The organism is Marinobacter excellens LAMA 842 (assembly GCF_001574445.1).
Classification (GTDB): Bacteria; Pseudomonadota; Gammaproteobacteria; order Pseudomonadales; family Oleiphilaceae; genus Marinobacter; species Marinobacter shengliensis.
On the sequence record NZ_LOCO01000020.1, the window covers coordinates 1 to 53,700 of the forward strand.

The 53,700-nt window shown below is 57.2% G+C and carries 61 protein-coding genes (1 of these 61 only partly in view); 27 read left to right on the plus strand and 34 right to left on the minus strand.

From position 1 onward, the window contains the following. Position 1 precedes the first annotated feature (1 nt). From J122_RS21230 to mtgA, 5 genes are all read left to right on the plus strand, one after another. Positions 2-100 carry an SEC-C metal-binding domain-containing protein gene (locus J122_RS21230; RefSeq protein ID WP_082780610.1) on the plus strand — a complete coding sequence of 33 codons (99 nt, stop codon included), beginning with the start codon at positions 2-4 and terminating at the stop codon, positions 98-100. 28 nt (positions 101-128) lie between these two features. After that, on the plus strand, positions 129-560 hold the full coding sequence (locus tag J122_RS15050; RefSeq protein WP_061333044.1) for a DUF3010 family protein: 432 nt from the start codon (positions 129-131) through the stop codon (positions 558-560). Between the two features lie 36 nt (positions 561-596). Continuing rightward, positions 597-1,055, plus strand: a complete 459-nt coding sequence (locus J122_RS15055; protein ID WP_058092216.1) for a DUF4112 domain-containing protein — start codon at positions 597-599, stop codon at positions 1,053-1,055. A gap of 127 nt (positions 1,056-1,182) precedes the next feature. Then, positions 1,183-2,922 carry an N-acyl-D-amino-acid deacylase family protein gene (locus J122_RS15060; protein WP_058092215.1) on the plus strand — a complete coding sequence of 580 codons (1,740 nt, stop codon included), beginning with the start codon at positions 1,183-1,185 and terminating at the stop codon, positions 2,920-2,922. Between the two features lie 107 nt (positions 2,923-3,029). Continuing rightward, positions 3,030-3,725 carry a monofunctional biosynthetic peptidoglycan transglycosylase gene (gene mtgA / locus J122_RS15065; RefSeq protein ID WP_061333045.1) on the plus strand — a complete coding sequence of 232 codons (696 nt, stop codon included), beginning with the start codon at positions 3,030-3,032 and terminating at the stop codon, positions 3,723-3,725. Positions 3,726-3,767: 42 nt separating this feature from the next. Here mtgA and J122_RS15070 read toward each other — a convergent pair whose 3' ends face one another. The 5 genes from J122_RS15070 to J122_RS15090 all read right to left on the minus strand — a co-directional run bounded on the left by J122_RS15070 (position 3,768) and on the right by J122_RS15090 (position 7,050). Continuing rightward, positions 3,768-4,988, minus strand: coding sequence for a PQQ-binding-like beta-propeller repeat protein (locus J122_RS15070; protein WP_061333046.1), 1,221 nt, complete (start codon positions 4,986-4,988; stop codon positions 3,768-3,770). A 197-nt stretch (positions 4,989-5,185) separates the two neighbouring features. Next, positions 5,186-5,389, minus strand: coding sequence for a DUF3185 family protein (locus J122_RS15075; protein ID WP_061333047.1), 204 nt, complete (start codon positions 5,387-5,389; stop codon positions 5,186-5,188). A gap of 78 nt (positions 5,390-5,467) precedes the next feature. Continuing rightward, entirely contained in the window at positions 5,468-5,875 is a 408-nt protein-coding gene (locus J122_RS15080; protein ID WP_061333048.1) for a PaaI family thioesterase, read from the minus strand. A gap of 28 nt (positions 5,876-5,903) precedes the next feature. After that, positions 5,904-6,359: a hotdog fold domain-containing protein gene (locus J122_RS15085; RefSeq protein ID WP_061333049.1), complete on the minus strand. Its 456-nt coding sequence runs from the start codon at positions 6,357-6,359 to the stop codon at positions 5,904-5,906. 76 nt (positions 6,360-6,435) lie between these two features. Beyond that, a complete protein-coding gene (locus J122_RS15090) occupies positions 6,436-7,050 on the minus strand; it encodes a TetR/AcrR family transcriptional regulator (protein WP_061333050.1) in 615 nt (204 codons plus the stop codon). A gap of 98 nt (positions 7,051-7,148) precedes the next feature. Between J122_RS15090 and J122_RS15095 the strand changes: the two genes are divergently transcribed. Beyond that, positions 7,149-7,541 carry a DUF2784 domain-containing protein gene (locus tag J122_RS15095; protein WP_061333051.1) on the plus strand — a complete coding sequence of 131 codons (393 nt, stop codon included), beginning with the start codon at positions 7,149-7,151 and terminating at the stop codon, positions 7,539-7,541. An 8-nt stretch (positions 7,542-7,549) separates the two neighbouring features. On the opposite strand, the gene thpR is transcribed toward J122_RS15095, so the two are convergent. Continuing rightward, positions 7,550-8,086, minus strand: coding sequence for an RNA 2',3'-cyclic phosphodiesterase (gene thpR / locus J122_RS15100; protein ID WP_061333052.1), 537 nt, complete (start codon positions 8,084-8,086; stop codon positions 7,550-7,552). 7 nt (positions 8,087-8,093) lie between these two features. After that, on the minus strand, positions 8,094-8,306 hold the full coding sequence (locus J122_RS15105) for a hypothetical protein (RefSeq protein ID WP_061333053.1): 213 nt from the start codon (positions 8,304-8,306) through the stop codon (positions 8,094-8,096). 283 nt (positions 8,307-8,589) lie between these two features. Between J122_RS15105 and J122_RS15110 the strand changes: the two genes are divergently transcribed. Continuing rightward, on the plus strand, positions 8,590-9,492 hold the full coding sequence (locus J122_RS15110; protein ID WP_061333054.1) for a hypothetical protein: 903 nt from the start codon (positions 8,590-8,592) through the stop codon (positions 9,490-9,492). An 11-nt stretch (positions 9,493-9,503) separates the two neighbouring features. On the opposite strand, the gene J122_RS15115 is transcribed toward J122_RS15110, so the two are convergent. Continuing rightward, complete coding sequence (locus J122_RS15115; RefSeq protein ID WP_061333055.1) at positions 9,504-10,349, minus strand: DUF72 domain-containing protein; 846 nt, start codon at positions 10,347-10,349, stop codon at positions 9,504-9,506. 170 nt (positions 10,350-10,519) lie between these two features. Continuing rightward, a complete protein-coding gene (gene arfB, locus J122_RS15120; protein ID WP_058092204.1) occupies positions 10,520-10,933 on the minus strand; it encodes an alternative ribosome rescue aminoacyl-tRNA hydrolase ArfB in 414 nt (137 codons plus the stop codon). A 71-nt stretch (positions 10,934-11,004) separates the two neighbouring features. On the opposite strand from arfB, the gene J122_RS15125 reads away from it, so the two are divergent. Then, on the plus strand, positions 11,005-11,697 hold the full coding sequence (locus tag J122_RS15125) for an NAD(P)H-binding protein (protein WP_058092203.1): 693 nt from the start codon (positions 11,005-11,007) through the stop codon (positions 11,695-11,697). Here J122_RS15125 and J122_RS15130 read toward each other — a convergent pair. Next, positions 11,679-12,278, minus strand: coding sequence for a sterol desaturase family protein (locus J122_RS15130; protein ID WP_058092202.1), 600 nt, complete (start codon positions 12,276-12,278; stop codon positions 11,679-11,681). The two genes, J122_RS15125 and J122_RS15130, sit on opposite strands and share 19 nt — an antisense overlap. Positions 12,279-12,376: 98 nt before the next feature. Between J122_RS15130 and J122_RS15135 the strand changes: the two genes are divergently transcribed. Next, entirely contained in the window at positions 12,377-14,107 is a 1,731-nt protein-coding gene (locus J122_RS15135; protein ID WP_227510232.1) for a BamA/TamA family outer membrane protein, read from the plus strand. 5 nt (positions 14,108-14,112) lie between these two features. On the opposite strand, the gene J122_RS15140 is transcribed toward J122_RS15135, so the two are convergent. The 3 genes from J122_RS15140 to J122_RS15150 form a co-directional block, all read right to left on the minus strand. Next, on the minus strand, positions 14,113-14,892 hold the full coding sequence (locus J122_RS15140) for a substrate-binding periplasmic protein (RefSeq protein ID WP_061333056.1): 780 nt from the start codon (positions 14,890-14,892) through the stop codon (positions 14,113-14,115). Between the two features lie 223 nt (positions 14,893-15,115). Next, positions 15,116-15,820, minus strand: coding sequence for a PspA/IM30 family protein (locus J122_RS15145; protein WP_061333057.1), 705 nt, complete (start codon positions 15,818-15,820; stop codon positions 15,116-15,118). A gap of 4 nt (positions 15,821-15,824) precedes the next feature. Beyond that, positions 15,825-16,094: a YiaA/YiaB family inner membrane protein gene (locus J122_RS15150; protein WP_058092198.1), complete on the minus strand. Its 270-nt coding sequence runs from the start codon at positions 16,092-16,094 to the stop codon at positions 15,825-15,827. A gap of 154 nt (positions 16,095-16,248) precedes the next feature. Between J122_RS15150 and J122_RS15155 the strand changes: the two genes are divergently transcribed. Then, a complete protein-coding gene (locus J122_RS15155; RefSeq protein ID WP_061333058.1) occupies positions 16,249-17,016 on the plus strand; it encodes a helix-turn-helix domain-containing protein in 768 nt (255 codons plus the stop codon). A gap of 32 nt (positions 17,017-17,048) precedes the next feature. Here the strand turns inward: J122_RS15155 and J122_RS15160 are convergent, their stop codons facing one another. Further along, the gene (locus J122_RS15160; RefSeq protein ID WP_058092196.1) at positions 17,049-17,987 is read right to left on the minus strand and encodes a sensor domain-containing diguanylate cyclase; all 939 of its coding nucleotides are present in this window, start codon (positions 17,985-17,987) and stop codon (positions 17,049-17,051) included. A gap of 243 nt (positions 17,988-18,230) precedes the next feature. Here J122_RS15160 and J122_RS15165 point away from each other — a divergent pair, with 243 nt between their 5' ends. The 4 genes from J122_RS15165 to yeiP all read left to right on the plus strand — a co-directional run bounded on the left by J122_RS15165 (position 18,231) and on the right by yeiP (position 20,758). Then, positions 18,231-18,683 (plus strand): hypothetical protein, encoded by a 453-nt coding sequence (locus J122_RS15165; RefSeq protein ID WP_227510233.1) that lies wholly within the window; start codon positions 18,231-18,233, stop codon positions 18,681-18,683. Between the two features lie 129 nt (positions 18,684-18,812). Further along, positions 18,813-19,511, plus strand: a complete 699-nt coding sequence (locus J122_RS15170) for a crotonase/enoyl-CoA hydratase family protein (RefSeq protein WP_061333059.1) — start codon at positions 18,813-18,815, stop codon at positions 19,509-19,511. A gap of 108 nt (positions 19,512-19,619) precedes the next feature. Beyond that, positions 19,620-20,117, plus strand: coding sequence for an acyl-CoA thioesterase (locus J122_RS15175; RefSeq protein ID WP_058092193.1), 498 nt, complete (start codon positions 19,620-19,622; stop codon positions 20,115-20,117). Between the two features lie 74 nt (positions 20,118-20,191). Continuing rightward, a complete protein-coding gene (gene yeiP, locus J122_RS15180) occupies positions 20,192-20,758 on the plus strand; it encodes an elongation factor P-like protein YeiP (protein ID WP_058092192.1) in 567 nt (188 codons plus the stop codon). 8 nt (positions 20,759-20,766) lie between these two features. Here yeiP and J122_RS15185 read toward each other — a convergent pair whose 3' ends face one another. The 4 genes from J122_RS15185 to J122_RS15200 all read right to left on the minus strand — a co-directional run bounded on the left by J122_RS15185 (position 20,767) and on the right by J122_RS15200 (position 24,454). Further along, on the minus strand, positions 20,767-21,471 hold the full coding sequence (locus J122_RS15185; protein WP_058092191.1) for a pseudouridine synthase: 705 nt from the start codon (positions 21,469-21,471) through the stop codon (positions 20,767-20,769). Continuing rightward, positions 21,468-22,256, minus strand: a complete 789-nt coding sequence (locus J122_RS15190) for a spermidine synthase (RefSeq protein ID WP_061333060.1) — start codon at positions 22,254-22,256, stop codon at positions 21,468-21,470. Before J122_RS15190 ends, J122_RS15185 begins: the two co-directional genes overlap by 4 nt. Beyond that, positions 22,256-22,969 carry a lytic transglycosylase domain-containing protein gene (locus J122_RS15195; protein ID WP_058092230.1) on the minus strand — a complete coding sequence of 238 codons (714 nt, stop codon included), beginning with the start codon at positions 22,967-22,969 and terminating at the stop codon, positions 22,256-22,258. The genes J122_RS15190 and J122_RS15195 overlap by 1 nt, the downstream gene beginning before the upstream one ends. A gap of 129 nt (positions 22,970-23,098) precedes the next feature. Further along, positions 23,099-24,454, minus strand: a complete 1,356-nt coding sequence (locus J122_RS15200; protein WP_061333061.1) for a dicarboxylate/amino acid:cation symporter — start codon at positions 24,452-24,454, stop codon at positions 23,099-23,101. A 183-nt stretch (positions 24,455-24,637) separates the two neighbouring features. Here J122_RS15200 and J122_RS15205 point away from each other — a divergent pair, with 183 nt between their 5' ends. Both J122_RS15205 and J122_RS15210 read left to right on the plus strand, forming a co-directional pair. Then, positions 24,638-24,877: a TIGR02647 family protein gene (locus tag J122_RS15205; protein WP_058092188.1), complete on the plus strand. Its 240-nt coding sequence runs from the start codon at positions 24,638-24,640 to the stop codon at positions 24,875-24,877. A gap of 96 nt (positions 24,878-24,973) precedes the next feature. Next, positions 24,974-25,876, plus strand: coding sequence for a DMT family transporter (locus J122_RS15210; RefSeq protein ID WP_061333062.1), 903 nt, complete (start codon positions 24,974-24,976; stop codon positions 25,874-25,876). On the opposite strand, the gene J122_RS21235 is transcribed toward J122_RS15210, so the two are convergent. The 4 genes from J122_RS21235 to J122_RS15225 form a co-directional block, all read right to left on the minus strand. After that, positions 25,877-26,053: a DUF1328 domain-containing protein gene (locus J122_RS21235; RefSeq protein ID WP_072676589.1), complete on the minus strand. Its 177-nt coding sequence runs from the start codon at positions 26,051-26,053 to the stop codon at positions 25,877-25,879. A gap of 147 nt (positions 26,054-26,200) precedes the next feature. Next, positions 26,201-26,653 (minus strand): hypothetical protein, encoded by a 453-nt coding sequence (locus J122_RS15215; RefSeq protein ID WP_061333063.1) that lies wholly within the window; start codon positions 26,651-26,653, stop codon positions 26,201-26,203. Continuing rightward, a complete protein-coding gene (locus J122_RS15220) occupies positions 26,653-28,332 on the minus strand; it encodes a L,D-transpeptidase family protein (protein WP_061333064.1) in 1,680 nt (559 codons plus the stop codon). Before J122_RS15220 ends, J122_RS15215 begins: the two co-directional genes overlap by 1 nt. Positions 28,333-28,420: 88 nt before the next feature. Further along, positions 28,421-29,086, minus strand: a complete 666-nt coding sequence (locus J122_RS15225) for a hypothetical protein (protein WP_061333065.1) — start codon at positions 29,084-29,086, stop codon at positions 28,421-28,423. Positions 29,087-29,257: 171 nt separating this feature from the next. On the opposite strand from J122_RS15225, the gene J122_RS15230 reads away from it, so the two are divergent. Next, on the plus strand, positions 29,258-29,917 hold the full coding sequence (locus J122_RS15230) for a protein-L-isoaspartate(D-aspartate) O-methyltransferase (RefSeq protein WP_061333066.1): 660 nt from the start codon (positions 29,258-29,260) through the stop codon (positions 29,915-29,917). A gap of 24 nt (positions 29,918-29,941) precedes the next feature. Here J122_RS15230 and J122_RS15235 read toward each other — a convergent pair whose 3' ends face one another. Together J122_RS15235 and J122_RS15240 are read right to left on the minus strand one after the other, a co-directional pair. Continuing rightward, entirely contained in the window at positions 29,942-30,748 is an 807-nt protein-coding gene (locus J122_RS15235; protein ID WP_061333067.1) for a DUF1338 domain-containing protein, read from the minus strand. Further along, positions 30,738-31,817: an arginine N-succinyltransferase gene (locus J122_RS15240; RefSeq protein ID WP_061333068.1), complete on the minus strand. Its 1,080-nt coding sequence runs from the start codon at positions 31,815-31,817 to the stop codon at positions 30,738-30,740. Before J122_RS15240 ends, J122_RS15235 begins: the two co-directional genes overlap by 11 nt. 117 nt (positions 31,818-31,934) lie before the next feature. Here J122_RS15240 and J122_RS15245 point away from each other — a divergent pair, with 117 nt between their 5' ends. Both J122_RS15245 and J122_RS15250 read left to right on the plus strand, forming a co-directional pair. After that, positions 31,935-32,363 (plus strand): Lrp/AsnC family transcriptional regulator, encoded by a 429-nt coding sequence (locus J122_RS15245; RefSeq protein WP_061333069.1) that lies wholly within the window; start codon positions 31,935-31,937, stop codon positions 32,361-32,363. Positions 32,364-32,707: 344 nt separating this feature from the next. Then, positions 32,708-34,390: an AMP-binding protein gene (locus J122_RS15250; RefSeq protein ID WP_061333070.1), complete on the plus strand. Its 1,683-nt coding sequence runs from the start codon at positions 32,708-32,710 to the stop codon at positions 34,388-34,390. Between the two features lie 91 nt (positions 34,391-34,481). Here J122_RS15250 and J122_RS15255 read toward each other — a convergent pair whose 3' ends face one another. After that, positions 34,482-34,676, minus strand: a complete 195-nt coding sequence (locus J122_RS15255; protein WP_061333071.1) for a hypothetical protein — start codon at positions 34,674-34,676, stop codon at positions 34,482-34,484. Between the two features lie 128 nt (positions 34,677-34,804). Between J122_RS15255 and J122_RS15260 the strand changes: the two genes are divergently transcribed. Further along, a complete protein-coding gene (locus J122_RS15260) occupies positions 34,805-35,704 on the plus strand; it encodes a LysR family transcriptional regulator (RefSeq protein ID WP_061333072.1) in 900 nt (299 codons plus the stop codon). Between the two features lie 2 nt (positions 35,705-35,706). Here J122_RS15260 and J122_RS15265 read toward each other — a convergent pair whose 3' ends face one another. Then, positions 35,707-36,426 (minus strand): hypothetical protein, encoded by a 720-nt coding sequence (locus tag J122_RS15265; protein WP_061333073.1) that lies wholly within the window; start codon positions 36,424-36,426, stop codon positions 35,707-35,709. Between the two features lie 156 nt (positions 36,427-36,582). Here J122_RS15265 and J122_RS15270 point away from each other — a divergent pair, with 156 nt between their 5' ends. Further along, the gene (locus J122_RS15270; RefSeq protein ID WP_227510236.1) at positions 36,583-37,356 is read left to right on the plus strand and encodes a DUF2059 domain-containing protein; all 774 of its coding nucleotides are present in this window, start codon (positions 36,583-36,585) and stop codon (positions 37,354-37,356) included. 49 nt (positions 37,357-37,405) lie between these two features. On the opposite strand, the gene J122_RS15275 is transcribed toward J122_RS15270, so the two are convergent. Continuing rightward, the gene (locus J122_RS15275; protein ID WP_022987955.1) at positions 37,406-37,684 is read right to left on the minus strand and encodes a peptidylprolyl isomerase; all 279 of its coding nucleotides are present in this window, start codon (positions 37,682-37,684) and stop codon (positions 37,406-37,408) included. A 190-nt stretch (positions 37,685-37,874) separates the two neighbouring features. On the opposite strand from J122_RS15275, the gene J122_RS15280 reads away from it, so the two are divergent. From J122_RS15280 to J122_RS15290, 3 genes are all read left to right on the plus strand, one after another. Next, positions 37,875-39,461 carry an ABC-F family ATPase gene (locus J122_RS15280; protein ID WP_061333075.1) on the plus strand — a complete coding sequence of 529 codons (1,587 nt, stop codon included), beginning with the start codon at positions 37,875-37,877 and terminating at the stop codon, positions 39,459-39,461. A 184-nt stretch (positions 39,462-39,645) separates the two neighbouring features. Continuing rightward, entirely contained in the window at positions 39,646-40,209 is a 564-nt protein-coding gene (locus J122_RS15285; protein ID WP_061333076.1) for a DUF1415 domain-containing protein, read from the plus strand. A gap of 163 nt (positions 40,210-40,372) precedes the next feature. Continuing rightward, a complete protein-coding gene (locus J122_RS15290; RefSeq protein ID WP_061333077.1) occupies positions 40,373-41,104 on the plus strand; it encodes a hypothetical protein in 732 nt (243 codons plus the stop codon). A 22-nt stretch (positions 41,105-41,126) separates the two neighbouring features. Here J122_RS15290 and J122_RS15295 read toward each other — a convergent pair whose 3' ends face one another. The 4 genes from J122_RS15295 to J122_RS15310 form a co-directional block, all read right to left on the minus strand. Further along, the gene (locus tag J122_RS15295) at positions 41,127-41,954 is read right to left on the minus strand and encodes a metal-dependent hydrolase (RefSeq protein WP_061333078.1); all 828 of its coding nucleotides are present in this window, start codon (positions 41,952-41,954) and stop codon (positions 41,127-41,129) included. Positions 41,955-42,114: 160 nt separating this feature from the next. After that, positions 42,115-43,527 carry a sodium-dependent transporter gene (locus tag J122_RS15300; protein ID WP_061333079.1) on the minus strand — a complete coding sequence of 471 codons (1,413 nt, stop codon included), beginning with the start codon at positions 43,525-43,527 and terminating at the stop codon, positions 42,115-42,117. Between the two features lie 91 nt (positions 43,528-43,618). Further along, the gene (locus J122_RS15305; RefSeq protein ID WP_061333080.1) at positions 43,619-44,719 is read right to left on the minus strand and encodes a Leu/Phe/Val dehydrogenase; all 1,101 of its coding nucleotides are present in this window, start codon (positions 44,717-44,719) and stop codon (positions 43,619-43,621) included. A gap of 65 nt (positions 44,720-44,784) precedes the next feature. Next, on the minus strand, positions 44,785-48,288 hold the full coding sequence (locus J122_RS15310) for an indolepyruvate ferredoxin oxidoreductase family protein (RefSeq protein WP_061333102.1): 3,504 nt from the start codon (positions 48,286-48,288) through the stop codon (positions 44,785-44,787). 303 nt (positions 48,289-48,591) lie between these two features. Between J122_RS15310 and J122_RS15315 the strand changes: the two genes are divergently transcribed. The 3 genes from J122_RS15315 to J122_RS15325 all read left to right on the plus strand — a co-directional run bounded on the left by J122_RS15315 (position 48,592) and on the right by J122_RS15325 (position 51,059). Further along, positions 48,592-49,338 carry an AzlC family ABC transporter permease gene (locus tag J122_RS15315; protein WP_061333081.1) on the plus strand — a complete coding sequence of 249 codons (747 nt, stop codon included), beginning with the start codon at positions 48,592-48,594 and terminating at the stop codon, positions 49,336-49,338. Next, positions 49,328-49,639, plus strand: coding sequence for an AzlD family protein (locus J122_RS15320; RefSeq protein WP_061333082.1), 312 nt, complete (start codon positions 49,328-49,330; stop codon positions 49,637-49,639). Before J122_RS15315 ends, J122_RS15320 begins: the two co-directional genes overlap by 11 nt. An 85-nt stretch (positions 49,640-49,724) precedes the next feature. Then, on the plus strand, positions 49,725-51,059 hold the full coding sequence (locus J122_RS15325) for a hypothetical protein (RefSeq protein ID WP_061333083.1): 1,335 nt from the start codon (positions 49,725-49,727) through the stop codon (positions 51,057-51,059). A gap of 141 nt (positions 51,060-51,200) precedes the next feature. Here the strand turns inward: J122_RS15325 and J122_RS15330 are convergent, their stop codons facing one another. From J122_RS15330 to J122_RS15340, 3 genes are all read right to left on the minus strand, one after another. Beyond that, the gene (locus J122_RS15330; RefSeq protein WP_061333084.1) at positions 51,201-51,971 is read right to left on the minus strand and encodes a DUF3750 domain-containing protein; all 771 of its coding nucleotides are present in this window, start codon (positions 51,969-51,971) and stop codon (positions 51,201-51,203) included. Positions 51,972-52,065: 94 nt separating this feature from the next. Continuing rightward, complete coding sequence (locus J122_RS15335; RefSeq protein WP_061333085.1) at positions 52,066-52,734, minus strand: hypothetical protein; 669 nt, start codon at positions 52,732-52,734, stop codon at positions 52,066-52,068. Positions 52,735-52,782: 48 nt separating this feature from the next. Next, on the minus strand, positions 52,783-53,700 hold the 3' portion of the coding sequence (locus J122_RS15340) for a GNAT family N-acetyltransferase (RefSeq protein ID WP_061333086.1). It continues 249 nt past the right edge of the window; 918 of the gene's 1,167 nt are visible here — the last part of the coding sequence; its start codon lies beyond the right edge, outside the window; the stop codon is at positions 52,783-52,785.

Here is a 53,700-nt window from a genome sequence, read left to right on the forward strand (position 1 = left end):
TGTGAACAAGGTTGCGACGGTCGTCACCACGAAAACGCCGTCTCGTAACGACCCGTGCAGTTGCGGTAGTGGCTTGAAGTTCAAAAAGTGCTGTGGCTGAAGGTGCGGCGAGCAAAGAGAGCAATATTATGATTATTTGTGGCGTTGAACTTACCGCGAGCGACGCAGTGCTGTGTTTGCTGAAACTGGATCGGGGGCTGATCAGCTTGCCGGAATGCAAGGTGCGCAAGCTATCGCTGGTTAAAAACCACACCCGCGAAGACCTGAAGCAGTTCCAGGCGGCGTTCGCGGAACTGATGGCAGAGCACGAGGTAACCCGTGTCGCGATCAAGGAGCGCATGCCCAAAGGCAAGTTTGCCGGCGGAGCCATCAGCTTCAAACTGGAGGCGACGATACAGCTGATTGCCGACCCGGATCTGGATGTCAGGTTGCTGCCTCCTGCTCTGATCAAATCTACGCTGGCCGCCAACCCGCTGCCCATTCATTTTGACGCGACCGGTTTGAAAGCCTTCCAGGAAACCGCCTTCACCGCAGCCTATGTTGGATTGATGGCGAAGTAATGGGGCGTTATCCGCAGAACGGCGTTTGGAGTGAGCATGGCGAAGCAACCCACTGAAGCCCAGCAGCGGGCTACGTTGAAGCGGCTGGATAGGTTCAGCCGTTTGATGGACAGCAGCATTGGCATTCCCTTTACCCGCTTCAAGTTTGGCGTCGAAGCCGTGATTGGGCTGGTGCCGGTGGTGGGAGACTTCGTAGGCTTGGTGTTGTCGAGTTATGTCCTGATCGAAGCGCATCGGGTTGGCGCAAGCAAATCCGTAAAGCGACGCATGCGGCGCAATATGATTATCGATTTTGTGGGTGGTTTGTTACCGGTGGTGGGGGATGCTTTCGATGCCATCTACAAAGCCAATACCCGTAACACCGCATTACTGAGAACGTACCTGGAGCAACAGTTGGCCGTTGAGCCAACACCACCGCCATTCCCCTGGAAGACGCTGATAGGGTTGTCGATTCTGCTCGCGCTGTTTACCGGCGGGTTGACGTTGATACTCTGAGACCTGTTTTGCGGCGATAATCGTCCGCGCTTGAGCTATCCTGATTAGTCTCAGGCCAGACACTGCATCGCATTTGATTCTGGCCAATGCCCTGATAATAACAACACCAGTGAAAGGGAACACCGCTATGGCTCACTACGACTTCATTATTGAAGGTGGCCGCTATTTCGATGGCACCGGCGCCCCGTCTTCCATCCGCAATCTGGCGATCAAGGATGGCCGAGTTGCCAGGGTCACTGATGAGGCCGTCGATCATGCTGAGGCGGATCGCGTGATTGATGCCTCGGGCAAATGGGTGACGCCGGGGTTTCTGGATACCCACACTCATTATGATGCCGAGCTTCTCGTAAGCCCCAGCTTGTCTGAATCCGTGCGCCATGGTGTAACCACCGTGCTGGTGGGCAGCTGTTCCCTGAGCATGATCTGCAGTGAGTATGAGGACGCTTCCGACATTTTCACCCGGGTGGAAACCGTGCCCCGGGAACGGGTGCTGCCGATTCTGAAGGAACACAAAACCTGGTCTACCCCCAAACAATGGGTGGAACATGTCAAACAGGTGCCGTTGGGGCCAAACGTGATCAGTTTTCTGGGGCACAGTGACCTGCGGGTAGGGGTGATGGGACTCAGCCGGGCCACTGACCTGGCGATTCAGCCCACCGAAGAAGAAATGCAAACCATGGAAAGGTTACTCAAAGAGGCCCTGGATGAAGGCTTCCTGGGGCTCTCCACCATGTGCCTGAAATGGGACAAGGTGGATGGCGACCGGGAATGGTCCAAGAGCCTGCCCAGCACCTACGCCAAATGGAAAGAGGTGGCGCGCCTGAACAAGCTGGTGCGCCAGTATAACCGGGTGCATCAGGGCGCTCCGAATGCCGCCACGCCGCTACAGATTCTGCAGTACGTGCGCGAATGCCTGGGCTGGTTGCGCCGTCCCCTGAAGACCACACTGATCAGTCAAATGGATCTTAAAGGCAGTGCCTACCTCACCAACCTGACCCGGCTAACCTCTGTGTTTACCAATGCGTTACGGGGGGATTTCCGCTGGCAGGTGCTGCCCACGCCGTTCACGGTGTATGCAGACGGCATCGATGTGGTGTTTTTTGAGGAATTCGGTGCCGGCGAAATGGCCCTGGACCTGAAAGACGCGGTTGAGCGCAACCAGCTCCTGAAAGACGAAGCGTACCGGCGTAAGTTCCGTAAGTTCTATGGCGAAAAACTAAGCCCGAGGGTGTGGCAGCGAGACTTTGGTGACGCCATGATCATCGACTGCCCGGACCAATCCCTGATCGGCAAGAACTTCGAGGAAGTGGCCAAAGCCCGGGGTGTGCACGTGGTGGACCTGTTCCTGGACCTGGTCGTGGAGTTCGGTAAGAAAATTCGCTGGTACACCACCGTGGGTAACCATCGGAAACAGGTGCTCAAGCGGATCGTCAAAGACCCCCGCTCGCTCATTACCTTCAGCGACGCCGGCGCTCATATCCGCAATATGGCGTTCTACAACCTGCCGCTGCGCATGCTGAAGCTGGTGCACGAATCCATTGAGGAAGGCGACCCGATCATGACCATGGAGCAGGCCGTTCATCGCCTGACCGGAGACCAGGCCGACTGGTTTGGCATCGAGGCCGGGAAAATCCGGGAGGGAGACAGGGCCGACGTGGTGGTGCTGGACCCGTCAGGATTTAACCAGAACTTGGAGCAGGTGCACTGGGGTGACATGGAGAATTTCGACCTTCAACGACTGGTTAACCGTAATCCCGGTATCGTGAAAACTGTGATTATCAACGGCAAGCTGGCGGTGGATGACGAACAGCTGGCTCCCGCGTTAGGGCGGGAGATGGGTTATGGACGGTTTATTGCTGCTTGTTGAGCTTAACGCGGCCTTTCCAGATGGTAACCGCCAAAGCCTGTCGTGTCGGCTAACATGTACGGCCTGTTTGTTCGTGTTCAGCCAATGGCGGTGGGTAGGTTCTGGTTATGGCCAAGAGGTCTTTTGTTCGCACATCTTTGCGTCTGGTGGCGATCGCGCTCGGTGTCGTTATCGCACTGCTGTTGCTGGCTATTCTGCTGTTCCGCTTTGTGAACCCTCCCACGTCGGCGTTTATGCTGGCGTATCAACTCGATAACCCGCCCCGGCCGTTACGGCATGAGTGGGTGCCGCTGTCGGATATTTCTCCGTGGATGCCGCTGGCAGTGGTGGCCAGTGAAGATCAACGGTTCCCCCATCATCGTGGCGTGGATGTGGATGCTATCCGCAAGGCTGTGTCGGAGTACAAGGCGGGGGAGGGGCTGCGGGGCGCGAGCACAATCACCCAGCAAACTGCCAAGAATCTGTTTCTCTGGAACGGGCGCAGCTTTGCCCGCAAGGCCATTGAAGCGGGCCTGGCCGTGACCATCGACGGCCTCTGGCCCAAGCGCAGAGTGCTTGAGGTGTATCTGAATATCGCGGAATTCGGCCCGGGCATCTACGGTGTGGAAGCGGCCAGCCAGGCCTATTTCGGCAAGCCGGCACGTTATCTTTCCCAGGCCCAGGCTGCACGCCTGGCCGCTGTTTTACCAAACCCGAAGGTTCTGAGTGTGAACTCTCCGTCGGCCTATGTGCAGGAACGGGTCGACTGGATTCAACGGCAAATGGCCCAGCTTTCCGGGCTGCGGTATCTTGAGGGGCTGTAATAGCCGGCTGCATCGCAGTCGGCTAATCAGTCCCTGCAATTTTTACCGGTCCAGGTACTGTGACAGGTGGAGTGCAAAGCTGCCATTGTTCTCTGCACTATAGCCGGCGTAAAGCTTGTTGCCATCAATGGCAACGCTGCCGGTGGTAATCTGCACGCTACGGTCTACTTTTGATTCCGCCACGCGGCTGCCGTCGCTTTCGTACTTGGCGTTGAAACCACCGCCAACCACAAACAGGTCAGACCCTTTCAAGGCGGCATCTTTAATGATCCCGTTGCGCGATGTTTTATTCCAGACGGTCCTGCCGGCACTGTCGAGTTTAACGATACGGTGACCATCAGAGTTGGAAGACGTCAGCAGCAGGTCGCCACGATAGTCCTCGAACACCAGGGCTGGCCCGGGCAAGCCGTAACTCTTGTAAGCCGCGCCGAAGGTTCTGGTCCACAGCTTGTCGCCGGCCGGCGTGTAGCGGGAAATGCGGGCGCCGCCGTTGTCTGCCAGCAGGTTGGTCGCCACGATGTCGCCGTTCATGGTGAAGATGACTTCGCCGGCCGGGTACTCACCGGTTACACCGGTTTGCTGCCAAACTTGCTCTCCGTTTGCGTTGAACAGGCTGACAGCCTGGCCGCTGGCAACGACGAAATTACCGTTGGCACTGGCGGTTACCGAGTGCGCGGTATGCTCCGGATGCTCGACGCCTAGAAGAGGCGTGCCTTCCAGATTGAATACCTGGGTGTTGGGCCCGGTTACGTAAAGCTTGTCATTGCTGAGACTCAACGCGCGCATTTCGCTGCTGTCACTGAGCTTATAGCGCCAGCGTTCGTTGCCATTCGCATCAGCACTGATCAGCCAGGCACCAGCGGACGACGTATTTTCATCGAGAACCTTGAACTGATTGGCGAGGATGTACACGTTGTCCTGGCCATCAATAACCATGGCAAGGGCGCTGTCGTCACTGCGGTAGTCACCGGTGGCCAGATCGAAATCGACCGCCCAGAGCCGTTGGCCGTTATCGGAGTAACGGACAAGCAGAATATCCTGAGCTCGATTAGCCAGACCGGTGCGAATGGTCGTGCCTGCGACCATGACATCACCGTAGCTGTTGACCGAAAGATCTTCCAGCCAGGTCAGGCGATCAGCTTCCACGTTGGCTTTGTGGTTATACAGGGCGGTCCACTCGGGCTTGATGGTTGCGGTACAGGCGGCGATCAGAACGAGGGAGAACAGAAGGGTAAGGGTTTTCTTTCGTGCAATAGTGCGCATAGAACAACACTCCGTTGTATCAATAGATTTCCATGGGTTACTGCGCTCACGGAAGCGGTGTTGTTCTTGGATTGGCTCGGTAAGCAGGCGTCGAAAGTCTATTGAAGGGAATTAGGTAATACACACTAGGTTGCTCGGCACTGCTGGCGACAATGCCGGTGGGGAGTCAGGAGCGGCGTTCCCAGTCGGGAATCTCGCTATTTTTTCACAAACGTCAGAAACACGCCCGCTGCGGTTGCTGCTGCACCACCGATCAGATACCACATGGTTTCATCCGTGAAGCGACCGGTCAGCGCTTCGGTAACCTGATTGCCAACAGCCTGGCTGGACTGATAGCCAAAGTAGAGCAGGACAACGCCTACCACCAATAACACGACACCGACCAGTTTTGAACTTCCCATTGCAGTTTCCCCGCTGACATTCTAATGAATTGTTCATGGCGACCTATTAGTCAACTAGGAGTATAGATACGCCGGGCGTCAGCTCGCCACCCTGGTAATGGTACCTTGAGCCACGGCGACCATCCTCTCTTCGCCGTTGTCCGTTGCGACGATCTCGCACTGGCACACAGCCTGGCGCTTGCCAGAGGAGAGTACCCGAGCCCTGGCGATTAATCGTTCCCCAATAGCAGGGCGAAGGTAGTTGATCTTGTATTCGGAGGTGACTGAATCCCCCAAAACCGAACCTCCGGCATAGGTCAGTGCATTATCAGCGAGGTAGCTGACCACTCCGCCGTGGACAAAACCGTGCTGTTGCTTGAGCTCTTCTTTCACGATCAGGCTCAGTTCCGCTTTGCCAGGCTCAAATGCTTTCAACTCTGTGCCCAATAGTACGCTGAACGGTTGTTGGGCCAGGATCTGTTTGCCAAATTCGAAAAGCTCCCCCATGGCGGGTTCCTCCTGTGCGGTGCGCCGGTTAGCGGGTATGTTTGATGTTCATATCGATCAGGGCATGAAACACCTCCTGGCCAGAGGTATCCGTCACAGAGACAGGCACCCTGACAGTCCCCTCCTCAGACCAGTCGAGGCTGGAGCCATCAGCGGTAGCGGTGAGGTCCGTTTTGGCCTTCTTGAGATATTTGACGGTCATGCCAGAGGGAATCCAGCGTGCCCCCTTGGGAACTGAGGCGTCGGTGAGCAACCCGCCGGCCAGTTCCGCCATGTTGCACATGGCAATCGCATGAACGGTTTTCAGGTGATTGGTGACCTTTCGGCGTTTTTTCATGGTGACCACGCAGCGGCCCGGGGCTAGAGTCTCTACCGTTGGTGAGATGCTGGAGAAGTACGGCGCGGTCTGGCAGACCGCACGACTGAACAGGGTTTTGCCCATGGGCAGACGGCTAAGCCGGTTGTAGAGGCTGACAACATTCATAATGCATTCTCCTGCGCTAGAAAAGGGCGGTCAGGAGATAGTGCCAATATTTGGAATTTATTTCTAGAATAATATTCTAGCTTTTTGAAAGAACTCTCCAGGCGGCCTCTGCAAAGAGCATGGCGTGTTCCGACGGCGGCGTTGGTACGCGCCCGGCCAGCCAGGCCCGACAGTAGTTCTCAGCCTGCCCAAGAAGTAGGGAGGCATAGGTTTCCCGTGGCAGAGATCGAATGTCGCCCTGGCTTTGACCCTCGGCCAGCCAACGGTGAATCACACTGTATTGCTCACGGTTCCTTTGCGTCAGTTCCTCTCGGTAGGGGCCTGCTGCCACACTGGCCCGCGCCAGAAACATGAAGCGAGCGAGTTCCGGTTCGTTGGTAACCCAGTCCATATAACGGGTAACCAGCGCTTCAATAACCTGTCGAGTGGTACCTGCGGCTTCTATCTCTGGCCATACGTTTGCCCTGTGATCGTCCAGGGCCGTGAAAAACAGCGCTGCGGCCAGGCCCTCTTTGTTGTGAAAATGGTGGTACAGGGTGCCAACACTGGCCCCGGAACGCTGGCGGATGATATCAATGGTGGTGGATTCAAGGCCGTGCTCAAGAAAGCAGGTCAGCGCGCAGCGAAGTATATGGCGTTTGTTGGCTTTGCGGGCACCGGGTAAAACACGGTCAAAAGCGTCCAGCGGCATGGGGTTCTCATGTCATGGTATTTAGAAGGTTATTCTAGAGAAATCTTCTGCCGGTTGTCGCGGTTTGTGGGGCGGGTTCGGTGCTGAGGGAGGTGTTTATGAACGCTCAGTGGTTTCAGATACTTGCAGACTTGTTGCTAGTGTTTCACACCCTGTTGGTTGTGTTTGTCATCTTTGGTCTGGTGGCTACCCTGGTCGGTTACTTTCGCCAGTGGAATTGGGTTCGAAATCTCTGGTTCCGGCTGAGCCATCTTGTGGTTATTGGTATTGTCGTGCTTCAGGCCTGGCTTGGCGTGCTGTGCCCGCTGACGATCTGGGAAATGGAATTGCGTGCAAAGGCCGGGCAGGGTGGTTATGAGGGCTCGTTCATTCAGCACTGGCTGGAAACCATTCTGTACTACAACGCGCCGGACTGGGTTTTTATTCTGGTCTATACCCTGTTTGGGACGTTGGTTGTGGCAAGCTGGTTTCTGGTAAAGCCCCGACGCTGAAAGCAGTATCAGGGTTGCAAGGTAAACCGCTCAGTAACGGTATAAACGGAGCCTCCCGGCCCAGGTGTGCTCTTATAAAGTACGAAGTCTTGAACCGGCATCAATCCAAACAGGGTGCCTTGGTGGCTTTCAAACAGCGAGGCCACCGAACCCGCCGGATGTCGAAAACGGCTAAGCGTGATATGCGGTTTGAAGCTCGGGTTTTCGAGTGTGAACCCGTTGTCGGTCAACGCGGTTGCCAGATTTTTCTGGAGCTCTCTGAGTTCATTCTCCGGAGATACGCCCGCCCAGAGGATCTTGGGTTTTTCCGGAGAACCGAAACACCCCAGCCCCTGCACATTAAGCTCAAAGGGCGATTGGGTAACTCCCCTGGCTAGGTCACAGGCCAGGGCCACCTTCTGCTCTTCCACCTGGCCGAGGAAGGCCAGGGTCAGGTGCAGTTGCCCGCGGCTTTGCCAACGGGCTCCCGCCACTTGTGTTTTGACTTGCAGGAGGCTCGTCTTGATGGCCTCGGGAATCTCAAGCCCGAAAAACAGCCTTGGCATAACGCGTTCAGTAACAGGAGTTGGGGGAAGTGTCCGGATTAATCTCGCCGGCCACTTCCTCCGGGTCAATGCCGTGACTGACCAGTACCTCCCGGACGAAGTTCACCTGCGCCAGAATGCGGTCGGCGTCGTCGCCGTATTCGTAGCGGTTGATCTCGACCGGCTGGGGCATGAAGGTGAACGCGGTTTTCAATGCCGTCAGGGTGTCTTCGTCAGTCATCAGTATCCTCCAGAGTGAGGCGGCTCCAATTGGAGCTGCTTTGGTTCATCGCGTTTGTAATCAGTTATATGAGCGGACTTCAGTGTCCTGTTGTTGGCTGCAGCACGTCAACCCGGAATATTTAACTACCCATACATGCAGACGGCGGGAATGGACAATGTCTCACGCGTGCACGGGGCGATATTGGACACAGATCAAGGACATGATCTGTTAGGGTGCCGGGCCTTGGACAGATCAGCTTGCTGGTCATCATTTCTGGAAAGCAAATTAAGGACTTCCTGCTGTGCAAACTCACGATGAAAGTAATTCCTACCAACCCGTTTCTGTTTCACCGCGCAAAGTAAAAGCGGGGCCGCCACTGAACTGGATTTCAGGGTCTATAAAACTGCTCCGTGACAACTGGGGCGTGATTCTGCCGGCATACCTGCTGGTGATTGTTGCGCCAGTGCTGATTCAGCTGGTTTCGTTCGAGCTGATGTTTCGAGGCAGTCTTATTACGATGGTTCTGATCGTTTCTGCGATCGCGGTTCTGACACTGGTACTGAACGCCGGGATGATCGCCGTTTTTCACTCTGCAGCTGAAGGGCGTCCTCGATTCACCAGTTTGTTTGCTGCGTTTGGGGGGCACAGTATCGTTCACCTTGTGCTTATGTTGCTGATGATGGCTTTGGTCGCCTTGGCTATGGCATTGGTGGGTTACTGGATTGTGGGTACAGCAGATCTTGAGCGTGCGCTTTTCGGCACCGGCTACTACGGTGACGCCATGAGTTTCGGCTTGGGAACCCAAAACTTCATGTTGCGTGCCCTGTTCGTGTTCCTCTCGGTGGTGGCGGCTGTGACCCTGTTCGCTGCGCTCTTCTGCTATGTCGTGCCGTTGATCGTGATTGCTCGTGAAGGCGTCTTTGCGGCGATTAGTCACAGTTTTCGGGCGAGTTTCAAGAACCTGTTCGTGCTGATTTTCTTCGCCGTGAATGTGATGGCGCTGAGCCAGCTCTTTTTCTTCCCCCTGTTCACGATCAGTGCGTCAACGGCATCAATGAGTTTCTGGGTGGTGGCGATGATTCTTGCGGCCATAGTTTGGGGGGCAGTGCTTACCGGTGCTTATTACCTCTCGTTCCGGGATGTGCTGCTGGCGGATGAGCCACCCCTTGGTGAGCCGGCTCTGGACACTGCGGTAGCTGCGTAGTCGGCGTTTGGTCAGAACAGCCCGATTTGCGGCGTTGCAACGTGTACTGGCAGAGGCTCCAGCTCCGGAAGCTTTTCCCGCAGAAGCTCCGTCCAGAGTGAGGCCAGTGCCACTGCGTGGCCGTTGTCGGGCATGTGCATGAAGACATAGGGCTGAATTCCGTCTTTGATCCAGGCTGCGACTCGCTGCACCCAAGGTGCAAGAAACGCCCGGTTGGCCTCCAGGTCTGGATGCCCGATGTAGCGAATCACCGGCGGTGCGTTGCTGGGGAGGATGTGCACCGGAACCCTGGGCTTCTTGCGCTGGGCATCGACGGTTGATTCGCAGTCGGGAGTTGCCGAGAACAGCGCCCGGCTATCCAGTGCCACCCGGGCGAGCTTGCGGGCCCGCAAACCCTGATTCAGGGCCCGCTCCTCCTCACCTTTGGCGAAGAACGCCGGGTGCCGGACTTCCACCGTCCAGTCCAGATAGTCTGGTGCTGTGTCCAGAAAACGCCAGAGTTGGTCCAACCTCTCCGGGCCGAAGCCTGCGGGTAGCTGCAGCAACATGGGGCCAAGCACACCGTTCAGCGGCTCAATCAGCGACAGAAAGGCGTCCAGTTCATCGCCAGCGCCGTTCAGGAAGCGTTCGTGGGTGATGGTTCTTGGAAGTTTGAACAGAAATCGAAAGTTGTCCGGAACTTGCTGCCGCCATAGCCGGCACTGTTCACGGCTGGGGCTGGCGTAAAAGGTGGTGTTGCCCTCAACGGTGTTGAATATCCGGGCGTATCGCTCCAGGGGGGTGCCGCCGGGGGGCAGTTGGTTGTTCCAGTTCGGATCTTGCCATTGAGGGCAGCCAAGAAAGTAGGGCAATGCCATCGCTCTTCCGTTGCTGTGCTGTGGATAAATTGATCACTTAAAGCGGGCGGATGAACCGGTTGATCAAATAACCTACGCATTCCACCAGCCCTTGTGGTTAAAGGGTTTGCACTGCCTATCCTTTCGTTCCTAACAAAGTTATCCACAGATGTTGTGGGTAAAACAGACCGTCAAAGCTGAACTTTTCCCCTGAGTGCCTTGGTTTTGCCCTTTTTCGTTTTACTGTCCACTCGCCGCCTTTGCGACCCCTTGGTAGGCTTGGTTGGGCGCCGGGCCTTTTGTTGCTTTACCGCTTCCTGAATGAGCTCTTTCAGTCGCTCCAGGGCATCCTCCTTGTTTAGTTCAAGAGTCCGGAAAGACTGGGCTTTGATCACGATGATGCCGTCTTTGCTGATGCGCTGATCTGACAACGCCATCAGCCGTTCCTTGTAAAACGGTGGCAGGCTGGAGTTAAGGATGTCGAACCGCAGGTGAACGGCGGATGCCACCTTGTTGACGTTTTGCCCGCCAGCGCCTTGCGCGCGTATCTGAGTGATCTCAATTTCCCAGTCTGCCAGTTCAACGGCATTGGAGATTTTCAGCATGGGTTTCCATTTAACTGCACATAGTGGATTCTGGTGTTACGGTGAGCCTAATCAATTTTCAGGGGTGTGTCATGAACGTTCTGGTATTGGGAGCCACAGGCCTGACCGGTCGCCTGGTGGTCGAAAAGTTGCTGAAGCGCTCCGGGGTAACATCCGTGGTGGTGCCGGTGCGCCGTTCGCTGGGTATTGATAGCCCGAAGCTGGTGGAGCATGTGGTCGACTTTGAGGCGCTGGAGTCCCGCGCTGATATCTTCAAGGTTGATGCCCTGGTCTGCTGTCTGGGCACCACCATCAAGAAGGCGGGCTCGCAGGAAGCATTCCGTAAGGTGGATTACGAGTACGCATACAGGGCGGCCAAATTGGCCAAGGCGGGGGGCGTGAACAGGCTTATCCTGATGTCTGCCATTGGTGCCTCCTCCCGGTCTACGGTTTTCTACAGCCGGGTGAAAGGTGAGCTGGAGGATGCGGTGCGGGGGCTTGGGTTTGATTACCTTTCCATTTATCACCCAAGCCTGTTGCTGGGAGACCGAAAGGAGCATCGTACCGGCGAAGCCATCGGCATGGCGGTTATGCCGTTAGCCAACCGCGCCTTGATTGGCCCGCTACAAAAGTATCGGGCCATTGAGGCCGAGACGGTTGCCGAGGCGATGGTGAATGACCTCATGGAATCCGATAATGGCAAAGGCGCCCGCCCCGTGGTTGTGGTCTGGGAGTACGATGACATCCGTAGCTTGGCCCGGGGCATTCAGGCCAGCTGTCCTTGATTGAGCCTTTCAAAGCTTTTCGGTAAGAGTCTGCGACAGGCCTGGTTCAGGGGCTTTTCAATGGCTTTAGGCAGACGCAGGCCCAGCGGGTTGGTCTCGGCATCGTCTTGATTGGCAATTACCCGGGTGCCCATGATGTAGTCGAACCAGGGGCGGGTGACGCACCAGTTGGCATCCTGGTTAGTGTTCATGTGATGGTCGTAGTGCCAGGGAATCGCTTTTTTGCCCCACTCAGGCTCAAGGTGTGAGCGCCGGTGCACGTAGAAATAACGAGCAGCAGCATAGTAGGTGCCCAGGGTGAAAAACGGCGCTACCGGCATGGCCAGCGATGTGATCGCCGTGAGCTTAAGCAGAGACACAACTTCATCCCGCGTGCGCCAGTTGCTCAGGCCTTCCGCGTAACCGTCATCCTGATAATCGGTGGTGCGCACGATTTTGTGGTGCTGCCAGTGGCTCTTCATGGACTTGGGAATCGGGCTGTGGCGAGGCTGCCCCGGCCGGGGCGTGCCATGCAGAATGTATTTGTGGGCATACCACTCGAAGCCGTTGGCAAAGATCAGGGCGATGGGAAAACCAATCATGGTCTGGCCTCTTTTAGTGATTGTTGTTCTATCCTGTCATAGCCTTGGATGAAACCTTTTATTAATTTGCGCCAGGTTGGCGGCTTCATTGGCGGAATATGACAGTTCGATCGGGTGGAAAGACAGCGATGGTGTGCCGGAACAGTCTGTTGGTGTCCGGCATGGTTCTGTCAGGGGCTGTGTTGGGGGCAGAACCTACCGAAGAGCCGTGTGTTGTCAGCAATGTTCAGCCGGCGATGATTGATCTGGACAAGCCTCGAGATCAATTGGCGCGGCAGAGTGATCTGGTCATTCCTCCCGGTGCCACAATTGGCAGTATTCGGGTTATTCAGCGCCCCATTTTCGATACCACTGATCCGGATCAGGACAATTTCCTGTATCGAGCCCTCAATACTCTCAACACACCGACCTGGGAGTCGGCCCTTCGTTCCCAGTTGGTGTTTGTTGAGGGCGACACCTACAACCCCGGGTTGCTGGAAGAGTCCGAGCGGGTCTTGCGGCAGCGGGAATATCTGACAGCGGCCTGGGTGGGGGTTACCCGCCTTTGTGGCGACGAGGTAGAGGTGAGTGTTCTGGCCCGGGATACCTGGACGCTGCTTCCGACCTTGGGTATTACAAGGTCCGGTGGTGACAATACCACCAATGCCGGTATCTCCGACCCCAACTTTCTGGGCTCGGGCAAGAGCCTGGGTATTTCCTACACCAAGGACCCGGACCGCTCCGAAACCAGTGTGTTTGTGGACGATCCCAATGTTGCCGGCTCTCATTGGCAGGCGGGCTTTTCCTACGATGACCGCAGTGACGGGCGGGGGCGGAGCGCCTATCTGGAACGGCCGTTTTTCAGCGAGCGCACCAACTGGCGCTTTGGCGTGGCTGGCGTGGACGATGTCCGGGAGGAGTCCCGTTACGTGGGGGCGCAAGCCATTGCCGATTATCGCCGCATCCGCGAATATTTCAGTATTGACGGCGGCTGGCGCCTGGCCGAACGCAATGAGCGGCAACTTCGGTTGTTGGCGGGGTATCGCTACGAGGCGTTCGGGTTTCAGTCATTGCCCGACCAGCCGGCTCTGGATGTGTTGCCGGATGATCGAACCCTGAGCTATCCATGGATTGGTTTTGATTACCGCCAGAACCGCTTTCGCGAGATGACCAATCTGACTCGTTTACAGCGGGTCGAAGACGTTCGGGATGGTTTTGTGTGGCGCACGGAATTTGGCTATTCAGGCACCGGGTTGGGGGCCACGGAAGACCGGATCGTCCTGAACATGAGTTTTCAGGACTCCTTGCTGGCGACGGAAACCAACTACGCCAGCTATGGTCTGGAGCAGAGTGGCACGTATCGGCTTGACGAAGACCGCGTGGAGAATCTCCTGGGCACCCTCAGCCTGGAGTACTTTCACGGTGGATCGGTTCGCTGGACCGGCTGGTACACGAGTCTTGCCTTTACCGCTGCTCGCAACCTGACCGCCGACCAACAACTGTTGATCGGAGGTGAAAACGGGCTGCGTGGCTATCCCAGCGAATATCAGCAAGGGGACCGCAGGGTTTTGTGGACACTCGAGCGCCGGTACTTCCCCGACTGGCATCCATTCAAGTTGTTTCGGATGGGCGGGGTGGTGTTTGTTGATGCTGGCCGCGCCTGGTTTGCTGACGGTCAGAGTAACGGGCCGGACGGCGGTGTGCTGAGGGATATAGGGGTTGGCCTGAGGCTGGCATCCAGCAGGGTTGAAGTACAGCGAATGCTGCACTTTGATCTGGCGTTTCCCCTGGATGGGGATGACAGCATTGATGCCTTACAGGTGTTGCTGCGGGGGAGGAGCCGGTTCTGAGTGCATTACTGATCTTGTCTCAGCTGCATGCTGTATTGGGGATTCTTGAAGTAACGGTCATAGCGGCCATCATCCCGGAAGGCCTGAAGTCTTTGATTGAAGCGTTTTGCCAGTTGCGGGGTGTCTGGTCGTGTTTTTGGGAATAAAACGAAACTTTCGTTCTCGAGAAGGGAGCGGGGGTGGTGGGTGATACGGCTGGATTCCTCAGGGTCAAGTTCACGGCGCAGAATGTGATAGCCCACGTTGATCTCTTCGGGGAACGCATCGATGCGGTCGAACAAGAGCCTGCGGAAATTCAGCACGGTACTGGCTACCCATTCAATATTGAGTAAATCATCCTCTACGGCTTGATCAAAAGCCGAACCGTAACTGTAGCCAATACTGCCCCCGAGCCTGAGGTCAGACAGGTCTTCCACCGTGGACCAACTGATTGGCTGGCTTTTGAGGTGAAAAACCACAAATCTCTCTTTAAGGACCGGATCGCTGAACGTGAAGTCCTGCTCACGTTCTTCCGCATGCATCCACACCGCTGTGGCATCGTGTTTACCCGTTGCAGCCTCATAGTAGGCTCGTTTCCAGGGGAGGAAGTGGTAGGAGACCGTAAAGCCTTCCTCGGCAAACACATCCCGCAGCAATTGGGCGACAATCCCCTGATCGGATGCCTCCTGATCAAAATACGGCGGCCAGTCACCAACCGCTATGCTCAGGTGTTGTGTATCATCTGCGGTGACTGCCTCAATCCATGTAAACAGCGATACCAGCAGCATGGTCAGGTATCGTTTCATCTCTAGGCTCCGGGAGTTGCCCGCGAATAAGCCATCGGCCGGGGAGCAGGCGATTATCTATGAAAATAGCAGCCTTTTTCGGGGTTTCCCAGTTTTAATCTGCGCCTTCCGCGAAGGGTCCTTTGGCGGGCAAAGCAGTGGCCTCGAATCTCTCTTGGAGGTCAGCTATAAGCAGAGGTAATAGACTCTTGCTTATAGCTGCATCTAGCTTGGGTGATGTGCGCTATTCGCTGCAGTCTGCGGATGACCGCGAACGAATCCTGGCAAGGACCTGTTCGCCACTGCTCTGTCCGTTGCTGATGCCAGCTGCTTTCAGTTTCGAATCCAGGGAGTCGTTCTCCTGTTCCCGGTCCAGCTCTGTCAACGCCGCCTCGATATCTTCCGCTTCGGCCTGTCTTGCCTGAATGCGGGATACGGACTGGTTGAGGTCTTCCATATGACTGCTCAGCCCCCGGGCGTGTCCGCGGAGTTGGCGGTTAACCTGCTCGGCGTGGCGGTTGGCCCTGGCCAGCCGGAGTTCACTGTGGAAATGCTTGAGCGCCCGGCCAGAGTCTCGCAGCTGTTTGCGCAATCGGTTTTCCTGCTGCTGCAGTTTGTCGTGCTGCTGTTGCTGACGTTCAAGAAGTGGTTCATCTTCTGCGATCAGGTTGGCCAGTTCCAGCGCCAGCTCTTCCTCGTTCTTTTTCAGCGCTTCGGTTACCTGATGCTCCCGTTTGTCGAGGGTTGCCCTGAGGTGTTCGTTGTCCTTGGCCAGCCGGGTTTTTTCCGACATCAGGCAGGCGAGCTCCCGCTTGGAGCGGGCGATGGCCTGTTCGGCATCGCGCAGCTCCTGTTCGAATATCTGGATACCGTTGGCATCCACCAGTTTTGCTACCGGCTCCTGGGCCGATGCCCGGAACAGGGTGTCCAATTTGCGCCAGATGCTCATGGTGTTACTCCCCGTATTCTTTCAGCAGTTGATGGGTGCGTGCCTCGGAGATGCGGTTGACGATGCGCTGGTGCTCGTGCTCGTCGCGGATGGTTTTGGAGAGCGTGATGGTGGTGCTGACCAGAAACAGGGCGCTGATAGCCATGTAGCCCTTGAGCACCAGATCCACCGGTGCCAACACTACACCGGCGGCAGCTGCAAAGAGTGCGATAGCAAAGGAAACCTTCACAAAGAATACCCACCCGGCGGAATTGCTTTTGAGTTCGCTGTCCATGATTAACTCCTGATGACGTTGTTGTTGGAACGGCTTCACTGTGCGTGAACCAGGGAAGGCGGGCGAGGTTTTCTATAAAGGTAGTGCTGCCCTATACATCAGGTATCGTATATTGATACGTTTGGCTGGATGGCTGGTAAGAAAGGGGACGGTTATGGCGCAAACTAGCGCGATTGTCAGTGAATTGAAACGCCAGCTCAGGGCGCACGGGCTGACCTATCAGGATGTGGCGCAGGCGCTGGCTCTGTCAGAGGCCAGTGTGAAACGGTTGTTTTCAGACCGCCAGTTCTCTTTGAAGCGCCTGGACCAGATATGCGGGCTGATGGGGATGGAAATCACCGATCTGGTCCGCAAGCTGGTCCCCGAGCCCCGGGTTGAACAGCTGAGCGAAGAACAGGAACGGGAGCTGGTGTCTGACTTGCGCCTGTTGCTGGTGGCGGTGTGTGCCATGAACCGCTGGCAGTTTGGCGAGATACTCCAGAACTATCAGATAGAGGAGCCGGAGTTAATCCGCTATCTGGCCCGGCTTGATCGCATGGGGCTGGTGGAGCTGTTGCCCGGTAACCGAATCAAGTTACTGGTCAGCCACGACTTCGCCTGGCAACCCCGGGGGCCAATCCAGCGGTTTTTTGAAACGGAAGTTCAGCAGGATTTCCTGAAATGTCGATTCCATCAGCCGGGTGAGATACGGCTGTTTGTAAGCGGTATGCTGTCGCCCCAATCGAACGAATCTGTGCAACAGAAACTGAAACGTCTGGCCCTTGAGTTTCGTCATTGCCATGAGGAAGACCTGGCTCTGCCATTAGAACAGCGTTTCGGAGTCAGCTTGCTGATGGCCATGCGGCCGTGGGAGATTGACGCCTTCGCAAGCCTCCGGCGGCCAGAGGCGAGGAAGGCGTATCCCGGTGTTACACGGAATTAGACACTGACTCCTCCCTTGGTGGAGTGGTGGCCTCAGGCTGCCACGATGCGGTTCCTGCCTTGGTGTTTCGCCTCGTACAGGCGCTGATCCACAAGCCCCAGAAAGTCAGTGAGTGAATCATTTCTCGCTGGTGTGATTGTGCCAACGCCGATGCTCAGCGTGACCAGCTGGCTTGCGCTATTGCCACCATGGGCAATCTGTTCTCGTAGCAGATGTTGGTGGCACCGTTCGGCAATTTTCAGTGCTGCTTCAGGGTTGGTTTCCGGCAGAACGATGACAAACTCTTCGCCACCAAAACGGGCAACAAAGTCCTTTGAACGCGTTGCTGCACCCATGAGTACTTTGGCTATGCGTTTTAGGCACTCATCACCTTGCAAGTGTCCATGAAGATCGTTGTATTGCTTGAAGTTATCGATATCCAAAAGGAGCACCGAGAGCGGCTGCTGGTTTCTCACGGCATTATGCCAGGTCTCATCCAGGAATGAATCAAACATTCGGCGATTCGCTACGCCGGTGAGGCCATCCTGAAAAGAATATTCCTCAAGCTTTTTCTGCAGAGCCACGACTTTCTCTTCGGTTTTTTTGCGCTCACTGATGTCGAACATGAAACCGATCAGCGCCTCGACCTCTCCATGGTCATCTCGGGAAACATGCACCACATCCCTAATCCAGACGTAGTGACCGTCTTTGTGCAGTGCCCGATAGTCAGCTTCGTGATCGATGCCGGACTTGGATTGAGCGACACAGAAATCCACGACCCAGCCCTGATCATCCGGGTGCATGCGGGTGGCCCAATCTTCCACGCTCTGCCAGCTTTCCGGTGTCCAACCAAGTAACGCCTCAATCTGAGGGCCAATGTAGGCGAACTTCATGGTTTTCCAGTCGATCTTCCAGGGAATGGCCCTGGTAGATTCCAGCAGGGTTTTGTAAACCGAGCTGTCGGTGGCCGGTTCTTCAGATTTGTTTTTCACGACCGTACCTCCAGCCTTGGCTACTCGGGGTGAAGTCTTCGGTGGATGGATTCGCGAGCATGGGATATGTCGCAGTATAGGGCATTGGCGCCTGGAAGGAAGCTACTCGTCGATGGATAAAGTTTGACCCGTTCATTTTGCGGTCACATTGCCAAAGCCCCCGGGCTTATTGGGCTCAGGCGAGGTATCCTTGGCCTACGCACAAAGTTATCCACAGATTCTGTGCGTAACCTTGGGTGATGCATGACGAGGCCGCTTGGGGTAGGCTGCGTGCATGCCTATTACCCGGCGTTGTCGCCCCATAAACGGAAAGTGTTAATGAAGTTCCCCATTGTTACGGTTGCCATGGTGTCTGTTGCCCTCGTCTATGTGTTCTGGGGCCAGACCCAGGAATCCTCTGATCCGACCGATCCCGCACGCTTTGCCAATCTTCAGACCAGTCCTGCCAAAAGCAGTGAGGTGGTGGACTGGGCGATCACCCAGATTCCCGCGTTGTGCGCACAGGCGGTGGGAGAGCCTGCGGGCAGTGACGCCATCCAGGACTGCGAAAAGCGAGCGCAATCCCGAACGTCTACGTGCCGCCGCGCTGTGTACGATAACTTCCCGGACCGGGTGACCTCCGAGGCGATGTTCCGGGATGTCTCTATCTCCATGATGAATTGCCTGGTGCCGCAGGGCAGTATTGTCCGGCCATGACTGTTGGTGCGGGGCGGTAGCATGGGGATGATCAGGTCTTTACCTGATGCCGCAGATCGCCCACAATCTTGGGATTCTGTTGTTAACAAACACTCACTTTAATAAAACGCAGTAAATGAGGACGCACAGGTGACTGAACTCGTAAGCTACGAACTGAACGACGGCATTGCCACCATCAGCCTGAATAACGGCAAAGCCAATGCCCTGAGCCACGATGTGTTTGCTGGGCTGAATGCCGCTCTGGACCAGGCCGAGCAGGATAAGGCTATTGTGATTCTGACAGGTCAGCCTGGCATGTTTTCAGGCGGCTACGACCTGAAAGAAATGCAGAAGGGCCCGAAAGAAGCGATGGCGCTGGTGAAGGTGGGCTCAACCTTGACCCGTCGCCTGGCCGCGTTCCCGCTGCCGGTGATTGGTGCGTGCAGTGGCCATGCTATCGCCAAGGGCGCGTTTATCCTGTTGTCTGTGGATTACCGCATTGGCGTAGAGGGCGGTTTCAAGCTGGGCCTGAACGAAGTGGCCATTGGTATGACCATGCACCACGCTGGTATCGAGATCGCCCGCCACCGTATGCCGGCGCCGTATTTCTACCGTTCGGTGGTGAATGCCGAGATCTTTAACCCGGAAGGCGCCGTTGCGGCTGGTTTCCTGGATGAGGTGGTGGCTCCTGAACAACTGATGGAGCGAGCCGTAGCGGTTGCGTCCCAGATGAAGCAGCTTAACCTGAACGCCCACAAGCAAACCAAGCTGAAAGTGAAGGCGGATTACCTGGCGCTGCTGGACCGTTGCTTCGAGCAGGATGCTGCTCACTTTGATCTGATGGGTTAACCCGAGCTCACCTTTTTCTGGAACTGGCTGGCAGGTTTGAATCTGAACAGCCAGGCCAGAAGAGGTCTCGCAGAGTTTGTGGGTAAACACGAGAGGGGGTTGAGTGAAATGTCTGAAAAACCGGGCAAGCCGGTGGCGGCATCCGCCATCGACAAGCATGTTTACAAGGTTTTCCCCAATGATATGAACTCACACAACACGGTGTTTGGCGGCATGATCATGGCCAAGTGTGATCGTCTGGCACTGGTGGTGGCAGAGCGCCACTCGGCCCATGTTTGTGTGACTGCTGCGGTGGATTCGATCCACTTCCGGGCACCTGCCAAGGGGAACGACACGCTGTTATTTAATCTGTCGCTGAACCGTAGCTGGGGCTCGTCTATGGAGATCGGTGCCCGTGTGGAGGCAGAGAACAGTTATACCGGCGAAACCCGCCACATCCTCTCCGCTTTTTTTACCTTTGTGGCCCTGGACAAGAATGACCGGCCTGTTGAAGTGCCACCGGTGATTCCGGAAACCAAAGACCAGATTCGTCGTTACGAGAAAGCCGAGATTCGCCGGGAAGGGCGGCTGAGAACGCGAGACGAGCTTTCAAAGGCAAATGGCTGAGAGACTATCGCTTATTGATTCCAGTCATGGTATATCAGCGCCACAGAAAACCTTTTTTATCGGAACCGGATGTTATGCCTAAAGCGAGTGAGATCAAGAAGAACCAGGCCGTTGAGTATGACGGCCGCGTCTATTTTGTGAAGGATATCGAGCGCTCGGTACCTCAGGGCCGTGCTGGCGGCAGCTTGTACCGTATGCGCATGTACGATGTGGTGACTAACCAGAAGCTGGACGAGACCTTTAAAGACTCTGACATGCTGAATCTGGCGGATCTGGTGCGTCGTCCGGTTATGTTCTCCTACGCCGATGGCGACGAGTACGTGTTCATGGATAACGAAGACTTCACCCAGTACATGCTGAACAAAAGCGCCATTGAAGACGAGCTGTTGTTCATCACCGAGGATACCCAGGGCGTGATGGCGATTCTGGTCAGCGAGACTCCGGTCGCCATTGACCTGCCGCCTACGGTTGAGCTGACTATCGAAGAAACCGACCCATCCATCAAGGGCGGTTCCGCGACAGCCCGCACCAAGCCGGCTCGCCTGACTACCGGCCTGGTGGTTCAGGTGCCTGAGCACATCTCTACCGGCGATCGCATCAAGGTGAATGTGGAAGAGCGTAAGTTCCTCAGCCGCGCTTGATGTTTTGATCAGCTCCGTCCGCCGACGGAGCTGATTTCGTCACCGCTGAGGTGACGATACCCACCAACAGGAAGTTCCGGGTCCAGTGCCAGACTGCCCATGCTTTCCCTGTGCAGTGATGTGATCCGATTGCCGACTGCGTGGAACATGCGCTTTACCTGGTGATATCGCCCTTCAAAGATGGTTACCCGAGCCTCACAGTCATTCAGTTGCTCCAACTGGGCGGGGGAGGTTGTCAACTGTTCGTACTCAAACCAGATTCCCTCGGCAAAGCGCGTGGCCGTTTCCGGGCTGATGGGTGACGCGGTTGTGACCCGGTACGTTTTCGGTAGTTTGATGTCAGGCTCGGTGAGCCGGCGGGACCATAGCCCGTCACTGCTCAGAATCAGAAGCCCGGTGCTGGCCCGGTCCAGGCGGCCGCCGATGTGCAGGTGCTCTCGTATGTTCGGTGCAATCAGTTCCATAACCGTGGGGTGTTGGTCATCCTTGGTGGCGCTCAGGTAACCGGCGGGTTTGTGGAGCATCAGGTAATAAGCGGGTTCGGCTTGCTGGATGATGTTCTGGTCAATTCTGACTTCCTGAAACCGGGAAACCTCTTCTGCGCCGTCCTGGCACCTCTGGCCGTCCACGCTCACCCGGCCAGAAGCCAGAAGTTGATTGGCCTGGCGACGACTGACACCGTTCTGGTTACTGATAATACGGGAGAGCTTCATGGCTCGCTTGGGGTAACGGCCGGCACCAGCCGGCTCAGCTTCTTGATCAGTTTGCGCCAGCCAATGGGCAGGCGCTCTTCCAGTACATTCAATCGGAGCTTGTCCAGGGACCAGGGGTCAAAATCCTGTTTGCGCCCGTAGATCACCCAGTTGTTGGTCCGGCTTTTGAACACCAGCAGCAGGGGAAACTGCCGCGTGAGTTCCCGCAGCAGATTGCCGTCCGGCTCCGGCATTCGGTGGTAGTTAAGAACCAACCAGCCGGTAGAGGATAATGCCCTGCTGCAGGCTTTTATAAACTGCCGCTGGCTTTGCGCCGGGCTCATACGGTCAGCACTGTACAGGTCTGTCAGAATCATATCCGTGCTGGCTACGGGTAGCTGGTCGACGGCCAGACGGGCATCGGCAATATGCACCCTTAGCCGTTCTGATTCGGGCAGTGCAAACCACTCCTTTGCAATCTCCGCAACCTTTCGCCTGAGTTCATATACCTCAATGGTGCTGTCCGGCAGCAGCGTGAACAGGCCGTGTGTGAGTACACCACCACCAAGGCCCAGAACGGTTACCCGGCTGGGTGAGGCAAAAGCGATTGGCAGCAGCATGGCTCGGTTGTATTCATGCACGGGAACATTGGGGGCTGTCCGCAGGATCTTGCTTTGCTCAAACACCGAATCGAAGCTCAGAATCCGATGCTTACGGTCATCGATCACCAGAATGTTGCCATGGGGGTCACTTGCCACATGAACAATGTCGCCCTTGATGTCAGGGCGCTTGATCACCGTGCCCATCAGTTGCTGGCGTAGCGCTGGTGCAGAATACCTACCCGTTCAACGTAGGCCTTGGTTTCCGCGTAGGGGGGAATGCCATTGAAGCGGCCGACGGCGCCGGGGCCGGCGTTGTAGGCGGCAGTCGCCAGGCGGATATCACCATTGAAACGCTTGAGCATGCGGGCGAGGTAATCGACCCCGCCACGTATATTGTCTTCAATGGCAAATGGGTCTCTCACGCCCAGTTCATCTGCGGTGCCGGGCATCAACTGCATCAGGCCCTGGGCGCCGACTGGCGACACAGCCTTCGGGTTGAACGCAGATTCGGCATGGATAACCGCCCGAACCAGGGCCGGGTCGACATCAAACTCTTGAGCGGCTGTCAGTATTTCATCCCGGAATGGGGTCAGGAACAGGGGGGTTCTGTACCAATCCACCTTGGAGCCCGGATCGCAGGCGTAGCAATGGAAACGGATAACTTCAACGTCTTCCGTACCGGGGCGTTGACTGCTGTAGGCTACCACGCCGTGCTCATCGGTGTAGCGGTACACCGTCTGGTTGCGTGTGGAGGCGCGGGGCTGGTTTGGGCTTTTCACGTTGGTGAATTCCACCCGGCCATCCGGGTGCACAATGCGCTGGATGCTGTCGGCATGGGCGGTGCCCGCTGCCAGAACGAGTCCGATAGCAAAGGCGACCGTTGTTCTGGCCAGTAGAGAGATACCGCTTAAATTCATCAAAGACCCGGTGCGTTGATTCTGCATAACAATCCACCGCTATTATCGCGGTAGACGCCCGCACATGTGTAGGACTTTCGTACCTTGATGATACCGATTGTTCATGCGGTCACAAACTTACTGTGGGCCTCAGGCCTCATCGGGCACCGGTTCGGGTTGGTCTGGTAATCGTTTGCCCGACCAGTTTTCCATCAGTCGGCAAGCGACCAGATCACCGGTAACGTTAATGGCGGTACGGCACATATCAAGTATCCGGTCCACGCCCATAATCAAGGCAATACCTGCCGCCGGTACACCCACGGATTGAAGCACCATGGCGAGAATGACAATGCCTACCCCGGGTGTAGCGGGTGAGCCGATGGATGCGCCGACTGCCATGGCTACCACCAGTGCCATACTGCCCACACTCAAGTCGATGCCATACACCTGTGCCAGAAACACTGTGGCCACGGCCTGATAGAGGGCGGTACCGTTCATATTGATGGTAGCGCCCAGCGGAATGACAAACTGGGAAACGGAAGGGCGCACACCCAGTTTGTCTTCCGCAGTGCGGATAGACAGAGGCATGACTGCCGCGGAGCTGGACGTGGAAAACGCGAGCAGCAGTACATCACGAGTGTCTTTCAGGAATTGCAGAGGCCTCACGCCGGCCAGCAGTTTTAGAATAATCAGGTAAAAAGCCATCAGTACAGCCAGGCCGAGCAAAACGGTGGCCACATAGGACGCCATGCCGAGCATGGCACGGAACCCGAGCGTGGTGGTCAGTTGCGCCATCAGCCCGAAAACGGCATAGGGCGCCAGGCGCATCGCCCAGCGAACCACCGTCATGCAGATTTGTTGCAGGGAGTCGAGCAGGTCCAGCATCGGCTTGGCCTTGTCTCCCGACATGCTGACCAGTGCAACGCCGATGATGATGGAGAAAATCACCACCTGCAGCATTTGCCCCTCTACCATGGCATCCAGGGGGTTGCCGGGCAGCAGGCCGATCAGTGTCTGGGGGATGGCATCCAGGCCGGGGATGTCCGCGGCGACCGGGGCAGCATCGACCGGAGGCGCTGTCAGGCCGGTCATCAGGTCACCCGGGTTAACCAGGCCTCCTACCCAAAGGCCTATGGTGGCGGCAATAGCAGTTGTGATGACAAAAAACAGGGTAACCCGGACGCCCATCTTGCGCAGTTGTTCCAGGTTGTCGCTGGCGGCCAGGCCTCTTACCACAGAGGCTATAACCAGTGGTATCACGATCATCTGGATGGTGGCGAGGAACAGTTGCCCGGGAAAGGCCAGCCAGTTGCCGATCAGCGTTCCGGTTTCTGGCTCGACCAGGCCAACCGAGGGGCCCAGCAAGGTGCCAACCACAAGACCAAGCCCCATGCCAATCAGCACCTTGAGCCACAGGCGACCTTTAACCAGCGTCGCAAGGTAAACACTCAGGTGGCGCAAAGGGCGTGGGTAATAGTCATCTGACTGTGCCGGTGTGTTGTCCATGATCAACGTGTCCGTGTTGTGGTGATGCAATGTCGTTGACTTGCACTGAAAGTCGCGGCGCGATGGGTGTAACAATAGGATAATCGGGCAAAATATGCACCTGGATCAATTTCACAACGATTCCACCGTGGCGCTCCGATATTTGGGCTAAACTTCAGATAATTCTAATGATAAGGAGCTTTTATGCCGTTCTCTCCAAACCACCTTGCCGAGCTGAACCTGTTGCTACAGTTTCCCTCGATATCCACCCAGGAAGGTATAAAAGTGCATGCCCATTCTGCGGCGCCGGAAACGGTCCGGGCGGCAGAGTCGCTGTTTGCAAAAGGGTTGATCAGCCAGAAAGACGGGGGCTACCTGACCCCATTGGGCTGCGAGGCCGTAGAGTTTACTCAGAAACTGCAATCGATGTTGACGAGCGCTTGACTGTGATGGTCGGCTAGCTGAGTTCTGTGCCTGTCTGGGCGGGTTCTGGCAGGCTATAGTCTCCTGCCAGGATTCCTATCAGCCGAGCTTTGATCCATGCCCCCGGTTTTCTTTTCCTTTTTCGTACCTGCCCTGTTTGTCTGGCTCTGGAGCACCGGATTCATTGGTGCCAAGTACGGCCTGCCGTATGCAGAGCCTTTTACGCTGTTGTTTATCCGCATGCTGATCACGTTAATACCTTTGGCCGTCTTGGCCATCATCATGGGTGCCCGATGGCCGGGCTGGCGTAGCGCCGGTCATGTGGCGATCACCGGTATTCTGGTTCATGGCTGTTACCTTGGTGGTGTTTTTTACGCCATTGATCAGGGTATGTCATCAGGGTTGGTGTCGCTCATTGTGGGCTTGCAGCCGTTGGTAACAGCGCTGGCTGCTGTGGTGTTTCTGCGTGAGGCGGTTTCGCGAAAGCAGTGGGCGGGATTGGTCTTGGGGCTTGTGGGTGTTTCGCTGGTAATCGTAGAAAAGTTTGGAGGAACCAGTACCGGCGATACAGGGTTACCCGGGCTGACGCTGGTCTGGGCAGGGCTGGCGCTGATCGGAATCTCCCTTGGCACCGTTTACCAGAAACGGTTTGGCACGTCGGTTGATCTGGTATCCGGCACCATGATTCAGTACACCGCAGCGGCCGTCTTGTTTGGTGTTGGTGCGATGGTACTGGAGTCCCGAAGTGTGGAATGGTCGCTGCAGTTCAAGCTGGCCCTTGGCTGGCTGGTGTTTGGCCTGTCGGTCAGTGCCATTTTGCTTTTGATGTGGTTGATTCGACGCGGCGCAGCCTCTCAGGTGGCGAGTTTGTTCTACCTGGTGCCACCGGTCACGGCACTGGAGGCGTTTATCCTGTTTGATGAGCGCTTGGGGCCAATGGCCATGGCCGGCGGGGTTGTTGCGGTGGCTGGCGTGGCCCTGGTTGTTGCTCCAGGGCCACGAAAAGCCAGGTCTGCCTAGTCAGATTTTTGGGCCCCGACCTCGTAACGCGTTGGCGAGGAGTGAAACAACCAACAAGACCAGAAAGATGAAAAACAGGATCTTGGCAAAACCCGCAGCCGTTCCGGCGATGCCTCCGAAACCCAGAACACCTGCAACAATTGCAATAACAAGACACACTACCGCCCAATAGAGCATTTCCTATCCTCCTTTTTACGGTTCCCTTCCAACGTGGCACATGGCCAAAGAATGCGCAACGAAACAGCTGCTCTATTGAGAAATGGTAATTGCGGATACAGGTTTGGCTAGTGTCCCGTCTGGCGCTGGGCCAGGCCGATGGGCAGTTCAGTCTGTGCTCCGGGTGGGGTGAACTGAGCGAGATAGCGTGGGCTCGCAGCCAATCACCCTGCGGGCCTGCTTGTGGGCATGCAGGTACCACCTCTGGCCGCCACGGGTGAAGGTGTCCGCACGCACCTGAAAGTCGGCAGTTTCAACGGTGGCGGGTATCGGCGTGCCATCGGCGTGTCGATAAACGCAACTTGTGCCTATGGTGAGAGGCTGTCGAAGGGGGAGCTCGATAAAGTCGTCGTCCCTGACTACCGGTGCCTGACCGTTGATTTCAATAACTTTCAGGCAAGGGCCGAAGTGAATGCGGTTGACGTCGTCCACGGATTCCTCAAGGCAGTGGTGAGCTTTGAGAAACGCTACGTCGCTGTCCAGACCCTCCTGGCGATCTGGCAGATTCTGGCAGGCTGTCAGGATCAGCATAAGGGCAGTCAGTAAAGCTACTCTCGTCATCAAGGCCTCCGTGGTGTTGGCATCAGCGCGCCTTGGGGATCTGAACGGAGCGCGTCGATCAGCCGCTGATCTCGTCCATAGATGTCGTTCCGGAACTGTATCACTCCTGATTGATCAACCCACACCGTCCAGTATTGCAGATGAACCGGTATCGGCGTTCTCAGCATCGCATTGACTGGGTCTCTGAGTTCAATGGCCCGGTCTATATTCGCCCGCGACCAGTTGCTGTTACCTGCCAGCAGATGCTCCGCCAATTCAAAGGGCCGCTCAACCCTGATACAGCCGGAACTGAACGTTCGTTCAGCTCGGCCAAACAGGGCCTGCCCCGGGGTGTCGTGCAGGTAAATATCATACTGGTTGGGGAACATGAATTTTATCTGTCCCAACGCATTCATCGGCCCGGGTTCCTGAACCAGCTGGTACGGGAAGTTGTTGGCAGACAGAGTGTGCCAGTCGATAGTAGCCGGGTCCACTTCCACGCGATCAGCGCCCCACCCCCGATAGACCTTAAAATTCATGCGCTCAAGGTAGCCGGGATCGCTGCGGATAATTGGTAGCTGGTCCTGGATCATCAGCTTCCGTGGGACGGTCCAGGTAGGGTTGAATACCAGGTAGCGAATGCGGTCACTGAATACCGGGGTTTGGCGGTAAGGGCGCCCGACGATCACCCGCTGGCGGAGGATTTCCTCACTGGAGCGTACCATGGTCATCTCGAAGCCGGCGATGTTGACCAGTAAGTAGGTATCACCAAGATCGTCCGGCAACCAACGCCAACGCTCCAGGCTGGCATCCAGTTGGCGGATGCGCTCGACAGGTAATCTATTCAGGGCAGCAAAAGTCTGGCGCCCGATGATTCCATCCGGTTCAAGGCCATGCCGGGCCTGGAACGCGGGAAGGGCGATCAACAGCTCGTCGTCGTAGCTATCACTTTCGACCGACGCATCGTAGGCAGCCGGGCGATCATGGTCGGCACTCGGGATATCGCCAAGAAGGGCAAGCCGGCGACGTATCTCGGGGATGCGCGGGTCGTTGTCTCCCGGTCGGAGTGTGGGAGTGGCGGCGAGTTCGTGCCAGGGCTGCCCCAGCAATGCGGTCAGGGTGCGGCGCGCCGTGACCAGTTTCTGGTAGGCTGGCGCTGAAGGTTTTAGCTGTTGCAGGGTCTGGTAAACGGAATTGGTGTCCAGTGCTTGTGCAAGCACGGTGTGGGTTTCCAGATCCTGGCGATTGGCGGTCCATTCAGCGTGAATGGTCCTCGGGTTGACTTTCCCCGCCTGCAAATGGGAGGAAAGCAACAGGAATGCGTCTGACAGTACCAGGTCCAGATCGGCCCGCACTTCTTCCTCGACCTGATCCGTCGGTTGCAGGGCCAGGGCGGCAATCGTTTCGTGGTGATAATCCAGCGGGTTTAAACCCTGATCAGCCACCTCACTGATGGCCTGGGCCAGTTGACGTCGGGCATTGTAGGAATCCCAGGCCAGGTCAAATTCCCTGAGCTCGTAGAAACGGGTCAGGGCCTCCTTTGCAAGTATCGGTGCGTCGAGAACCGTGACAGGATGCCCGGCCTGAAGGGCTTCTATGCGATTGATGATGCTATCGTCACTGAAGACGGGGGGGCATGCCAGTAGAAGAATCAGAGCCAGGCCGCGTGATCTGAGATACTTCCATCGTGCGTCTCTCATAGTGGCGCTCCTGGCTCCTTTATAGACGATTCAATCGGTTCGCGTGTCCTCCAGTATAGCCTTTTGGTCTTTACGTGGCTTTCCTGACTTAGCCGGCCCGGCCAAACATGCGTTCCAGAAAGCCAAGCTCCCGAACATCTGCCACCGGTACTGTGTCCAGTTCCTGCATGGCTTTGCGCCAGAAAGCCTCTGGGCTATCAAGATGCGAGACCAGCTTTCGTTCCTCCGGACTATAGTGGTTGTGATCGCCAGAGATACCAGCGTCCATCAGCTGCTCGGCCCACAGATAGAGCGCTGCCCGAAGGGTTCGGAGTAGCCGGCAGTAAACCTCCCGGCTGAGGTTGATGGCCAGTTCGGCACTGAGATTAATCTGCTTTTGCAGGTCTGACATGGCCTCTTTATCCAGCAACACTCGATTGCCATTGCCTTTCTTGCAGCTTAAACAGGTATGTTCGAGTTCTTTTACCCCTTCCATCAGATTCAGGTGCCCGAACTCCCTGGTTTGGGTGTCATTCACCGGTGCAGGAATCCAGCCATACTGCGGGGATTTGGCAACGATGTGTCCGGGCAGGTCGAGCCGATAAGGTGGTGCTTTGTCTATATCGGGGTATCCATCAAACTCAGCCCTTAGCCAGGCTGCCATCTGGCGATGTCGGAGCATGGTTGCCAGGGTTATGGCTGATGGCACGATATCGGCGAGCAGATCGCTGGCATCCTGGGTGCGTTCCATCAGGTGGTCGACAGATGTAGACATGATTATCTCCCTGAGCGTGAGGGTTAAACCCTCGCCGTTATTTTTGTTTTTGGTTCTCCTCATCCGTGCAGAGGAGTAACCTGTGGGTAAAAAGTAGACAGTGGTTAAAGTTTGCGCTGTTGTAAAAGCGTTATGGCTTTGTAACGACGGGTAATCAGGGAGGGGCCGGTGATGAATGAACGGGTTCCGGATTTCAACAACCTGCGCGCAGACATGGTTCGGTATCAGCTTGCCGGCAGGGGGATATTCGATTCAAGAGTGCTGGAAGCCATGGACAGGGTGCCCCGAGAACGCTTTATTCCCGAGCATCTGGCTGGCGAAGCCTATGAAGATTACCCCTTGCCGATTGGTTGGGGGCAGACAATTTCCCAGCCCTATATCGTGGCGCTGATGGCGCAGGCGCTTCAGCTGGAGGGGCGGGAACGGGTGTTGGATATTGGGACTGGATCGGGTTATGCCGCAGCCGTTTTGGCCAGCCTCGCCCTGGAGGTCTTCAGTATCGAGCGGATTCCTGAGTTGGCAGAGCAGGCCAGGAGGAACCTGGAGCGGGCGGGGTTCAGCCAGGTGCATGTTCGCTGCGGCGACGGAACCCTTGGTTGGCCGGAGGCTGCGCCCTTTGATGGCATCTGCGTTGCTGCAGGTGCTCCCGCCGTACCTGAGACCCTTAAACAGCAGCTTGCCGTCGGTGGCCGGTTGATTATTCCGGTGGGGTCGGAGCATTCCGTGCAGCGGCTGGTGTGTATTACCCGCCGGACGGATGCTGACTTCGAGCGCGAAGACTTCGGTGATGTCCGGTTCGTGCCCCTGTTGGGTGAGCAGGGATGGTCCTGACGTCAGTGCCAGGAGGCGCCGAAGTCAGTTTGACGCATGGGTACTCTCGAAGATCTTGTCTGCAGACGCCGCCACAAAGCCGGAGTACAGGTTGCCATCCGGTTTCCGATAGCGCAGGGCGAATTCATAGAAACAGCTGGGTACCGTGGCCACCTGATCAGTGAACTCCAGGGCGACCCGGTCTGCCAGGGTGGAGGATTGCTCGAGCAGTTCCTGAGGTGACCCCTTTACTTCACCCCCGGAGGTGTTTATGGCGAAGCCGTGGTCTTTGAGCAGTTGGTTGATCTGCGCAACGGTTTTGATGCTCTCAAGATGATTGATACTGACCGTAAAATGGTTGGCTCGATAACCCCAGGCTGCGGTCCATGCAGCGTATTCGCTTTCCTCCAGAAGTGAACGGTAAGTGCCGTAATCCAGTTTCCAGTGGCGGCCGGAAGTCAGAAAATCATCGGCATCTACCGCGCCCGGATTCGTTTGGGCCACAAGGCCAGAAACGATGGCCTGCAGTTGCACTGAACATTGATCCACCAGTAGCTCAGAGATGAACACCTTGGGAACATCCGGGTCAGGGTGCTCGTAATGCCGTGCGTAGAGCTTTTTGGCTTCAAAATGATATTCGCCACCCGGCTGATAGCCCAGCTTGAGAAAGTGGCCGGCCAGTTTGTCCAGGCGTACCGGGGCCAGGTTAAAAGTGCGCAGTGCAATGTGATCATTCACGATGGGGTGGCTTTCGCGTTCGCCCAGCAACTGATGAATACGCTCAGCCGAGGGCGTCACCCGTCGATAGGATTGCCAGAGCCGGGAAAAAAGCGCGTTCAGATCATTGTGCATGACGGAACTCCTGGTGAGCACTCATCTCACTTGTGTTCAGTGTGGGGCGGTTTTTGACCAGGGGTAGTGCGCACACCGGGTCTCCACCATTCAAGCCCAGCTTCCGCTGAATGCCAGTCGGTAGGGGAACTTGCTCCGGCTCGTCTCCCCCTGACAGTGAATCGATGATCGTCGCACGGAATCCGGAACACTGGCCGTTGGCCACAATCAAGGGGAACCCGGTGTGGGCGGTAATCCGGGTGCCGCCATATAAACCCCGGTATAGCCCGCTGTTGCGAACACTGGTAATGGCATCCCGTGCGCATTCAATGGTCGGCCCGGCATCGAAAAGATCCACCAGTCCACGATGCCGGAATCCTTCCTGTTTCAGCAAGTGTAGCGCCGGGCGGGTGTCCGGGTGAACCTGGCCGATGACTGCCTGAGCTTCAATGGTCATGTCTGCAATGTCGAACGGACCAGGGGGAACAAGTTGTTCCAGAAAACGAGCATCACTCTGGGCGGAGAGTTGCGTTACCGTGGAAAAATCCAGATCGACCACCTGATGTCTCAGCCAGTTCCAGAAAGGCGAGTGGCCATGAGTGTCAGACACCCCCCGCATCTCTGCTATCACGGTGTTTGCAAAACGCTCGGGGTGCAGTGCCATAAACAGAAACCGGACTTTTGACAGGAGTTTGCCGGCATTGGCCTGGCGATAGTCCGGGCGAAGGTACAGCGAACAGATTTCGGTGCAGCCCGCGTAGTGCTCGCAACGGGTCAGGGTTTCCCTCGCGAGGCCTGCTGGCCCGATCGTTCTGTCGCGTTTGAAGTGGTGCAACGGCCGGTCGAGCCCAACACTGGCCTGGATGCCAGTTGTGCCCATGATCTCATGGCTGTGCTCATCCTCAAGTACAAACAGATACTGCTCGTTTGTGGGATTGTCTACGCGCCGCTCAAAGCTCTTCATGGAATGCTCGATCTTCTGTGCCAGCGCGTCCCGGTCTGGCATCAGGGATGTGAATCCCGGTCCGGATTCAACGGCAATCTGATAAAGGGGATCAAGATCCCGAAGCGTGATAGGGCGGATCAACATGGCCGACATCCTGAACGTTGTTTAGGTCCAGTATGGCGGCTGGTTATGCCGATCTGTAGATTCAAATTGGTCGATATGGTCTAGAATTTAGCCATATTGACGAATCAGGTAATCAAAATGATTAGTATGCAAGACCAGAAATTGTTGGGACTGCTCCGGCAGAATGCTCGCGCCAGTGTGACTGACCTGGCCAAGGGGTTGCATGTTTCCCGTTCCACCGTACAAAACAGACTGGCGAAACTGGAGGCGCAGGGAATCATTCGCGGCTATACCTTACAGCTGGGCGGTGAGTACGCCGCCAATCAGGTGGAGGCCCATGTGTCGGTCAAGGTGCATCAGAAACTCACTGCCCGCACCAACTCTGAACTGGAGCAGATTTCTCAGGTCTGTCAGTTGTTTTCGGTTAGTGGTGAATACGACTTGATTGCCATCGTCCAGGCTCAATCACTGGAGGAGTTGAGCCGTGTATTGGATGACATCGGGAACCTTGAAGGGGTTGAGCGAACTAACTCGGCAGTCGTGCTTGAGACCCGGTTCAGGCGTTAGCCAGCTTTCAGGAACCAAGAAAGCCCGCATAGGCGGTATAGAGAAATGCACCAGAACCGATAAGAATCACGGCCCAGGCGGGGAAGATCAAAGCAGAGCGAGTCGAGGTTCTCATAGAGCGACAGTCTCCTGTGGTATTGGTTATCAATACGCGGTACTTCTCAATCTAGACCAGACTTGATGGATGTCACGAACTATTTTGGGAGGTGCGTCTCAGCTTCGAGCTAAATGGTCAACGCCCGGGATGTTTATTGCTATTGAGCACGCGGGAAAGTTGGCTAGTATGAATGCAACAATAAAAAGCGATTCCAGACAACCGAAGATAACAACAACAAGGAGCCACCATGGCTATAGACCCACAAAAGCAGACGTCTTTGCACTGCCTGTACTACTGGGCCCAGCACACTCCCGATAACGTTTACCTTACCCAGCCGTTCCCGGATGGCCGGGTGGAAGACATTACCTGGGCGCAGGCCGCTGACCAGGTGTCCCGGATGGCCGCCTACCTGAACAGCCTTGGTCTACCGGAGCACAGCAATATCGGAATCCTGGGCAAGAATAGCGCGCATTGGATACTGTTGGATCTGGCCATTTGGGCAGCCGGTCATGTCAGCGTGCCGCTTTACCCGACCCTGAATGGTGAAACAGCCGCTTACATTCTTGAACACAGCGAGGCTAAACTGTTGTTCCTGGGTAAGCTGGACGGTACGGCCGACGGCTGGAACGACATCAAGCATCATATTCCTGATGACCTGCCCATCGTGTCTCTGCCTTTGTCGCCGCGCGATGACACTCCCAAATGGCAGGAGATCATCAAAGAGCAATCACCGGCTGAGCCGAAACTGCCTGATCCGGATGCGCTGGCCACCATCGTGTACACCTCTGGCAGTACCGGCCGGCCCAAGGGCGTGATGCACAGCTTCCGCACCATGATTTCGGTGGCCGATGGCCTGCAGCAACTGTTCCCAGTGTCATCCAACGAACGCATGTTGTCTTACCTCCCGCTGGCCCACGTGGCGGAGCGGGCAGCGGTTGAAACCCAGTCCCTTTACTACGGTTTCCACCTGTACTTTGCCAACTCCCTGGACACCTTCCAGGAAGACTTGCAGCGGGCCCGGCCCACGTTGTTCTTCTCGGTACCGCGCCTGTGGATGAAGTTCTATCTGGGCGTGAACGCCAAGCTGCCACCGAAGAAGCAGAAAATCCTGTTCAATATTCCGATCCTTAACTCGCTGGTTAAAAAGAAGGTGCTCAAACAGCTGGGCCTGGACCATTGTCGGGCCGCCCTGACGGGCGCGGCACCGTTGTCTGGAGAGATTATCGGCTGGTATCGGGGCCTTGGTCTGGAATTGCTGGAAGTGTATGGCATGTCGGAGAACTTCGGTTACTCCCACGCCAACCGCCCCGGCCAGGCCAAGGTGGGTACGGTCGGCATGGCAAACCCCGGTGTTACTCACCGCATTGGCGAAGGTGGCGAGGTTCAGGTCAAGAGCCCCGGTCAGATGCTCGGCTACTACAAGAACGAAGAGAAGACCAAAGAGGACCTGACCGATGACGGCTTTCTCAAAACCGGCGATATGGGTGAAATCGACCAGGATGGTTGCCTGCGTATCACTGGCCGGGTGAAGGATCTGTTCAAAACCTCCAAGGGCAAATACGTAGTGCCCGTGCCAATTGAGAACCGGTTCAATCATCCGAAAGCCGAAGTGGTGTGTGTGGCCGGCGCCAACCAGCCTCAGCCGTGCCTGATGGTGTTGTTGTCAGAAGAGGCCCGGGATGAACTGGATCGTGGTGGTGACCGGGCGGAGCTGGAACAGGAACTGGCCCGGGAGCTTGATGCCGTTAACGCCCAGAGCGAAGCCCATGAGAAAGTGGCTTTCGTAGTAGTGGTCAAGGAGCCCTGGACCATGGAAAACGGCATGTTAACGCCGACCATGAAGATCAAGCGCAATGTGATCGAGGACTTCTACAATCAGAAGATGGACGAGTGGTTTGGTAAGAAGAGTAAGGTGATCTGGGAGTTCTGATCAGGGCGTTAAACACTCACCAAATAAAAACGCCGGCATGGAAACATGCCGGCGTTTTTATTTGTGCTTCGGTTACCGGGTTCCGGTAATCTCAGTGACCGCCCTGTACCTGGGGCATGTCTGGGGCAACCGCAGCCGCTTTGCGGTTGAAAATCCGCACCTTACGGCTGAAAAACTGCATCGCCTGCTGTGCAGCAGCGCGGGTATACTGGCGCCTGACCTCGGTACTGTTGTGGAGGATACTTGACGGCAGCGGGTTTACGGTTGCGATATGGCTCTTGGTCATAGCGCCTTCCTCCTTTGTCTGGTGGATTAATTAGCGATCTATCTTTAATTTAACGACTATTCTAGGAGTTCTTATTTGCAGTTTGAATACGTTAAAATCCGTACTCACGTTGCGAATATGCAGTAACTATGGACTGGGATTATCTTCGATATATACGGGCTCTGGCAATAGGTGGAACGCTGGCGAAAGCCGGTGAATTGCTGGGTGTACACCAAACCACTGTTTTAAGACGACTTGATCAGATGGAAGAGTCGTTGGGGGTGCAGTTCTTCGAGCGCAACCGGGATGGTTTGCAGCTCACTCCGGTTGGCGAAATGGCGTTTCGGGAGGCCCAGCGGCTGGCTACCGATGTGGAAAACCTGGAGCGCAAACTGGTAGGTGACGATGCCGCGCCGGTGGGTAAGGTCCGGGTGGCGGCCGAAGATGCCATGATGAATGAACTGCTCGGACCGATCCTGGCGGAGCTGGTTCACGCCTATCCGGATATCGAACTGGAGGTGCTGACCGATAACGATGTGGCGAACCTCAGCCACCGGGAGGCAGACCTGACCTTGCGGCCGGAGAACAAACCCCAGGCGACCCTGGAGGGCGAGCGCATTGCCGCTGTGGATTCCGCTGTCTACGGGGCCGCCCGATACTGCCGTCGACACCGCAATATGGATATCGAGAACCACCCGGAAGATTGCACCTGGATACTGCCGGATGAGAGTTTCAGCCATCTGGCGACCGGGCGTTGGTACCGAAAGCACCTGAAGAACGTCTCCTCGGTGATTCGCTGCAACAGCCTGCAATCCATGGCAACCCTGGCCAGGTCTGGAGCGGGGTTGGCGGTGTTGCCCTGTTATCTGGGCGAGGCCGCGAAAGAGCTGCGCAGGCTATCAGACCCGCTGGAGGGCGAGAGCGTGGATTTGTGGCTGCATGTAAACCAGGATACCCAGCAGATGGCCCGGGTGCGCATTGTCATGGAGTTTCTGGTTGAACGCCTGAAAGCGCTGGAATCTGCCATTGAGATAAGCGCGTCGCTCTGAACCTAATCGTCGGCCTTGCAGAACGGCCAGAACTGGTACCAGCGCCAACATTGGAACTCCGCTTCGCACTGCTTTAACTGGTTGTCGTAGCGGAAGGCGCGGTTCTGAACCCTTCGGGCCAGGGACTGTATGGCCGGTTTCTGTTCGAACGAGCGGCGTGCGTAGCCGCCCCGACCTTCATGATAGGCCAGGTAAAGCTGCCGGGGTGCGCTGAATGGAATGCCCAGCTCGCGGTTGCTGAGGTGGTTGTACCAGCCGACAAAATCCAGCGCGTATTGCATGTCGGTGCGTACGGTTCGCCAGGATGCGTCGTTCGCCACCAGGTATTCGCCCCAGGCGGGGTCAAGGGCCTGGGCATAACCGTAAGCGGTGGTGGGGCGCTTCCAGGGAATCAGTCCCCAAAGCCGGGTGCGGGGCGGCCGGGCATGGCTCCGGAAAGACGATTCGTAATAGACAAAAGCCAGCTGTGTGGCGATGGGGGTGCCCCATTTCTCCTCGGAGGCCCGGGCATAGTCGTACCACACCGTATGTTCCCTGAAGATCTCACAGATGTTTTCCGGGTTGGCCGGAGGTTCCGGGGCCAGCAGACTGAAACGCAGGGTGGCCCAGGTGCCGATCACCAGCCCCAGCAAAGGCAGGCCGTACCAGCTGATGCGGGAGCGCCATACATTAAACCGCTTGTTGCGGATATTTCGAGATTTTCGGGTTCTTCTGCGCCACATCCCTACCAAACTGTCATCTCCAAAGGCCTTGGGGCACTTGCCGTAATGGCTTCAGGCGTGTCATAAACAGGGCCGTTGCAGTAACAGGATAATAGAGAAATGAGACTGATCACCCTAGTTAAACCTCTTTTAGTTGCCGGGCTTATATCGTCAGGAATGGCCCATGCATCAACGGATGCCCGTGACGTTCTGGCGGCATCGCCCATTGATGACATCGTGGGCCAGTATCCGGCCATGATGAGCCAGGGTATACGGGACGGTCTCAAACAGAGCGGCCAGGTGCCGCCGATGGTGGCCGACACCATTGGTTATGTGGTCAGCAGCAGCTACAGGGCCGAGGACATCGAGCGTAAGCTGGTGGACAGCCTGGATGAGTCGTTGACGAACAAACAGCTTGAGGAGGTTCATGCCTGGTACCAGACGCCTGTTGCGCAGAAGATATCCCGTGCGGAGATTGCTGCGTCTGCACCTGCCGCCTGGTCAGAGGTGCGAAGCCGCGCCGGAGAGCTAAACGAAGCCTACAAGGGCACCACCCGGGAAAAGCTGTTTGACCGTTTTGACCGGGCTTCCCGCGCAACGGAAACCACAGTGGATACTACCATTGCCGTGCAGTTGGGTTTGGCAACGGCCATGGCGGCCCTGAGCAGTGACTCGGTGCATTACGAGCGGTTACGTCAGCGTTTGGAGAACCAGCGTGGGATGTTGCAGGGCATGGTTGGGCAACAGGTATACGACAGCTATTTGTTCACCTACCGGGATATCAGTGTTCAGGAACTGGGTCTGTATCTGGACTTTCTGGAGAGTGAGTCGGGTAAACGCTTTACCGAGGTGGTCACAGAGAGCATTCAGGCGTCGATTACGGACCCTATTGAAACCATCGGTAGCCAATTGGCGCGGTTCAGGAATTTCGGGACAGGCGAATCCCGATAACCAACGCCTGCTGTCTGCGCAGTCAAGCGCAGACAGCAGTTGCACTGGCTTAGCTGCGGGAAGTCACTTCCAGCAGGTGATACCCGAACTGGGTCTTGATCGGCCCAATTACGGTGTTCAGGTCGCTGCTGAACACGGCCTTGTCAAACTCGGGAACCATCTGGCCAGGGCCGAAGGAGCCCAGGTCGCCGCCGTTACGGCCAGACGGGCAGGAGGAATGCTGCTTCGCCACTTCGGCGAAATCCTGGCCACCTTCAATAGCCTTCTTCAGTTCTTCACATTTTGCTTCGCTGTCTACCAGAATGTGGCGTGCAGTTGCTTGTGCCATGATCAAGTTCCTGTTGTCGGATGGAGGAATGGACGGAAACGTCTGACACGAATGCTGCCCGCACAGCGTGCTGCTGGCAAGCCCTTTTTATCCGTGTTTCTGCGGCCTCACAGTCTTGCGCCCAAACCTGTACAATGCCGGCTTTTATTTGCCGGCTTGCTGCTGGCCCTCACGCTGACAGGTTCTTTTCTTGATCTCCACCGCCAATCTCACCATGCAATTCGGGGCCAAGCCCCTGTTTGAAAACGTATCCGCCAAGTTCGGCAACGGCAACCGTTACGGTTTGATCGGTGCCAATGGCTGCGGCAAGTCCACCCTGATGAAAATCCTCGGTGGCGACCTGGAGCCGTCCGCCGGCCAAGTGATGCTGGAGCCCAACATCCGCCTCGGTAAACTCCGCCAGGATCAGTTCGCCTACGAGGACTGCACGGTGATGGACACCGTGATCATGGGCCATGGGGAACTGTGGCGGGTGAAGAAAGAGCGGGACCGCATCTACTCCCTGCCGGAAATGAGCGAAGAAGACGGCATGGCGGTGGCGGACCTGGAAGTGGAATTCGCCGAAATGGACGGCTACACCGCCGAATCCCGCGCCGGCGAACTCCTGCTGGGCCTGGACATTCCGCTGGAACAGCACAACGGCCCCATGAGCGCCCTGGCCCCAGGTTGGAAACTGCGCGTGCTGCTCGCCCAGGCCCTGTTCTCCGACCCGGACGTGCTGCTGCTGGACGAGCCCACCAACCACCTGGATATCAACACCATCCGCTGGCTGGAAAACATCCTGGTGGCCCGTAACAGCACCATGATCATCATCTCCCACGACCGCCACTTCCTGAACAGTGTGTGCACCCACATGGCGGACCTGGATTACGGTGAACTGCGCCTGTTCCCGGGCAATTACGACGAATACATGACTGCCGCCACCCAGGCCCGCGAGCGCATGTTGTCAGACAACGCCAAGAAAAAGGCCCAGATCGCTGAACTGCAGCAGTTCGTCAGCCGCTTCTCCGCCAACGCCTCGAAAGCCAAGCAGGCCACCTCCCGCGCCCGCCAGATCGACAAGATCCAGTTGGAGGAAGTGAAGCCGTCCAGCCGGGTGAGCCCGTTCATCCGCTTCGAGCAGGGCAAGAAACTGCACCGTCAGGCGGTCACCCTGAAAGGCCTGACCAAGGGCTTCGACGAAGGCCCCCTGTTTAAAAACCTGGATCTGCAGATTGAGGCGGGAGAGCGGGTGGCTATCATCGGCCCGAACGGAATTGGTAAAACCACCTTACTGCAGTGCCTGGCCGGCGCCTACGAGCCGGATGCCGGTGAGGTGAAATGGACCGACAGTGCCGAGGTAGGTTACTTCGCCCAGGACCACACCGCCGACTTTGCCCGGGATGACACCCTTACCGATTGGATGGCGCAGTGGACTACCGGTGGTGAGCAATTGGTGCGCGGTACGTTGGGACGGATGTTGTTCTCCGGGGATGACATCGGTAAGTCGGTGAAGGTGATTTCCGGTGGTGAACAGGGGCGGATGCTGTTTGGTAAGCTGATTCTGCAGAAGCCGAATGTGATGTTGATGGATGAGCCGACGAACCACCTGGATATGGAGTCCATCGAGGCGTTGAACCTGGCGCTGGAGAACTATCCGGGCACGCTGATTTTCGTCAGCCATGACCGGGAGTTTGTTTCGTCGCTGGCGACCCGGATCATCGAGTTGAAGGCGGATGGGATTACCGACTTCAGCGGCAGTTATGATGATTATCTTCGGAGTCAGGGTTACGTCTGATCCTGAATCATTCGACCTTGGGAGTTTGCGGACGGTTGGGTAGGCCTGTCCAAAAAACGCTCCTTCGGCACATCCCTGTGGCGCTTGGGCTCCGCCATCCATGGCTCCGCACATTTTTGGACAGGCCTACCCAACCGTCCGCTCGTACCTTTGAGTGGTCATCCAGAGAATAAAGGACAAACTGATGAGTGAGTCTCCGGTTGTGATCGCAACCCGAAAATGGGTTGAAGACGTCGTCGTTGGCTACAACCTCTGCCCCTTCGCCAAACGGGAACTGGTCAAGAACCGGGTTCGGTTTACGGTGACAGACGCCAACAATGAAGACGACCTCCTGCAGGCCCTACACGCGGAATTGCAGCGCCTGGAAGACGAACCGGAAATCGAAACCACGTTGTTGATACACCCGGGCGTACTGCAGGATTTCTACGCCTACAATGAGTTTCTGGACGCTGCCGATGCGTTGTTGGCCTACCTGGAGTTGGAGGGCGTTTACCAGATCGCCAGTTTCCATCCGGACTATCAGTTCGCTGACACCGAACCGGGGGCTGATGAGAATTACACCAACCGGTCTCCGTACCCCATGTTGCACCTGTTGCGGGAGGCGAGTCTGGAGGCGGCGATTGATAGCCATCCGGATGTGGACGGGATTCCTGATCGGAATATCGCACTGATGAATGAGCTGGGTGCGGAGAAGATGCGGAATACTTTACTGAGCTGCTTAGAGCACGCATCGAATCCAGCTGAGTAGTTTGAGGAGCCAGCGGGGTAGGGCTTTCCAAAACTGTGCGGAGCCATGGATGGCGGAGCCCAAGCGCCACATGGATGTGCCGAAGGAGCGTGTTTTGGAAAGCCCTACCCCGCTGGCGTTAACGCCAAAGCCGCGGTACTGAGCACCTGAAGGGAGTAAAATTATGGGACTGCTTTTCGAACAAATTGACAGCCAGCCCTCGGTGATCGGGGAAATCACGCTTCGCCGCCGCAGGATTCCGGCACTGGGTGACCGCGATATCTACGAAGTGAAACTGGGCGAAGAATTCCTCATGTCCAGCATGTTTGTAGACGCCGAAGTGGCCCTCTCAGACATCGGCCTGGGCGAAACCGAAGGCGACAAGCTCAGTGTTGTTGTGGGCGGACTCGGCCTTGGCTACACCGCCGTGGCCGCTCTCAAGCATGAGCGCGTCAGCGAACTGCTCGTGGTCGAATACCTGAAACCCGTCATCGGCTGGCATCAGCAAGAAAAAGTGCCCCTCGGCAAAGACCTCAACGCCGACCCCCGCAACCGCTACATACACGGCAGCTTCTTCGACCTCGCCATCGCTGACCCCGAAACCGGCGGCTTCGACCCGGAAGCGCCGGGCAAACCGTTCGATGCCATCCTGCTCGACATAGACCACTCGCCCAGGGCCCTGCTGCACGACTCCAGCGCCAGCTTCTACACCGCCAACAACCTCCGCTTCATGGCCCGGCAACTCAAGCCCCGGGGCGTGTTTGCCATGTGGTCCAACGAAGGTGAGGACGACGAATTCATGGCGACTCTGCGGGAAGTGTTTACCGACATAGCCTGCCACGTGGTCAGCTTCTACAACCCCTTCCAGAACCGCGAATCGTTTAACACCGTCTACGTGGCCCGCAAGCCGGACTGAGCCCGGCGAGCAGGCGCTGGCATCAGGCGAAGTTCAGCTGCTTGCGCCACTTGTGCAGCAGGAATTCGGTGTCGTGCTGCCACGGGTGGAAGTCTGGTTTGAAGTAATCCAGGTATTCCGGAATGATCGCGGTGAACATGCCCTTGCGGCCCCAAACCCGGTTCAGGCCTTTGGCCCAGGACTTCAGGTTCAGTAACTGCTTGTCTTCGCGCATCAGCTCAATGATGAACGAGTGGATCGCTACCATGATCAGCGTGGTGATCAATGCCATGACACCCATGCGGATGGCGTAGTCCACTACGGTTTTATCGTAGAGTTGTTCATAGGTGTCGAAGGCCACCGCTTTGTGTTCGTTCTCTTCGACACAGTGCCAGGCCCACAGGGTTCGCATGGACGGGTCGATGGCATTCACCAGGTCTTCGCGCTTTAGCAGCTGCGCTGAGAGGATGCCGGTGAAGTGCTCAAGGGCAACGGTAGCGGCCAGATGCACCCGCTTGTTGTTGAGCAGCGGCAGGTCTTTCGCGGACAGGAAGCCTCGGGTCCAGCCTTCCAGTTTCTTGATATCGAAACCCTGATTGATGGCACCGTCGTTGAAGTGGCCATGCTCCTTCGCGTGCATGGCCTCCTGCCCGATAAAGGCGCTGATGTCCTTCTGCAACTGAGGGTCGTTGATCTGGTCACGTACTGCCCGAACACTGTCCACGAAGAAGCGCTCACCGTCTGGGAAAAGTGCGGAGAGGGCGTTGAACAGGTGGGTCATGAACGGGTCACTGTCGACCCAGTGCCGCGGTACATCCTCAAAACCAAAGTCCTGACGGCGTACCGGAAAAGATGCTGTGACTGCTGACATAGCGACTGCCTCGATTGTGTTTGTCTTACAATCACACATTACGCGCCAAGAGCCGTAAAAGTCCGGTCAGAAAGGGACAGATGTTTATCAATTGGTATGTTGGTGCCCAGAATAGGCAGGGAGGGGGCGCCCGGGCAGCGCGCTGCCCGGGCGATCGGGGTTACATCAGGTTGTAGATAAACACAATGGCAACGGCCACCGGGGTAACAAACCGCACGGTGATAAACCACAGGTTGAACATGGTCGGTGACAACGACAGTTCGTTCTCCATGGCCTGGCGGGACATCACCCAGCCGGCAAACAGTGCGACCAGCAGGCCACCTAGCGGCAACAGGATGTTGGCGGTGAAGAAGTCCAGCAGGTCGAAAATGGTTTTGCCTTCCAGCATGGGAATGAAGCCCAGCGGAGCAACGTCCGCCCACAGGTTCAGTGACAGCACGGAGGCAATACCCAGAGCCCAGCATACGCCGCCAGCGGCGATGGTGCTGATGGTCCGGTTCATGCCTTTCTGCTCTTCCAGCCACTCCACGATGGGCTCCAGCAGGGAGATGCCGGAGGTCCAGGCGGCGAAGATCAGCAACACGAAGAACAGGGTGCCGAACAGTGTACCCATGGGCATCTGGCCGAACGCGAGGGGCAGTGTCTGGAAAATCAGGCCGGGGCCGGCACCGGGTTCGAGGCCGTTGGCAAAGACAATGGGAAAGATCGCCAGCCCGGCCAGCAGTGCTACGCCGGTGTCGATGACTGACACCGTGATGGAGGTCTTGGCGATGGAGATTTTCTTCGGCAGATAAGAGCCATAGGCCATCATTACCGCCATACCCAGGCTCAGGGTAAAGAACGCGTGGCCAAGGGCGACCAGCACGCCGGAGGTGGTCAGCTTGGAGAAGTCTGGCTGGAACAGGAAGGCCGCGGCCTGGCCGAAGTGGCCGGTGGTCATAGCGTAGCCGACCACCAGCAGCAACAATACGAACAGCGCTGGCATCAGGATACTGACGGCCCGCTCAAGGCCGGAGCGGACGCCCCGGGCGACGACCACCATCACCAGGGCCATAAACACCGTGTGCCAAAGCAGCAGGGTGGACGGATTGCTTAGCAAGCCGGAGAAAATGGCTCCCACAGCTTCGGCGGATTGCCCGGCCAGCTGCCCGCTGGCAGTTGTACCCACGTAGGATATTGCCCAACCACCAATCACCGAGTAGAACGACAGTATTAAAAAGCCAGCAAGAACGCCGATAGCGCCCACCAGTTTCCAGGCCGGTTTGAGTCTGTCCCGTTCGGTAATCAGTCGGATGCTGTTGACCGGGCTGCGACCACCCCGGCGGCCGATCATGACCTCGGCCATCATGATGGGAATGCCGACAACGGCGATGCACAGCAGGTACACCAGCACAAAGGCGCCGCCACCGTTTTCGCCGGTAACGTAGGGGAATTTCCAGATATTGCCAAGCCCGACGGCGGAGCCGGTGGCAGCCAGAATAAACGCGAACCGTGAGGACCATAGCCCTCGTTTCGCATTGGAGCCCTCAAGGGCATCCGAATAGGTGGCGGAGCCGGATGAAGTGACAGACATAGTGATCTCCCGAAGGTGTTGTTTTTGTTTCAGGGGTTAAAAGGGGAGCCGCAGAACCCTGCGGCCCCCAAGGGGAAGCACCGGTGTCAGGTCACCCGGCGCAAGCCAGCCGCCTGGGCGCCAGCCCAGCACGCGCGGCGTGCTTTCTAAAGCGCTCTTCTGCAAGTTCATTGGCGATCTCACCGGTGGGGAGCCCGGTGCGATCAGAGCGCTGGAATATTTCCGACAGGGTGTCACCGATGGTGTCTACGTGGGCGCGGATTTGCTCGGGTGAGCCTCCGGTGCGTTCGTAGAATACATCGATGATCCCGCCGGCGTTGATGGCGAAATCCGGAGCGTAGAGGATGCCCCGGTGTTTGAGGGCCGCATCATGTTCGGGGCGGTCCAGGAGATTGTTCGCGGCGCCGGCAACGATGGCCGCCCGGATGGCCGGAATGCTCTGGTCGTTCAGCACTGCACCCATGGCGCAGGGGGCTACAACATCCACCGGCAGGCTCAGGATGTCATCGGAGCCAACGGGCGTTGCATCAAACTCGTCCACTGCGCGCTGGAGGTTGTCGGCGTGAATGTCTGTCACCCACAGTTCTGCACCGGCCTCTTTCAGATAGCGGGCCAGGCGGTAGCCAACATTGCCGATGCCCTGGATGGCCACCTTCAGTCCGGTCAGGTTATCCGTGCCGAGCTTGTGTTTTACGGCCGCTTTCAGGCCAATAAAGGTGCCGTAGGCGGTTACCGGTGAAGGGTCCCCTGTGCTGGGCTGGCCATCGAACCCGGTGCGGGTGGTTACGCCGGCCACGTGCCGGGTATGGCGGCCCATCACTTTCAGGTCTGGCACGCTGGTGCCGGAGTCTTCAGCGGCAATGTACTGGCCGCCGAGGCTTTCCAGGTGCCTGCCCATGGCCTCGAGCAAGGCTTCGGTCTTGTGCTTACGCGGGTCGCCGATTATGACGGACTTGCCGCCACCCAGGTCGAGATTGGCCAGGGCAGATTTATAGGTCATCCCCCGGGACAGTCGCAACACATCCCTCAACGCTTCCTCATCGCTGGCGTAGGGAAACATTCGGCAACCGCCGAGTGCTGCACCCCGTGACGTATTGTGGATGGCAATGATGCCCTTCAGGCCGGTTTCGGCGTCGCAGACAAAAGACAGGTGTTCGTGGTGATCGAACTCCGGATGGCTGAATACGTTCATGGCGTTTCACCTCTGTTCCGTGGCCGGCCGCTACCCTTGTGGGGCCTGCGGCGGCTGTTTTTGTTTTAGACCGCCGCGTTGGCGATTTGTTGGTGTGCCCGTTCACCGGGGTTCAGTTCAGCCCGGTACTGCGCCCGTTCTTTTCGGGTGGCTTGATAGGCCGCTTCTTTGACCGGGCCGTAACCGCGGATCTTCGCAGGCAGGCTGGCCAGGTTTCGTGCGGCATCGGCGTGGTCTTTGCTCAGGTGCTTGAGCAGGAAGGCCACATCAGTTTCGTACTCCCGGATGATCTTGCGCTCCAGGCGGCGGTCCGCGGTGTATCCGAAGGGGTCCAGGGGTGTGCCTCGCAGGCTTCGGGCTTTCGCCAGCCATGCGAACACGGTTTCCATCCAGGGACCAAAGGTGTGTTTCTTAGGGCGTTCGCCATTTTTGCTCCGGCTGAGCAGCGGCGGTGCCAGATTGAACTCCAGCTCAATGTCGCCCTCGAACTGCTCCTCCAGCTGCTTGCGCAGGCTGCCATTGCTGAACAGTCGCGCCACTTCGTACTCGTCTTTGTAGGCCAGTACCTTGGCGTAGTTGTCGGCGATGGCTCGGAACAGCAACGGGTCACGGCCGAGTTTCTGGGAGATGGTGTGTTCCGCCTGGCGCACCAGCCTTTCATAGCGCTTGGCCAGGGCGGTGTTCTGGTAATCGCTCAGGTGTTCCATGTTGCGCTGGATCAGTTGATCCGTGGTTTCCATCACCTGCACAGGTGTGCCTTTGGGTTTCGGGAACGCCAGGGCCATCACCCGGTCCAGATGATGGGCAGCCCGGCGGCCCCACAGAAATGCCTGTTTGTTTTTCTCGACCGCCACGTTGTTAAGCTCAATGGCCCGCTCGATGGCTGCGGCACTGAGCGGAAGCAGCCCCTGTTGCCAGGCAAAGCCGACGGTGAACAGGTTGACCGCCATGCCGTCACCCATCAGGGCTTTGGCGAGGTCACCCGCGTTGAGGAACCAGCTGCCATCCGGCCGGCAGGCCTCCTTGACGGTCTGCTCCATGGATTCCCCGGGGAACTGGATGTCCGGGTCTCGGGTAAAGGCGGCGGGCATGGCCTGCTCGGTATTGACCACCGCCCGGGAGAATCGGTTATCCAGCTTGGCCAGGGCGTCGTCGGTGGCGGCGACCATCAGATCAAAGGCGATCATCAGGTCGGCCTCGCCGGCGGGAATGCGCACCGCGTGGATGTTGTCTTGCCGGTCACTGATGCGAATGTGGCTGACGACCGCGCCGAACTTCTGGGCCAGGCCGGCCTGGTCCAGCACGGAGACGCCTTTGCCTTCAAGATGAGCCGCCATGCCCAGCAGGGCGCTGACGGTCACCACGCCGGTGCCGCCGACGCCGGTCAGCAGAATGCCGTAGGGATTGTTGCCGGTGACGGGTGTCGGTTCCGGAAGCTCCGGGAAGTCCACGTCTGCGCTGACGCCGGCAGGCTTTTTCAGCTTGCCACCTTTGACGGTAACAAAGCTCGGGCAGAAACCGCGCACGCAGGAGAAGTCCTTGTTGCAGGAGGACTGGTCAATGGTGCGTTTGCGCCCGGCGTCTGTGTCTTTAGGCAGAATCGACAGGCAGTTGGACTGGATGCCGCAATCACCGCAGCCTTCGCACACGTCCGAGTGAATCATCACGCGCTGGTTTGGGTCTTCCATGGTGCCGCGCTTGCGGCGTCGGCGCTTTTCGGCCGCGCAGGTCTGGTCATAGATGATCACCGAACAGCCTTCGATCTCACGCATTTCCCGTTGCAGGGCGTCCAGGTCGTCCCGGTGATGGAAGGTGGTGCGATCCGCGAAATCGGCCCGCGACGGGTATTTGTCGATATCGTCGCTGACCACCGCGATACGTCGCACGCCCTCACCATACAGCTGATGGCTGATCTGCTGCACCGTCAGGGTGCCATCCACCGGCTGGCCGCCGGTCATGGCCACGGCGTCGTTGTAGAGAATCTTGTAGGTGATGTTGGCACCGGAGGCGATGGCCGCGCGAATGGCCAGTACGCCTGAGTGAAAGTAGGTGCCGTCGCCCAGATTCTGGAACACGTGTTTCTGGTTGGTAAACGGTGCCTGGCCAAGCCAGGTGACGCCTTCACCACCCATCTGCGTGAAGGTGTCGGTACCCCGTTCCATCCAGGTCGCCATGTAGTGACAGCCAATGCCGCCGAGGGCGCGGCTTCCTTCCGGTACCTGGGTGGAGGTGTTGTGGGGGCAGCCAGAGCAGAAGTGCGGAGTCCGCTCCAGTCGCTCCCGGGGTTGCGCCAGACTGTTTTCTTTTTCGGTCAGGAAACCGAGACGCTGTTGCAGTTTATCGTTGCAATAACGGCCATCCAGGCGGGAGGCGATGGCCCGTGCCACCATGGCCGGTGTCAGTTCGGCGATGGTTGGTAGCAGGTCGTTACCCTGGTCGTCCCGCTTGCCGATGACATTGGGGCGTCGGCCATCCTGCCAGGTGTAAAGCTGGGTCTTGATCTGTTCTTCAATCAGTCCCCGTTTTTCCTCGACCACCAGAATTTCCTCCAGCCCCGAGGCAAACTCAAACATGCCCTCGGGTTCCAGAGGCCAGGGCATGGCGACCTTGTAAACCGCCAGCCCGATGGCTTCACGCTCCTCATCGCCCAAGCCGAGGTCTGCCAGCGCCTGGATCACATCCAGGTAGGCTTTGCCGGTGGTGACGATACCCAGCCGGGGCTGTTCAACCGAAAGCACCGTGCGGTCCAGGCGGTTGGCCCGGCAAAAGGCCTTGGCGGCTTCCAGCTTGTGCCGGTGCAGGCGCTCCTCCTGCGCCATAGGTTTGTCTGGCCAGCGGGAGTTCAGGCCACCTTCCGGCATGGGAAACTGTGTGGGAATGCGGATGTTGATCCGGCTGAGATCCAGGTTGGCAGAAATGGACGAATCCATGTTTTCGGCCAGGGCTTTGAAGCCAATCCAGCAGCCGCTAAACCGCGACATGGCCCAGCCGTAGAGGCCCAGATCCAGAATGTCCTGAATGCCGGCGGGGTTGAGCACCGGCATACCCGCATCCAGAAACGCATAATCACTTTGATGGGGCAGGGTGGAAGATTTGCAGGCATGGTCGTCGCCAGCGACGGCCAGTACCCCACCAAATCGGGAGGTGCCCGCCGCGTTAGCGTGCTTGAACACATCACCGGTGCGGTCCACACCCGGGCCTTTGCCATACCAGAGGGCAAACACGCCGTCGTAACGGGCACCTTCAAAGATGTTGACCTGCTGGCTGCCCCAGACAGCGGTGGCGCCAAGGTCTTCATTCACCCCGGGTAAAAAATGGATGTTGTTTTCTTTGAGGTGGTCCCGGGCTTTCCACAGAACCTTGTCAAAACCGCCAAGGGGAGATCCGCGATAGCCAGAGATAAAGCCTGCGGTGTTCAGGTTGTTCTTGCGGTCGAGTTGGGCTTGGAGCAGGGGCAGTCTCGCCAGGGCCTGGCTGCCGTTCATGTAGACCGAACCGGCATCTTTTTCCCAGACATCGTCAAGGCTGACGGGACGCAGCCCCTTTGGGGAGCGTAAAAGATCAGACATGTTGAAATCCTCTCCCACCTGGCCGGATCGCGGCGGTAGGTTTGTCTTGTTTTTGTAATCCCGGCTTTTGGCCGGATGTTCGATTTCATCAGTCCTGCCCGGTGGATTGGCCGGGTTGCCCTTTTGGGGCTGGACGAAAAACAAACTAGAATAAGTTTACGTTCACGTCAATGAGGGCGAGGCGACCGAGTTCGCAAAAGTGTGATTTGTTCATATAACTGATTGAGCAAAATAGGAAAAATAATTCCGGGCTAGCGGTTATTACCTATTCGCGTTTTGGCGGTTCCGGCTTAGTTTCTCGTAATGTCTGCCAGTTTATATCCTTACCAATTTCAGCCGCACAGGGTGCGAGCTGAGTTTTTTCGTTTACTTCCCATCTCATTGTTCGTGGTGGCGTTTGGTGCTGCCTTTGGCCTGGCGGCCATCCAGAAGGGCTTGTCGCCGCTTGAATCCATCCTGATGAGCACCACCGTGTTCGCCGGTGCGTCCCAGTTCGCCGCGGTGGACATGTGGGGCACCGAAGTCTCGGTGCTGCCAATGATTGCCGTGGTGTTTGCCATCAACTCCCGGCACCTGCTGATGGGCGCTTCTTTGTACCCCATGCTCAAAGACGTCTCGCCGGGCAAGCGCTACGGACTATTGCTGTTGCTGACAGACGCCAACTGGGCGGTCTCGGCGCAGGAGTATCAGAGTGGGCGGCGCAATCTTGAGGTGATCCTGGGTGGTGGGCTGGTGCTTTGGCTGGCCTGGATGATCGGTACCGGGCTGGGTGTGTACTTCGGTGGCCTGCTACAGAACCCCAGAGCACTGGGCCTGGATATGGTACTGGGCTGCTTTCTGTTGGCCATGGCCCTCGGTGGCAAGAAATCGCCGCGTATTCTCGTGGCCTGGCTGGTGGCCGGTGCTGCTTCGCTGGCGGCGTGGAAATGGCTGCCGCCCAATATGCACGTTGTGGTGGGTGCACTGGCTGGTGGTGTGATCGGACTGTTCTGGCTGGAACCCGGAGCCCAGAGCCGGGAAGATAACCTGGAGGTCCGGCATGGCGATTGAAACCACAACCCTGGGTGTTCTGGCGTTGATCGCCATCATGGCAGTGGTGACCCTGGTAACCCGCTTCGGCGGGGTGTTCATCATGTCGTTCCTGCGCATCAGCCCGCGGGTTGAGAGTTTCATCAACACCATGGCGAGCTCGGTGCTGATTGCCATTATTGTGCCCATGGCGGTGACTGGCGATCTGGGAGCCCTGGCTGCGCTGGTGACCACCGGCGTTGCCATGCTGGCCATCCGCAAACCCCTGCCGGCCATTACTCTGGGCCTTCTGGCTGCCGCGTTGGTGCGGTATCTCAACTAAGTCTCTGATTCTGACTGGTTAAAAACTGCTCAAGTTTTCCGGTGATGTGCCGATACCCTGACAGGTCAGTTGAGGTACGAACACCATGATTTCATCCAGTCAGATTTCCCTGTTTCAGAACAGCAGCCGCCAGGTGCAGGCTATGGACAGTAGCCAGTTGCGCATTACCCAGCAGAACGCGGGTTTGCCCCAACAGGGATTGCAGGCCGGCGCCACTGAGTTGTCTTTGTTCCGACAGGCGGCCTACCGTTATAGCAGCCAGGAACAGCTGGCGTTCAGCAGTGCCAGCCAGGTGAGTGGGGATAATCGCACGGCCTCGTTTACCAGTGCCGAGCTGATCGAAAAATCCGCCGACCTGTTCCTGCTCGGCCAGCAGGCATTGACCGTCAGCCGGGCGGCTCTGGGCGGAGAGGCCGTGGGGGAATCCCAGGGCAGCCTGTCGGTGACTGCCGGCCGCTATATGTTCTACTCGGAAAGCGAGAGTCGTAGCTTTGCATCCACCGGCAGCATCACCCTGCAAAACGGCGAAACCATTGACTTTACCCTATCACTTCGACAATCACAGTCACGGACCTACGAATACTCCGAACTGATCCAGATTCAGGAACGCCCGCTGACTGACCCGCTGGTGATCAACTTCGGCGCTTCCACCGCGCGGTTGACCGACACGTTGTTCGAATTTGACATGAACGGCGACGGCCAGACCAGCCAGTTTGCCAGCCTGGGTGCTGGCAGCGGTTACCTGGTGTTTGACCGCAATGGCAACGGCAAGGTAGACGATGGCTCCGAGCTGTTTGGTCCCCAAACCGGTTCCGGTTTCAGCGAACTCGCCAAGTATGACGACGACGGCAACCGCTGGATCGATGCTAACGACGAAGTGTTCAAATCCCTGTCGGTCTGGGTACAAACCGCCGACGGCGGCGGTGCCTTGCGGTCACTGGAGGAGGTGGGCGTCCAGGCTCTTTACGTTGGCAGCGTAGAGGATCAGTTTACCTTGACCAACCCGCAGGGCGTTCCCCTGGGCCAGATCAAGGCTTCCGGCATTTACCTGACCACAGACGGTGAGGTGCGTACCCTGGAGGAGCTGGATTTGGCGGAGCAGAACACTGAGTCCGCGCCGGCGGAGAGCACATTCCTTGGTGTGCGCGGTGGTAATGAAGCCGCCAACGGAAACGGGAACTCTAACGGTAATGGTCCGGTAAATGCCCGCATTGAAGCCATCCAGAACGCTCTGGAAAAGCTAAATGAAATTCGCAAGAAACAGCAGGACTTTATCGAGGCTTCCAAGGATCAGGGCAAAAAGAAATCACCGCTGGATGACTATCTGAAGTTGATCGACCGGCTACGCCTGGAATTGTTGAATTCTCAGGATGAGAAAAAACAGGCGGCCAGTCGGTATTTGGAGTTCGCAAAACTCTAGGTCCAACACCGATGGAGGTCGGGGAGCGGGTAAGCCTCACAAAACTGTGCGGAGCCAGGGATGGCGGAGCCCAAGCGCCACATGGATGTGCCGAAGGAGCGTGTTTTGGGAGGCTTACCCGCTCCCCGGCCGTGTTCAAACTCAGTGAGTTGAGTCTGGCATGGGGTTGGTATTACGCAGAGCCAGCTCACCAATCCCAGGTAACTTGATCCCCAGCGCCAAGGGATTAACACCCAGCGACAATCCCAGAATGTTCAGCTCCACGCCTTCCCGGACACCCGCCAGAACACCAACATAGCCTCCCAGCGAAAGCTGGTAACCGGCACCACCGGGTGTTGCTGCCCCCACACGGCTGCCCAGATAGTCCTTGCCGATGGCGTGATTGGGTAACGCCACGTTCAACCCCGGTGTTTCCCGGATAACCCAGGCCACGAAGGTGTTGCTGTTGGGGCCGGGCCAGGCCTCGTATTCGTTAATGTACGGGTATGACTGCACCGCCTCGTAGATGTCGGGAATCAGAGCCTTGGCCTCATCGCCCCGAATATCTGCATACAACTCTGGCCGGGCACCGAACCAATGGCGGTCCGGATCGTCCGGGCGGGAGCTGACTACGTGCTGGCGCCAGCCAATGACCTCATGCACCTTGTAGTGATCGGCGCCTTCCTCTTTGGTGGCCACCCAGGTGTGTACCGCGAAATAGCCGCGCCAGCTCCAGGCCCGGGCGCCGTATACCTGAACGATGGCTTCGTGAGTGTCTACCGCCGCCGGTGCTATACCAGCGCTGTCACGGCTGGCGGTTTGCCAGGCATTTCGTTCTGGCTGGGTGCCGGTGGCTGCCAGCAGCAGGGGGCCGGAAAACAGCAACAGCAGTGCGCCCAGAAACCAGCCAGAGTACTTCAATAGTCGTGTCATTGGCGTGTCCGTCTTGGGGAGGTTTCACAGACTGTACCCGGGCAAATAAGTTCCGGATCACCCTTGGTCAAAGCAATATAACCCGGGTCGCACTCTATGAGTTACGGATACTTCTTTCGCGGATGGTTGATGCGAGCTGGTTGATCAGGTCCCGGGCATCGCCTTCGTGCAGGCTGTGGCATTTGTCCTGCAGCACCCGTCGGTCGTGGCTGGACGAGGTGTTGGAGACATCTTTCAGCAGGTCAAGATGCTGGCAGGCTGCCAGGTGTGCCTTGATTTCGGTATCAATCAGTCGGGTGGCGAGCCCGTCGACCACGTCGCTGCAGAATGGGCGGTTTCTGTTCAGAAGATTCCGGGCTTCGAGGGCCGCATGGCGGGCTTCCAGCCTCAATTCCCCCGATGCCTCACCGGCTTCAACGGCCCTGAGGAACATGCCCAGGCGCTCGTACAGGTGCCACACCTGTGGCCAGAGTTTGTCATAGGCTTCTTTTTCAGTGCGGTACCGGGCTTCGTCAAACAAAGAGGACATGTGTGGTGATGAACCGGACTCGCCCGTGCGGTTGAACTGCGCTACCCGAAACTCGTCGACCTCCCGCCAGAGGGTGTCGGCCCGCTCACGCAGGGTTGTTAACTCCTCCCGGTGCCGACGCCGGGCGCTGGCGGTAAACAGGATGGAGCCCAAGGCAAGCAGTATGGCTGCAGCCGAGAGCAGTAACGGCAGATGATCTGATGAGAGAAAAGTGCCCAGTTGGCCAGTGTCCATGGCGTTCGACCTCCGTCGAATTCCCGTACTGAGGTTACAGTATAGAGGCTAATCCGGCTCCTGCTGTCGGAATGGCAGGGCGGATTGCGCGTCGTTAAAGTAACTTATCACATGCTCTGCTTCTTCGTGTGTGAAGCTTTGGATAGCCTCTCGAAACCCCGGGTGCAGGATGCCGTGCCAGGAATGAGTAATGATGGGTTCAAAGCCCCGCACCAGTTTGTGTTCTCCCTGTGCGCCCGCATCGAAGTGCTGGAGCCCGAGTGTCAGGGCGAGTTCAATGCCCTGGTAGTAGCAGGTTTCGAAATGCAGGTGGTTGTATTCTTCCAGGCAGCCCCAGTAACGGCCATACAGGGTGGTGTCGCTGGCCAGGAACAGGGCGCCGGCAATCAGCTGGCCTTCGCGAACCGCCATGATCAGGTGCAGGTGTTCTGGCATGGTCTCCCGCAATTGCTCGAAGAACAGCTTGTTCAGGTAGGGTGGGCGGCCGCGCTTGAGGTAGGTGGCCTGGTAGAACACGTAGAAGGCCGACAGTACCTGATCTGAAATATCCTGCCCGTGAAAATGCTGGAAGTGGATGCCCTGCTCGGCCACTTGCCGGCGTTCTTTGCGAATGGATTTACGCTTGCGGGAGGTGAGCGCCGCGAGGAAATCGTCAAATCCTTCATAGCCGTGGTTGTGCCAGTGAAACTGGCATCCGATGCGGTGCAGTTCGTCCTCATGCTGTAACAGAGCCTGGTCTGCGGTGTCCGGGAACAGCAGGTGCCAGGAATGCGCGCCAAGTTGTTCGGTCAGGTCGGTCAGAAGCGAGTCGAGCAGTGCCGGCGTGAGCTGCCCGCGGAAGCCTTCCTCCAACAAGAATCGGGGGCCCTGGGAGGGGGTGAACGGCACGGCGATCAGGAGTTTGGGGTAATAGGGCAGGTTGTAGCGTTGGTAGGCTTCCGCCCAACTGAAGTCAAAAACATGTTC

Bases quoted from the DNA above. Each gene is read 5' to 3' on its own strand.
- J122_RS15095 (WP_061333051.1), top strand. From the start codon at position 7,149: ATGAACGCTCAGTGGTTTCAGATACTTGCAGACTTGTTGCTAGTGTTT.
- yeiP (WP_058092192.1), top strand. From the start codon at position 20,192: ATGCCTAAAGCGAGTGAGATCAAGAAGAACCAGGCCGTTGAGTATGAC.
- J122_RS15320 (WP_061333082.1), top strand. From the start codon at position 49,328: ATGGCGATTGAAACCACAACCCTGGGTGTTCTGGCGTTGATCGCCATC.
- J122_RS15230 (WP_061333066.1), top strand. From the start codon at position 29,258: ATGAATGAACGGGTTCCGGATTTCAACAACCTGCGCGCAGACATGGTT.
- J122_RS15055 (WP_058092216.1), top strand. From the start codon at position 597: ATGGCGAAGCAACCCACTGAAGCCCAGCAGCGGGCTACGTTGAAGCGG.
- J122_RS15215 (WP_061333063.1), bottom strand. From the start codon at position 26,653: ATGACGAGAGTAGCTTTACTGACTGCCCTTATGCTGATCCTGACAGCC.
- J122_RS15285 (WP_061333076.1), top strand. From the start codon at position 39,646: ATGAGTGAGTCTCCGGTTGTGATCGCAACCCGAAAATGGGTTGAAGAC.
- J122_RS15290 (WP_061333077.1), top strand. From the start codon at position 40,373: ATGGGACTGCTTTTCGAACAAATTGACAGCCAGCCCTCGGTGATCGGG.
- J122_RS15330 (WP_061333084.1), bottom strand. From the start codon at position 51,971: ATGACACGACTATTGAAGTACTCTGGCTGGTTTCTGGGCGCACTGCTG.
- J122_RS15325 (WP_061333083.1), top strand. From the start codon at position 49,725: ATGATTTCATCCAGTCAGATTTCCCTGTTTCAGAACAGCAGCCGCCAG.
- J122_RS15090 (WP_061333050.1), bottom strand. From the start codon at position 7,050: ATGCCGCTGGACGCTTTTGACCGTGTTTTACCCGGTGCCCGCAAAGCC.
- J122_RS15245 (WP_061333069.1), top strand. From the start codon at position 31,935: ATGATTAGTATGCAAGACCAGAAATTGTTGGGACTGCTCCGGCAGAAT.
- J122_RS15240 (WP_061333068.1), bottom strand. From the start codon at position 31,817: ATGTTGATCCGCCCTATCACGCTTCGGGATCTTGATCCCCTTTATCAG.
- J122_RS15305 (WP_061333080.1), bottom strand. From the start codon at position 44,719: ATGAACGTATTCAGCCATCCGGAGTTCGATCACCACGAACACCTGTCT.
- J122_RS15175 (WP_058092193.1), top strand. From the start codon at position 19,620: ATGTCTGAAAAACCGGGCAAGCCGGTGGCGGCATCCGCCATCGACAAG.
- J122_RS15060 (WP_058092215.1), top strand. From the start codon at position 1,183: ATGGCTCACTACGACTTCATTATTGAAGGTGGCCGCTATTTCGATGGC.
- J122_RS15265 (WP_061333073.1), bottom strand. From the start codon at position 36,426: ATGTGGCGCAGAAGAACCCGAAAATCTCGAAATATCCGCAACAAGCGG.
- J122_RS15155 (WP_061333058.1), top strand. From the start codon at position 16,249: ATGGCGCAAACTAGCGCGATTGTCAGTGAATTGAAACGCCAGCTCAGG.
- J122_RS15260 (WP_061333072.1), top strand. From the start codon at position 34,805: ATGGACTGGGATTATCTTCGATATATACGGGCTCTGGCAATAGGTGGA.
- J122_RS15205 (WP_058092188.1), top strand. From the start codon at position 24,638: ATGCCGTTCTCTCCAAACCACCTTGCCGAGCTGAACCTGTTGCTACAG.
- J122_RS15075 (WP_061333047.1), bottom strand. From the start codon at position 5,389: ATGGGAAGTTCAAAACTGGTCGGTGTCGTGTTATTGGTGGTAGGCGTT.
- J122_RS15145 (WP_061333057.1), bottom strand. From the start codon at position 15,820: ATGAGCATCTGGCGCAAATTGGACACCCTGTTCCGGGCATCGGCCCAG.
- J122_RS15165 (WP_227510233.1), top strand. From the start codon at position 18,231: ATGACGAGGCCGCTTGGGGTAGGCTGCGTGCATGCCTATTACCCGGCG.
- mtgA (WP_061333045.1), top strand. From the start codon at position 3,030: ATGGCCAAGAGGTCTTTTGTTCGCACATCTTTGCGTCTGGTGGCGATC.
- J122_RS15130 (WP_058092202.1), bottom strand. From the start codon at position 12,278: ATGATTGGTTTTCCCATCGCCCTGATCTTTGCCAACGGCTTCGAGTGG.
- J122_RS15220 (WP_061333064.1), bottom strand. From the start codon at position 28,332: ATGAGAGACGCACGATGGAAGTATCTCAGATCACGCGGCCTGGCTCTG.
- J122_RS15310 (WP_061333102.1), bottom strand. From the start codon at position 48,288: ATGTCTGATCTTTTACGCTCCCCAAAGGGGCTGCGTCCCGTCAGCCTT.
- J122_RS15125 (WP_058092203.1), top strand. From the start codon at position 11,005: ATGAACGTTCTGGTATTGGGAGCCACAGGCCTGACCGGTCGCCTGGTG.
- J122_RS15070 (WP_061333046.1), bottom strand. From the start codon at position 4,988: ATGCGCACTATTGCACGAAAGAAAACCCTTACCCTTCTGTTCTCCCTC.
- J122_RS15185 (WP_058092191.1), bottom strand. From the start codon at position 21,471: ATGAAGCTCTCCCGTATTATCAGTAACCAGAACGGTGTCAGTCGTCGC.
- J122_RS15300 (WP_061333079.1), bottom strand. From the start codon at position 43,527: ATGTCTGTCACTTCATCCGGCTCCGCCACCTATTCGGATGCCCTTGAG.
- J122_RS15195 (WP_058092230.1), bottom strand. From the start codon at position 22,969: ATGAATTTAAGCGGTATCTCTCTACTGGCCAGAACAACGGTCGCCTTT.
- J122_RS15210 (WP_061333062.1), top strand. From the start codon at position 24,974: ATGCCCCCGGTTTTCTTTTCCTTTTTCGTACCTGCCCTGTTTGTCTGG.
- J122_RS15115 (WP_061333055.1), bottom strand. From the start codon at position 10,349: ATGGCATTGCCCTACTTTCTTGGCTGCCCTCAATGGCAAGATCCGAAC.
- J122_RS15275 (WP_022987955.1), bottom strand. From the start codon at position 37,684: ATGGCACAAGCAACTGCACGCCACATTCTGGTAGACAGCGAAGCAAAA.
- thpR (WP_061333052.1), bottom strand. From the start codon at position 8,086: ATGCCAAGGCTGTTTTTCGGGCTTGAGATTCCCGAGGCCATCAAGACG.
- J122_RS15050 (WP_061333044.1), top strand. From the start codon at position 129: ATGATTATTTGTGGCGTTGAACTTACCGCGAGCGACGCAGTGCTGTGT.
- J122_RS15225 (WP_061333065.1), bottom strand. From the start codon at position 29,086: ATGTCTACATCTGTCGACCACCTGATGGAACGCACCCAGGATGCCAGC.
- J122_RS15235 (WP_061333067.1), bottom strand. From the start codon at position 30,748: ATGCACAATGATCTGAACGCGCTTTTTTCCCGGCTCTGGCAATCCTAT.
- J122_RS15250 (WP_061333070.1), top strand. From the start codon at position 32,708: ATGGCTATAGACCCACAAAAGCAGACGTCTTTGCACTGCCTGTACTAC.
- J122_RS15080 (WP_061333048.1), bottom strand. From the start codon at position 5,875: ATGGGGGAGCTTTTCGAATTTGGCAAACAGATCCTGGCCCAACAACCG.
- J122_RS15135 (WP_227510232.1), top strand. From the start codon at position 12,377: ATGACAGTTCGATCGGGTGGAAAGACAGCGATGGTGTGCCGGAACAGT.
- J122_RS15255 (WP_061333071.1), bottom strand. From the start codon at position 34,676: ATGACCAAGAGCCATATCGCAACCGTAAACCCGCTGCCGTCAAGTATC.
- J122_RS15190 (WP_061333060.1), bottom strand. From the start codon at position 22,256: ATGGGCACGGTGATCAAGCGCCCTGACATCAAGGGCGACATTGTTCAT.
- J122_RS15295 (WP_061333078.1), bottom strand. From the start codon at position 41,954: ATGTCAGCAGTCACAGCATCTTTTCCGGTACGCCGTCAGGACTTTGGT.
- J122_RS15335 (WP_061333085.1), bottom strand. From the start codon at position 52,734: ATGGACACTGGCCAACTGGGCACTTTTCTCTCATCAGATCATCTGCCG.
- J122_RS21235 (WP_072676589.1), bottom strand. From the start codon at position 26,053: ATGCTCTATTGGGCGGTAGTGTGTCTTGTTATTGCAATTGTTGCAGGT.
- J122_RS15105 (WP_061333053.1), bottom strand. From the start codon at position 8,306: ATGACTGACGAAGACACCCTGACGGCATTGAAAACCGCGTTCACCTTC.
- arfB (WP_058092204.1), bottom strand. From the start codon at position 10,933: ATGCTGAAAATCTCCAATGCCGTTGAACTGGCAGACTGGGAAATTGAG.
- J122_RS15150 (WP_058092198.1), bottom strand. From the start codon at position 16,094: ATGGACAGCGAACTCAAAAGCAATTCCGCCGGGTGGGTATTCTTTGTG.
- J122_RS15315 (WP_061333081.1), top strand. From the start codon at position 48,592: ATGTCTGCCAGTTTATATCCTTACCAATTTCAGCCGCACAGGGTGCGA.
- J122_RS15085 (WP_061333049.1), bottom strand. From the start codon at position 6,359: ATGAATGTTGTCAGCCTCTACAACCGGCTTAGCCGTCTGCCCATGGGC.
- J122_RS15270 (WP_227510236.1), top strand. From the start codon at position 36,583: ATGGCCCATGCATCAACGGATGCCCGTGACGTTCTGGCGGCATCGCCC.
- J122_RS15140 (WP_061333056.1), bottom strand. From the start codon at position 14,892: ATGAAACGATACCTGACCATGCTGCTGGTATCGCTGTTTACATGGATT.
- J122_RS15200 (WP_061333061.1), bottom strand. From the start codon at position 24,454: ATGGACAACACACCGGCACAGTCAGATGACTATTACCCACGCCCTTTG.